The following is a 57671-nucleotide window of genomic DNA, read 5'->3' as shown; positions in this document are numbered from 1 at the left end:
GGCGTCGAGGCGCCCGACGTGGAAGAGGCGCTCGGGGCGCGTCGCGACGAACTGCGTGAGCGCGGGGCGGCCCTCGGGGTCGTGCATCGTGGAGACGACGCCGAGCGGCTTGTTGAGCGCGATCGTCACGAGCGACTGGTCGAGCTGGACCCGCATGCCGTCGACGTGGATCACGGCCGTCTCGGGGTCGACGCGCACGCCGAGCTCGCGCACCACGACGCCGTCGACCTCGACGCGGCCCGCGGCGATGAGGTCCTCGCACGCACGGCGCGAGCCCAGGCCTGCGGTCGCGAGGACCTTCTGGAGGCGCACGCCGTCGGCGACGTGCACGTCGCGCTGCGGGCCCTTGGGGGCGGCGGGGCGACGCGGCGGCTTGCTCTTGCCCGCCTGCGGGTCGCCCGCCCACCCGCGACCCGCGCCCGAGCGGGGGGCCGAGGAGCGCTGACCTGCCGGCCGGCCACCGCCTGCGTGGCCACTGCCCGGTCGACCGGTGCCCGAGGAGTTCTCGGACCGCTGTCCTCGGGCGGCCGGTCGGCCACCCTCGCGTGCGCTGCTCATGATGTTCCTTCGTCGTTCGTGCTGGGTCGAGCGTCTGTGGGCAGGGCCGGCGACCGCGGCTGTGCGCGGTCGCTCCCACCCCCGGACGCTCCGAGTGTGCTGTCGGCGGCGTCGAAGATCGAGTCGACGTCCGGCAGGTGCGGCGCGAGGGCGGGGAGCTCGTCGAGCGACGAGAAGCCCATGCGCTCCAAGAAGTATCCCGTGGTTCCGTACAGGACCGCACCCGTCGAGGGATCCTGGCCGACCTCCGCGACGAGCCCGCGGGTCGTCAGCGTCCGTACGACGCCGTCCACGTTCACGCCGCGCACGGCCGAGATCTGGCCGCGCGTGACCGGTTGACGGTACGCGACGACCGCGAGGGTCTCCAAAGCGGCCTGCGTCAGGCGCGCGCTCTGGCCCTCCAGGAGGAAGCGCCCGACGACGTCCGCGAACACCGGCGCCGAGTACACGCGCCACCCGCCGCCCGCCTGGCGCAGCTCGAAACCGCGGGGGCGCCCGCCCAGCTCGCCGCGGTACTCGGCCGACAGCTCACCCAGCAGGTCTTCGACCTCGCGCTGGGGCAGGCCGAGCGCGGTCGCGAGCTGGATCGCGGGGATGGGCTCGTCGGCGACCATGAGGACCGCCTCGAGCGCGGCGAGCGCCCCGCCGGGAAGGTGCTCGGCGCTGAACGTGGGCAGGGCGTCGTCCTCGGTCGCCCGACCCCCAGCGGCCTGCGCGTCGGCGGTGCACGCGGGGTCGGCGCCGTCCACCGTGTCCTGGGTCATGCTCTCCTCGTTCATGGGTCCGTCCGTGTCGTGGGGTGCGCGTCCGCCGCCGGGGCGACGGTGCCGGTGACGCCAGTGCTGTCGGCCTCGTCGCCCACCACCGCGTCGGGGGCGGCACCTGGGTCCTCGGCGTCGTCAGCTGCGTCCTCGGCGTCGAACTCCCCGCCCACGGCGGCGAGCGCACCGCCGTCCTCGCCCTCCGCGCCGTCGCTGCCCGTCCAGCGGACCGTGAGCTCGCCGAGCGCCTCGACCTGCTCGAACGCGACGAGCCCCTCGCGGAACAGCTCGAGCAGCGCGAGGAAGCGCGCGACGACGACGAGCGTCTCGCCCGCGTCCGCGACGAGCACGCGGAACGAGGCCGCGCCCTCGCGCCGCAGCAGCCCGACGACGATGCCCGCCTGCTCGCGCACGCTCACCGCGGGTGCGTGCAGGTGGGTCAGGGACACCCCGGGCGGTGGCGCCTTGGGTTCCATGGCCTTGGCCGCGAGCGCCGCGAGCTGGTCGGGGCCGAGCTTCCACACGAGCTCGGGCAGCAGGGCCGCGAGGTGCGGCTCGAGCTGGACGATGCGGGGGAAGCGGCGCCCCTCGGTCGCGAGCCGGTCCGCGATGACCGCGGAGACCTGCTTGTAGGCGCGGTACTGCAGGAGCCGGGCGAACAGGAGGTCGCGGGCCTCGAGGAGCTCGAGGTCCTCGGCGCTCTCGACGTCGCCCGTGGGCAGCAGTCGGGCGGCCTTGAGGTCGAGCAGGGTCGCGGCCACGAGCAGGAACTCGCTCGCGGTGCCCAGGTCCCAGCCGGGGTGCCCGCCCCGCCCCGGGCGAGGGCGACGGGACCTGGCGACGGGCGCGCCGCCGTCGGGCGCCGGGTCCCCGGGCGGGACCGGACCCGCCTCCGCGCGTGCGGCCTCCTCGGCCTCGCGCGCGAGGCGTTCGGCCGTGCGGATGTACGCGATGAACTCGTCGGTGACCTGCGCGAGAGCGATCTCGGTGATGTCGAGCTTGTGCTTCGCGATGAGCGAGAGCAGGAGGTCGAACGGGCCCGAGAAGTTCTCGAGGTGCACCTCGAACGCGGGGTTGCCGTTCCGGTCGGTCGCGGGGGCCGCTGGAGGTGTCGCCGTGGCGTCCTGCGCGTCGGTCGACGGTGGGGCGGGCTGCAGGTCCTGCGGGTCGGCGGCCCGGGTGGCCACCGGTGCGGTGTCAGGCAGCGTCGCCACGGGCGACCAGCTCGCGGGCGAGCTGACGGTAGGCGACCGCACCCGGGTGGGACGGCGCGTAGACCGTGATGGGCTCGGCCGCGACCGACGCGTCGGGGAACTTCACGGTCCGCCCGATCACGGTGTGCAGGAGCTTGTCGCCGAAGGCCTCGTGCACGCGGGCCACGACCTCGCGCGAGTGCAGGGTGCGCGAGTCGAACATGGTCGCGAGGATCCCGTCGACCTCGAGGCGCGGGTTGAGGCGGTCGCGGACCTTCTCGATGGTCTCGACGAGCAGCGCGACACCGCGCAGCGCGAAGAACTCGCACTCGAGCGGGATGAGGACCCCGTGCGCCGCGGTGAGCGCGTTGACGGTCAGCAGGCCCAGGGAGGGCTGGCAGTCGACGAGGATCACGTCGTACTCGTCCTGCACGGGGCGCAGGACCCTGGCGAGGACCGACTCGCGCGCGACCTCGCCCACGAGCTGGACCTCGGCCGCGGACAGGTCGATGTTCGCGGGCAGCACGTCGAGCCCGTCGACGGCCGTGGGGACGATGACCTCACGGATGTCCGCACCGCGCTCCATGAGCAGGTTGTAGACCGTGCGGTCGAGCTCGTGCGGGTTGACGCCGAGGCCCACCGACGCGGCCCCCTGCGGGTCGAAGTCGACGAGCAGGACCTTGCGCCCGTACTCGGCCAGCGTCGCACCCAGGTTGATGGTCGTGGTCGTCTTGCCGACCCCGCCCTTCTGGTTGCACATCGCGATGATGCGCCCCGGCCCGTGCGTGGCGAGCTGCGCCGGCACGGGGAAGTCGGGGATCTCGCGGCCGACCGGATCGATCCGGGGGGCGTTGTCGGGTGCGACGGACGCACCACCGTCGGCGGCGCCCGCGGCCGTGGCGACGCGTGCGTCGTACGGTCCGGCGGCGTCCTGGATCTCGCTCGGGGCCTGGCTGCTCACGTCCGCCACGGTACCCCAGGGGCTCGCGCGGGACGCGTGCACGCGCCGGAGTGGCGCGAACCCGCGCGACGCGCCGAGGGTCAGCCCAGCGCCCTCGGGTGGGCCGACGCGTAGACCTCGCGCAGCGTCTCGCGCGTCACGAGCGTGTAGATCTGCGTCGTGGTGACCGACGCGTGCCCCAGGAGCTCCTGGACGACACGCACGTCGGCGCCGCCCGCCAGCAGGTGCGTCGCGAACGAGTGGCGCAGCGTGTGGGGCGAGATCCGTTCGGGGTGGTCGAGGCCCGCGCGCTCGGCCGCGGTGCGCAGGACCGCCCACGCGCTCTGGCGGCTCAGGCGCGCGCCGCGCGTGTTGAGGAACACCGCGGGCGTCCCGCGTCCCGTCGCGGACAGCGCCGGGCGCCCCCGCACGAGGTACGCGTCGAGGGCGCGCACCGCGAACGACCCCACGGGCACGACGCGCTCCTTGGCGCCCTTGCCGAACAGCCGCACGGCCCCCGAGCCCAGGTCCAGGTCGTCGACGTCGAGGCTCACGGCCTCCGAGATGCGGGCACCCGTGGAGTAGACGAGCTCGAGCAGCGCACGGTCCCGCAGCGGTCCCGGCCCCTCCCCTGCACCGGCGGCCTCGAGGATGGCCTCGACCTCCTCGGTCGAGATGGCCTTGGGGAGCCGCTTGCCCTGCGCGGGCGGGCGCACCTCGGCCGACGGGTCGGAGTCGGTGTGCCCCTCAAGCGCGCAGAAGCGGTGCCAGCCTCGCACCGCGGCCACCGACCGGGCCGTCGACGACGGCGAGAGGAGAGCGGCGCCGTCGGACCCCGTGCGGACCGTGGTGACGTACTCCGCGACGTCGGCCGGTGTCACGTCGGCGGGCTCCGCGCGGCCCCGGGCCGCGAGGTAGGCGGCGTACCGGGCGAGGTCGCGCCGGTAGGCCGCGACCGTGTTCTGGGACAGCCCGCGCTCGACCGTCAGGTGCGCGAGGTACTCGCGCACGGCGCGGTCGAGCGCCACGGGCAGGGGCGCGGGCCCTTGGCTCTCCGGGGCCGCGGTCCCGTCCACGCCGTCAGGCCCGACGGCGAGCGCGGGCTTCCCCGCGGCGGCGCGCGTCATCGCGCACCGGCTGCTCGTCGCACGATCATCCCGTGGGTCCCGGGCCGGCCGTCAGAAGGGGAGGAACACGTCGACCGCGACCGCGACGAACAGGAGGGTCAGGTACGTGATCGAGGCGTGGAAGACCTTCATGGCCCCGAGCTTGCCCTTGGTCGGGTCGTTGGCCCGGCGCAGCATCATGACGCACAGCGCCAGGAACCAGGCACCGAGGCCGATCGCGACCACGCCGTAGACCCAGGTCATGGGCGCGAGCCACCACAGGGCGAGCGACGAGGCGATCATCGCGACCGTGTAGCCGATCATCTCGCGGGCGACCTTGCGGTTGTCGGCGACGACGGGGAGCATCGGGACGCCCGCGTTCGCGTAGTCCTTCTTGAACTTGATCGACAACGGCCAGTAGTGCGGCGGCGTCCAGAAGAAGATCACGAGGAACAGCGCGACCGCGGACCAGCTGAGCGAGCCCGTGACCGCGGACCAGCCGATGAAGACCGGCATGCAGCCAGCGATGCCGCCCCACACGATGTTCTGCGGCGTGCGGCGCTTGAGGATCATCGTGTAGCCCACGACGTAGATCGCGATGGCTGCGAACGTGAGCCAGGCAGAGGGCGCGTTGACGAGCAGCGCGAACCACAGGAGCGCGACCACGCCCAGCGCCGTCGCGAAGACCAGCGCGGCGCGCGGCGAGATCTCGCCCGTGACGAGCGGACGCCGCTTGGTGCGGTTCATGAGCTCGTCGATGTCGCGGTCGATGTAGCAGTTGAAGACGTTCGCCGACGCCGCGGCGAGCGTGCCCCCGACGAGCGTCTTGACGACGAGCCAGAAGTCCGGGAAACCGCCCTGGGCGAGGATCATGGTGGGCAGCGTCGTCACGAGCAGGAGCTCGATGATGCGAGGCTTCGTCAGGGCGATGTACGCGCCGATCGTGCTGCGGATCCCCGCGACGGCGCTGCCGTCCGCGGCGACCCGGGGCTGTCCGGCGACCTGCGCGGTCGCGGCAGCACGAGACGGAAGACCCGTCTCGTCGATCGGTGCCTGGCTCGTGGTGTGCACGCGCTTCGGGGTTCCGTTCTGGCGAGGAAAGCTGGGGGGCGTCGTCCGGCAGTCGGTGCGTGTCGGCTCCGACCCGCTGGACATCCGTCCTATGTTACGTCGACCCCTTCGCCGCCGCCGCCCTCCGGCTCGTACAAAAGTGTGAGATCCGACCGAAATCCACGTGGTGGGCGGGGCAGGGCGCCGTCCGGGGGTCCACGTATAGGCTGGGTGGAGCAACCGACGGCCTGGTGCCCCGGTGGGCACCCCGAGGGCTCCGACCCCTGGCACCCACCGTCGCGACCGGCCGGTCGCCTGCCCGGCCCCCCGCTCCGCCTGTGAGCGACCGGGTGCGTGCGACGGAATAGTTCATCGGTTGATCTTTGTTGTTCCGACGATGATCCGGGGCCAGGCTCCGGACGGGAAAGAGGTCCGGTGAACGCGTTCGTTCCTGCCAACCAGCCCCTCGAGTGGTCCCCCCTGGACGACCAGGCTGTCAAGACCGTCAAGGCTCTCGCGGCGGACGCCGTCGAGAAGGTCGGCAACGGCCACCCGGGGACCGCGATCTCCCTCGCCCCCGCCGCGTACCTGCTCTTCCAGAAGGTCATGCGCCACGACCCCGCCGACTCGCACTGGGTCGGCCGCGACCGGTTCGTGCTCTCCGCGGGCCACTCGTCGCTCACGATCTACCTCCAGCTCTTCCTCGCCGGCTACGGCCTGGAGATCGAGGACATCGAGGCGCTGCGCACGTGGGGCTCCAAGACCCCGGGGCACCCCGAGTACAAGCACACCAACGGCGTCGAGATCACCACGGGACCCCTCGGCCAGGGCCTCGCGTCCTCGGTCGGCATGGCCATGGCGGCCCGCCGCGAGCGCGGCCTGCTCGACCCGTCGACGGCCCCCGGCGAGAGCCCGTTCGACCACCACGTCTACGTCATCGCCTCGGACGGCGACCTGCAGGAGGGCGTGACCTCCGAGGCCTCCTCGATCGCGGGCCACCAGCAGCTCGGCAACCTCATCGTGATCTGGGACGACAACAAGATCTCGATCGAGGACGACACCGACATCGCGTTCACCGAGGACGTCCTCGCGCGCTACGCGGCCTACGGCTGGCACACCCAGAAGGTCGACTGGACCCAGGGCGGCACGGGCTACGCCGAGAACGTCGACGAGCTCGCCGCGGCCGTGGCCGCCGCGCAGGCCGAGACCGGCAAGCCCTCGATCATCGCGCTGCGCACGATCATCGGCTGGCCCTCGCCCACCAAGCAGAACACCGGCGGGATCCACGGCTCGGCCATGGGCGCCGACGAGATCCGCGGCCTCAAGATCGAGCTCGGCCTCGACCCCGACAAGACGTTCGACGTGCCCGCAGAGGTCCTGGCCTACACGCGTGCCGTGGGCGAGCGCGGCGCCGAGCTGCGCGAGCGCTGGGACACCGCGTTCGAGGCCTGGAAGGTCGCCAACCCCGCGGGGCACGCGCTCCTGCAGCGCCTCGAGGCCCGCGAGCTGCCGGCCGGCTGGACCGAGTCCCTGCCGACCTTCGAGGCCGGCAAGGACGTCGCGACGCGCGCCGCCTCGGGCAAGGTCCTCTCGGCCCTGGCCGACACGCTGCCCGAGCTCTGGGGCGGCTCGGCCGACCTCGCCGGCTCGAACAACACGACCATGGACGGCGAGCCCTCGTTCGTGCCCGCCGAGCACGCGACCAAGAAGTTCCCCGGTCACGAGTACGGCCGCACGCTGCACTTCGGCATCCGTGAGCACGCCATGGGCTCGATCCTCAACGGCATCGTCCTGCACGGCGGGACCCGCGCCTACGGTGGGACGTTCCTCACGTTCTCCGACTACATGCGTCCCGCGGTCCGCCTCGCGGCCCTCATGGAGATCCCGTCGACGTTCGTCTGGACGCACGACTCGATCGGCCTGGGTGAGGACGGCCCCACGCACCAGCCCATCGAGCACTTCGCCGCGCTGCGCGCCATCCCCGGCCTCGACGTCGTCCGCCCCGCGGACGCCAACGAGACCGCGTGGGCCTGGCGCACGATCCTCGAGCACACCGACCGCCCGGCCGGCCTCATCCTGACCCGCCAGAACGTCCCGACGTTCCCCCGCGGCACGGACGGCTTCGCCGACGCCTCGGGCACCGCGAAGGGCGGCTACGTGCTGCTCGACACCGAGGGCACGCCCGACGTGATCCTCATCGGCACGGGCTCCGAGGTCCAGCTCGCGGTCGAGGCGCGCGAGCAGCTCGCGGCCGAGGGCATCGCGGCGCGCGTCGTCTCGCTGCCGAGCCGCGAGTGGTTCGACGCGCAAGGCCCCGAGTACCGCGAGAGCGTGCTCCCGGCCGCCGTCAAGGCCCGCGTCTCGGTCGAGGCGGGCATCGCCCAGGGCTGGCGCGACCTGGTCGGCGACGCCGGCCGCTCCGTGAGCCTCGAGCACTACGGCGCGTCCGCGGACTACAAGATCCTCTACCGCGAGTTCGGGATCACGTCCGAGGCCGTCGCGGCCGCCGCGAAGGAGTCGATCGAGTCCGCTCGCACCGGCGCGGCTCCCGGCGGTGTGGCGATCCCCTCGGTCGGTGGCACTGGCGACCAGCTCTGACCATCCGTAGATTCCAGGAGGGGGCGGGTCTCGCCCGCCCCCTCCTGGGACGTCCGTGAGGACGGACGCCAGACGACGAGAGGGAGAACCGTGACCGTGCACCACAGCGCAGCACCAGCACCCGTCCGCGAGCTGTCGGAGGCAGGTGTCTCCATCTGGTTGGACGACCTCTCCCGAGAACGGCTGCGCAGCGGCGGGCTCGCCGACCTCACCACCTCCCGCGCCGTCGTCGGCGTCACGACCAACCCCACGATCTTCGCGGGCGCCCTGGCGAAGGGCGACGCCTACGACGCGCAGCTCGCCGAGCTCGCCGCCGCCGGGACCGACGTCGAGGCCGCGGTCGAGCGGATCACGACGGACGACGTGCGCGCCGCGGCCGACGTCCTGCGCCCCGTGTACGACGCGACCGACGGCGTCGACGGCCGTGTGTCGATCGAGGTCGACCCGCGCCTGGCGCGCGACGCCGACGCGACCGTCGCGACCGCCGTCCGGCTGTGGCAGACGGTCGACCGCCCCAACGTCCTCATCAAGATCCCCGCGACCGTCGAAGGGCTCGACGCGATCGAGCGCACCCTCGCGCAGGGCATCAGCGTCAACGTGACGCTCATCTTCTCCCTCGCCCGCTACCGCCAGGTCATGGCCGCCTTCCTGTCCGGCGTCGAGCAGGCGCGCGACGCCGGGCGCGACGTGACGCGCATCGCGTCGGTCGCGTCGTTCTTCGTCTCGCGCGTCGACTCGGCCGTCGACTCGGCCCTGACCGCGATCGGGACCCCCGAGGCCCACGACCTGCGCGGGCGCGCCGCGATCGCCAACGCGCGGCTCGCGTACGAGGCCTACGAGCAGGTCGTCCAGACCGACCGCTGGCGCACCCTCGAGGCCGCGGGCGCACACCCGCAGCGCCCCCTGTGGGCCTCGACGGGCGTCAAGAACCCCGACTACCGCGACACCATGTACGTCGACGAGCTCGTCGCCCCGGGCGTCGTGAACACCATGCCGCAGGCCACGCTCGACGCGTTCGCCGACCACGGCGTCGTGCTCGGGAACACCGTCGCGGGCACGTACACGGCCTCGCGCTCGGTCCTCGAGACCATCGAGTCGTTCGGCGTCTCGCTCGTCGAGGTCACCCAGCGCCTCGAGGACGAGGGCGTCGAGAAGTTCGAGGCGAGCTGGTCCGACCTGCTCGCGACCGTCGACGACGGCCTGGCCCGCGCGGCCGGCGACGCGTCGTGACCCGCGCCCTTCGCTCCCGGCCCGCGACGGTCGACACGGTCGTGGACGTCCTCCGGGCACGCCCCGACCACCGCCTAGGCTCTATCCCGGTCCGCAGGACGGACCTTTCGACCATTCCAGCCCACGCCGACGAGAACGGTGACATCAGTTGAGACCGGCAAAGATCAGCGCAGAGCACAACCCGCTGCGCGACCCGCGTGACCTTCGACTCCCCCGCATCGCCGGGCCCTGCGGCCTGGTCATCTTCGGTGTCACGGGCGACCTCGCCCGCAAGAAGCTCATGCCCGCCGTGTACGACCTCGCCAACCGCGGGCTCCTCCCGCCCGGCTTCGCGCTCACGGGCTTCGCCCGGCGCGACTGGGAGGACCAGGACTTCGCCCAGGTCGTCCACGACGCCGTCAAGCAGTACGCGCGCACGCCGTTCCGCGAGGCGACCTGGAAGCAGCTCGCCGAGGGCATCCGGTTCGTCCAGGGCGAGTTCGACGACGAGCAGGCGTTCGAGCGCCTGCGCGCCACGGTCGAGGGCCTCGACAAGGAGCGCGGCACGGGCGGCAACCACGCGTTCTACCTGTCGGTCCCCCCGAGCGCGTTCCCGCTGGTCTGCGAGCAGCTCTCGCAGTCGGGCCTCTCGCGCTCGAGCGAGGACGCCTGGCGCCGCGTGGTCATCGAGAAGCCGTTCGGTCACGACCTGCACAGCGCCCGCGAGCTCAACGACGTGGTCTCGAAGGTCTTCGACCCCGACTCGGTCTTCCGCATCGACCACTACCTGGGCAAGGAGACCGTCCAGAACATGCTGGCGCTGCGGTTCGCCAACCAGCTCTACGAGCCCATCTGGAACGCGAACTACGTCGACCACGTGCAGATCACCATGGCCGAGGACATCGGCATCGGGGGCCGCGCGGGGTACTACGACGGGATCGGCGCCGCGCGCGACGTCATCCAGAACCACCTCGTCCAGCTCCTCGCGCTCACCGCGATGGAGGAGCCCGTGTCGTTCGACGCCGAGTCGCTGCGGGCCGAGAAGCTCAAGGTGCTCTCGGCCGTGCGCCTCCCGCGCGACCTGGGACGCCACACCTCCCGCGGCCAGTACTCGGCCGGGTGGCAGGGCGGCGAGGAGGTCGTCGGGTACCTCGAGGAGGACGGCATCTCGCCCGACTCCACGACCGAGACGTTCGCCGCGATCCGCGTCGACATCGACAACCGCCGCTGGGCCGGGGTGCCGTTCTACCTGCGCACGGGCAAGCGCCTGGGCCGGCGCGTGACGGAGATCGCCGTCGTCTTCAAGTCGGCCCCGCACCTGCCGTTCGAGTCCTCCGCGACGTCCGAGCTCGGCAAGAACGCGCTCGTCATCCGGGTCCAGCCCGACGAGGGCGTCACGATCCGCTTCGGCGCGAAGGTCCCCGGCACCGCCATGGAGGTCCGCGACGTCACGATGGACTTCGGCTACGGGCACGCGTTCACCGAGTCCTCCCCCGAGGCCTACGAGCGCCTCATCCTCGACGTCCTGCTGGGCGACCCACCGCTGTTCCCGAGCCACGAGGAGGTCGAGCTCTCCTGGAAGATCCTCGACCCCATCACCGCGTACTGGGAGTCCAAGGGCGCGCCGGACGCCTACCGCTCCGGGACGTGGGGCCCCGGGTCGGCCGACGAGATGATGGCCCGCGACGGTCGCACCTGGCGGCGACCGTGACCGCGGCCGCACCGATCTCCCGCCTGTCCCGGATCCCCGGCCGGACCTCGAACTGGAGCCTCACCTCATGATCATCGATCTCCCCGAGACGACGACCAATGCGGTCAACAAGCGCCTCGTGAAGCTGCGCGGCGAGGGCGGCGCCGTGGCCCTCGGCCGTGTCCTGACCCTCGTCGTCCTGGCCGAGGAGGCCGACGTCGAGGACGCGGTCGCCGCAGCCAACGGCGCCTCGCGCGAGCACCCGTGCCGTGTCGTGGTCGTCGCGCCCGCGAACAAGCGCACGGCGGCCCGGCTCGACGCCCAGATCCGCATCGGCGGCGACGCGGGCGCCAGCGAGGTCATCATCCTGCGCCCGTCGGGCCCGCTCGTCGCGCACACCGACACCCTCGTGATGCCCCTCCTGCTGCCCGACGCGCCGATCGTGGCCTGGTGGCCCCGGGAGACGCCCGACAACCCGTCGGCGGACCCGGTCGGCCAGATGGCCCACCGCCGCATCACGGACGCCGTCAACGCGGGCAAGTCGCTCCAGACGCTCCAGCGCCTGAGCAGGAGCCACCACCCGGGCGACACGGACCTCGCGTGGACCCGCGTGACGCTCTGGCGCGGCCTGATCGCGGCGGCGCTCGACCAGCCGCCGTACGAGTCCGTCACGGCCGTCGAGGTCGAGGGCGAGGAGCACCACCCTTCGGTCGACGTCCTCGCGGCCTGGCTCGCCCAGCAGCTCAAGTGCCAGGTCAAGCTGGTCCGCCGCCGCGGTGTCTCGGGCATCACGAAGGTGACCCTCGAGCGCAAGGGCGGCGCGATCGTGCTGTCCCGGCCCGACGGTCGCATCGTGACGCTGACCCAGCCGGGCCAGCCCGACCGCCGCATCTCGCTGCCGCTGCGCCAGCTCGAGGAGTGCCTGACCGAGGAGCTGCGCCGCCTCGACCCCGACGAGGTCTACGGCGAGGTCCTCACCAAGGGTCTCGCGAGGATCGGCGAATGACGGCCGAGGCAGGGGCCGCCGCTCGCGCGCACGGGGCGCGCCTCGTCGTCGTGCACCCCGACGCGGGCGTCCTCGCCGAGGCCGTCGCGGCCCGGCTGCTGACCCGCATCCTCGACATCCAGTCCGTCCGTACGCCCGTCCACGTCGTCCTCACGGGCGGCACCGTCGGGATCCGGTCGCTCGCGGCGATCGCCGCGCACCCCGTGCGCGACGCGGTCGACTGGACCGGCGTGCACCTGTGGTGGGGCGACGAGCGCTTCCTGCCGACGGGCGACCCCGAGCGCAACGAGACGCAGGCACGCGAGGCCCTCCTGGACCACCTGCCGACCCTGCCACCGCAGAACGTGCACGTGATGCCTGCGCCGGGCGACGGCGTCGGGACCCCGGAGGAGTCGGCCGCGCTCTATGCGGACGAGCTCTCGCGCTTCACGCCCGACGGCGGCGCGCACCTCGCGTTCGACGTCCTCCTGCTGGGCATGGGTCCGGACGGGCACGTCGCGTCGCTCTTCCCCGGGAACGCGGCGCTCGACGCCGACGGGGCGACGACCGGGGTGCACGACTCCCCCAAGCCGCCGCCCGAGCGCGTCTCCCTGACGTTCTCCGCGATCCAGGCGGCCCAGGAGGTCTGGGTCGTGGCCGCCGGAGCGGAGAAGGCCCCCGCGGTCGCCTCCGCACTGGCGGGCGACCCGGTGACGACGACCCCGGCGGCCGGGGCCCTGGGCACGCAGCGCACGCTGTGGCTCGTCGACGTCGCGGCGAGCCAGCACCACGCGCTGAGCCGCTGAGCCGCTGAGCCGCTGCCAGCACGACCGACGACCGCAGAAGCAGCCGACAGCACAGCGGGCTCCGTCCTTCCCGGACGGGGCCCGCTGTGCTGTCGTACCTGCCCCGGAGGGCCTTGCTGAGGGTGCGGACCGTTCACGGCCGCACGGGCGTCCTAGCGGCCGCGGCGTGCCCGGAGCGCGGCGAGCGCCTCGTCGAGGAGGGCCACGCCGTCCTCGTCGCTGCGACGCTCCTTCACGTAGGCGAGGTGCGTCTTGTACGGCTCGTTGCGCAGCGCGCTCGGCGGGTTCGCCGGGTCCTGTCCCCCGGGCAGCCCGCAGCGCGGGCAGTCCCAGGTCTCGGGCGTGACGATCTCCACCTCGGACGAGAAGCTCGGACGCGTCTCGTGTCCGTTGGCACACCAGTAGGAGACCCAGGTACGAGGGGCGACGTCGCCCCGCTCCGTCTCTCCCAGCGGGCCGGCACCGACGCGCGACCCCTTGATAGCACTACCACCAGCCACGACTTCACTCCCCTGACTTCCGACCGCCCGCGGAGCGGAACGGTTCCACACCCTGTGCCGACGGCGTCGGCGCCGGGTCAGCTGACCTTCTGGATGAGCCCCAGAAGGATGATCACGACGGTCCAGGTGATCGCGAACGTGATGGTGATGCGGTTCAGGTTGCGCTCGGCCACGCCGGAGCTGCCGGCGCTGCTCGAGATGCCGCCACCGAACATGTCGGAGAGGCCGCCGCCCTTGCCCTTGTGCATGAGCACGAGGAGGGTCAAGAAGCCGCTGGTGATGACCAGCAGGATCTGGAGGATGATGCGCAGCGCGTCCACGAGTACGTCCTTGGCTCTGGGTCCACGTCGAGAAGTCGAGAGCGGACCGCAACGGGTGTCCTGGACCGACCTGAGGCACAGGTACGGCACCGAGGACAAGGGTAGGCGACGCGGGCCCGATCCGACGAACCGTTCCGCCCGGTGGTCGATGCTGCCGGTCGGGACGCCACGCCGGACGGGCTACCGCGAGAAAAGGCCACCGCTCCCGCGGTGGCCACGCTGCCGGGCCGCGCCGTGCGGCGCGACCCGGCAGCAGGGGGACTCAGGCCCCGTGGTGCGACTGGAAGCGCGCGATCTTCGCGAACTCCTCGGGGTCGAGGCTCGCGCCACCGACCAGAGCACCATCGACGTCCTGCTCCTTCATGAGCTCGGCGATCGACGAGGACTTGACCGAACCGCCGTAGAGCACGCGGACGGCGTCGGCCACCTCGGCCGAGTACAGCTCGGCGAGACGGGCACGGATCGCGCCCGCGACCTCCTGCGCGTCCTGCGGCGTGGCGACCTCGCCGGTGCCGATGGCCCAGACGGGCTCGTACGCGATGACGACCTTGGCGGCGTCCTCCGCGGACAGGCCCTTGAGGGCGCCGTCGACCTGCGCGAGCGTGTACGAGACCTGCTCGCCGGCCTTGCGGATGTCGAGCGCCTCGCCGACGCAGATGATCGGGACCAGGCCCTGCGCGAGGGCGGCCTTCGACTTGGCGTTGACGAGCGCGTCGTCCTCACCGTGGTACTGGCGACGCTCCGAGTGGCCGATCGCGACGTAGGTCACGCCCAGCTTGCTCAGGAACACGGGCGAGATCTCACCCGTGTAGGCGCCCGAGACGTGCTGCGAGACGTCCTGCGCGCCGTACGTCAGCTCGAGCTTGTCGGCGTCGACCAGCGTCTGCACGCTGCGCAGGTCCGTGAACGGGACCAGGACGGTGACCTCGACGGCCGAGAAGTCGTGCTTGGCGTCCTTGAGGGCCCAGGCGAGCTTCTGGACCGTGTGGATGGCCTCCTGGTGGTCCAGGTTCATCTTCCAGTTGCCCGCGATGAGCGGGGTACGTGCATCAGTCATGGTGTGTCTACCTTCTGTGAGCCGTGAGGCTGCGGTGGTGGGGTCAGGCCTCGAGGACTGCGAGCCCCGGGAGGGACTTGCCCTCGAGGAACTCCAGGCTCGCGCCGCCACCGGTCGAGATGTGGCTGAAGCCGGCCTCGTCGAAGCCGAGGATGCGCACGGCCGCCGCGGAGTCGCCACCGCCGACGATCGTGAACGCGCCGTTCGCGGTCGCGTCGACCAGGGCCTGCGCGACGGCACGGGTGCCGCCGGAGAACGCCTCGAACTCGAAGACGCCCGCCGGACCGTTCCAGACGACCGTCTTGGCGTCCACGATCTTGCTCGCGAAGAGCTTGGCGGACTCGGGGCCGATGTCCAGGCCGATCTTGCCGTCGGGGATGGCGTCCGCGGGCACGACCTCGTAGGGAGCGTCGGCGGCGAACGAGTCCGCGGCGAGGATGTCCGTGGGCAGGACGATCTCGACGCCGGCCTTCTCGGCGTCCGCGAGGTAGCCCTTCACGGTGTCGATCTGGTCCGTCTCGAGGAGCGAGTTGCCCACCGAGTAGCCCTTGGCGGCGAGGAACGTGAAGACCATGCCGCCACCGATGAGCAGGCGGTCCGCCTTGGTCAGCAGGTTGGCGATGACGCCGAGCTTGTCGGAGACCTTCGACCCGCCGAGCACGACGACGTAGGGGCGCGCGGGGTCCTCGGTCGCCTTCTTGAGGGAGTCGACCTCCTTGAGGACCAGCTCGCCGACCGCGGACGGCAGCACCTTGGCGATGTCGTAGACCGACGCCTGCTTGCGGTGCACCACGCCGAAGCCGTCGGACACGTACGCGTCCGCGAGCGAGGCGAGGTCCGCGGCGAGCGACTCGCGCTCCGCGTCGACCTTCGAGGTCTCGCGAGCGTCGAAGCGGATGTTCTCGAGCAGCGCCACCTCGCCGTCGCCGAGCGCGGCGACCGTGGCCTTGGCGGACTCACCGACGGTGTCGTCCGCGAGCGTCACGGGAGCGCCGAGCAGCTCGCCCAGGCGCGCCGCGACAGGAGCGAGGGAGTACTTGGCGTCGGGCTCACCCTTGGGACGCCCGAGGTGCGCGGTCACGACGACCTTCGCGCCGGCGTCGGTCAGCCGCTTGAGCGTGGGGAGCGCGGCGCGGATGCGGCCGTCGTCCGTGATGGTCGTCCCGTCGAGGGGGACGTTGAAGTCCGAGCGGACGAGCACGCGCTTGCCGCGCAGGTCGCCGAGGGAGTCGATGGTCTTCATGAGCACACTCCTGGTCTGAACAGGGTCGAAACAGGTCACGTCACACATGACTGCGTCCGCGTGCATGGGCGGCCAACCGGGCCGGCCACGCACGCGGACGCAGAATTCACCTCACGTCACGAAGGACGGAGATCAGAGACGAGCACCCACGTACTGCGTGAGCGAGACGAGCGAGCTGGAGTAGCCCCACTCGTTGTCGTACCAGGCGACGACCTTGACCAGGTCGCCGCTCACCTTGGTGAGCTTCGAGTCGAAGATCGAGGTGTGCGGGTCCGTGACGATGTCCGAGGAGACGATGTCGTCGTCGACGTACTTCAGGACGCCCTTGAGCGGGCCCTCGGCGGCAGCCTTGACCGCAGCGTTGACCTCCTCGACCGTGACGGTCTTCGAGGCGGTGAACGTGAGGTCCGTGGCCGAACCGGTGATGACGGGGACGCGCATCGCGAAGCCGTCGAGCTTGCCCTTGAGCTCGGGGAGCACGAGAGCGACGGCCTTGGCCGCACCGGTCGAGGTGGGGACGATGTTCTGCGCGGCCGCACGGGCACGACGCAGGTCCTTGTGGGGGCCGTCCTGGAGGTTCTGGTCACCCGTGTACGCGTGGATCGTGGTCATGAGACCGCGCTCGATGCCGATCGCGTCGTTGAGGGCCTTGGCCATCGGGGCGAGGCAGTTCGTGGTGCACGACGCGTTGGAGATGATGTGCTGCGTCGCGGGGTCGTACTGCTCGTGGTTCACGCCGACGACGAAGGTGCCGTCCTCGTTCTTCGCCGGGGCGGAGATGATGACCTTCTTGGCGCCGGCCTCGATGTGAGCCTTGGCCTTGGTCGCGTCGGTGAAGAAACCGGTCGACTCGATGACGATGTCGGCGCCGAGCTCGGCCCAGGGCAGGTTCGCGGGGTCGCGCTCCTCGAGGGCACGGATGGCCTTGCCGTCGACGATGATGTTGTTCTCGTCGAAGTCGACGCTCAGCGGGAAACGACCCAGGACGGTGTCGTACTTCAGCAGGTGCGCGAGCGTCTTGTTGTCCGTGAGGTCGTTGACACCCACGATCTCGATGTCCGCCCCCGACGCGATGATGGCGCGGAAGAAGTTACGTCCGATACGACCGAAGCCGTTGATACCGACGCGGATGGTCACAATGCCCTCCTCAGGGCGCGCCGGTGTTTCCGACGCACACGGTTGATGCCGAACGATCACGTACTACGGCGTACGTAGGTGGTAACGGCGAAGTACTCCCCCACTGGATGCCTTGCGGCGTGGACTCCGGGGATCTCGCAGGGCCACAGCGACAGCTGCGACTCAACAGGGTCCCGAAGACCTCAGTGAAGGAGCACGTCTTTGTCACCTGACATCCCCGATCCTATACCCAATGCTCCCCATCCCGTGACCTGGAGGCGGATCTGAGACGCCCACGGACGCACCGTGGGAATGTGACCGGGGTCCGAGACCGACGTCACACCCGGCGCGCCGACCATGACCGCGCGAGGAGCGTTCCGGCCCGCACGTGACCGTGCAGCGGCCCCGCCGCACCCGCGGACGACGCGCCCCGGGAGGCCGACCGTCAGACGTCGAGCAGGTCCGGGCTCAGGCCGGCCTCGGTGTCCGGGATCCCGAGCTCGGCCGCCCGCTTGTCGGCGGTCGACAGGAGCCTGCGGATACGGCCGGCCACGGCGTCCTTCGTCAGCGGCGGCTCGGCGAGCTGACCCAGCTCCTCGAGCGAGGCCTGCTTGTGGGCGAGCCGCAGCTCCCCCGCTTCCCGGAGGTGGTCCGGCAGGTCGGGGCCCAGGATCTCGAACGCGCGCTCGACGCGGGCCCCGGCAGCCACCGCGGCACGGGCCGACCGGCGCAGGTTCGCGTCGTCGAAGTTCGCGAGCCGGTTGGCCGTCCCGCGCACCTCGCGGCGCTGGCGCCGCTCCTCCCAGACGACCACGGTCTCGTGGGCCCCGAGACGGGTCAGCATCGCGCTGATCGCCTCGCCGTCCCGGATCACGACCCGGTCCACCCCACGGACCTCGCGCGCCTTCGCGGCGATCCCCAGTCGCCGCGCGGCGCCGACGAGCGCGAGCGCCGCCTCGGGCCCGGGACACGTCACCTCGAGGGCCGACGAGCGTCCGGGCTCGGTCAGCGAGCCGTGCGCCAGGAAGGCGCCGCGCCACGCTGCCTCGGCCTCCCCGACCCCGGCGGAGACGACCTGCGGCGGCAGCCCACGGACCGGGCGGCCACGGTTGTCGAGCAGACCCGTCTGCCGGGCGAGCGACTCGCCGTCCTTGACGACCCGCACGACGTACCGGCTGCTGCGGCGCAGCCCTCCGGCCGAGACCACGATCAGCTCGCTCGTGTGGCCGTACACGTCGCTGATCGTCTGCCGGAGCCGACGGGCGGCGATCGCCGTGTCCAGCTCCGCCTCGATCACGATACGCCCCGAGATGATGTGCAACCCTCCCGAGAACCGCAGCATGGCAGAGACCTCCGCCTTGCGGCAGGAGGTCTTGTCCACCTTGAGTCGCGCGAGCTCGTCCTTCACCTGTGCCGTCAACGCCATGCCGACATCCTCCCATCAACGAGCAACGATCGTGACCGCCTTCTGCCAGGAGACGCGCCGCGGCACGGCGCCACGGCGACCGCGCGACCAACCCCTCGAGCTCCTGCATAGAGCGCTGGGGGCCCTGTCGTCGACCGGTGCCGGACGGTCGCCGACAGCGGCCTGCTCGCACGGGTTCGTCGTGGCCGGTACACCTCAGCCCGACGCGGTACCCACGTCTCCCAGGGCCCCGTCGAAGACGTCGCGCAGAGCGGCTGCGAGCCGCAGCGCATCGTGCCGCGGCGTACCGTCCGACCGCCCCACCTGGCGCAGCAGCAGCCGGGCGCCCGTGCGGGCCGACTCGTCCGCGAGCAGACCGACGTCGTCGACCGCGCTCGGGTCCGCGAGCACCGCGTCGATGCGGAGGCTGGGTGCGTGCTTGTGCAGGGCCTCGAGGTGGTCCGTGGCCGTCAGCCCGTAGGTCTCGCCCGAGCTGTTCGAGAGGTTGAGGACGACGCAGCGCCGCGCCGTGGTCTCGTGCAGGGCTCGCGCGAGCTCGGGGACGAGCAGGTGCGGCATGACCGAGGAGTACCAGGAGCCCGGTCCGAGGACCACCCAGTCGGCGCCCATGACGGCGTCCACGGCCTCGGGGCAGGCCGGCGGGTCGGGCGGCACGAGCCGCAGCTGCTCGATGCGTTCGTGGGTCACCGCGACCTGGCTCTGCCCGACGATGGTCGAGAGGCCTTCGGCCGTCCGCACGTCGACCTCGATGCCGAGAGGCACCGCGGCCATGGGCAGGACCCGCCCCCTGGCGCCCAGGAGCTTGCCGACCCAGTCGAGACCCGCGACCGGGTCGTCGAGCAGCTCCCACAGCGCGACGATCAGGAGGTTCCCGACCGCGTGCTGGTCGAGGTCGCCGCTCGAGGAGAACCGGTGCTGCAGGACCGAGCTCCACGTCCGGCCCCACTCCGAGTCGTCGCACAGGGCCGCGAGCGCCATGCGCAGGTCCCCGGGCGGGAGCACACCGAGCTCGGTGCGCAGGCGCCCGGAGGACCCGCCGTCGTCGGCGACCGTCACGACGGCCGTGATCCGGTCGGACATGAGTCGCAGCGCCGAGAGCGTCGCGGACAGGCCGTGCCCGCCGCCGAGCGCGACGACCGCCGGGTTGGCGAGGGTCACGACTACTCCTTGCCGAGGTCGCGGGCCGTCACCGTGACGCGCTGCCCCACGGCGCGCAGCCGCTGGGCGAGCACCTCGGAGATGGCGACGGACCGGTGCTTGCCGCCCGTGCAGCCCACGGCGATGGTCACGTACCGCTTCTCCTCGGCCAGGTATCCGGCCAGGACGGGCTCGAGCGCACTGACGTACCTGTCGACGAACTCGAGGGCCCCCGGGCGCGCGAGGACGTAGTCCCGCACGGCCTGGTCGCGCCCGGTGAGGTGCCTCAGCTCGGTGATCCAGTACGGGTTCGCGAGGAACCGCATGTCGACGACGTGGTCCGCGTCGAGCGGGATCCCGTACTTGAACCCGAAGGAGACCACGTTGATGCGCAGCGTGTCGGGGGTCCCCTGGGCGACGGCGGCGCGGACCTCCCGGGCGAGGTCGTGGACGTTGAGCTCGGAGGTGTCGATCACGACGTCGGCCCGCTCCTCGACGCTCGCGACCAGCCGCCTCTCCTCGGCGATCCCGTCGAGGATCCGCCCGTTGCCCTGCAGCGGGTGCGGTCGCCGGACCTGCTCGTAGCGGCGCACGAGGACCTCGTCGGACGCGTCGAGGAACAGGATCCGGTAGAAGACCCCGGCGTCGCGCAGGTGCTTGAGGACGTCGAGGAGGTCCGTGAAGAAGCCGCCTCCGCGCACGTCGACGACGGCCGCGATCCGCTGCACGCTCGACCCTGCCCGGGTCATCATGTCGACGAGGGGAACGAGCATGCGCGGCGGCATGTTGTCGACGACGTACCAGTCCAGGTCCTCGAGCACCGCGGCCGCCCGCGAGCGCCCGGCGCCCGACATCCCGGTGATCACCAGGACCTCGGCGTCGGACCGCTCGGGGGCGTGCGTGGTCGCCTCGATCGCGGGGATGCCCTGCGGGACGGTCGTCGGGGAGGGTTCAGTACTCATGTCACCAGCATGCCAGCCGGTCGCGGAGCGCCGGGCCGGGCGACCCTTGCGCGCGTCCCGGGCGTGTCCGGCCCCAGACCCCCTGCCCGACGACGCCGCGCACCTCGGGCGGAGCGGTCCACACGGGCGGACGCACGCCCTGAGCCGTCACGCCGGCGCCCCCTCCTCGGACGCGCCGGTCAGGGGTGCGGCGTCCTCGGGCGAACCGGTCGGGGCGTCGTCGGGCGCCGCGCCACGGGCGGGTGGCGGCGTCGCGGGCCCGAGTGCCGCCACGACCGCTGCCGCGGTCGCAGCTCCCATGCCGGGGACGGTCGCGATCTCTTCCGCAGACGCCGCACGCAACCGCTTGAGCGAGCCGAAATGGGTGAGGAGCGCCTTCTTGCGCGCGGGCCCGAGACCCGGGACGTCGTCCAGCACCGACACGGTCATGGCCTTGCCGCGCTTCTTGCGGTGATAGGAGATCGCGAACCGGTGGGCCTCGTCCCGGACCCGCTGCAGCAGGTACAGCCCCTCGGAGCTCCGCTGCAGGATCACGGGGTAGTCCTCCCCCGGCAGCCAGACCTCCTCCAACCGCTTCGCGAGCCCGCAGAGCGCGACGTCGTCGATCCCGAGCTCAGCGAGCGCCCGGGCCGCCGCGGCGACCTGGGGCGGCCCGCCGTCGACCACGACGAGGTTGGGCGGGTAGGCGAAGCGGGCGGCGCGACCCGCAGGGGCGTCCGCGCCCACCTCGCCCGAGCGCGGGACGTAGCCCGCGGCGACGGCGTCCGCGTCGCTCGCGGTGTCGTCGTCGGCCCCCAGGTCCATCTCGACGTCCGTGGCCTGGGAGCGGTCCGCGAGGTAGCGCTTGAAACGACGCGTGATGACCTCGTGCATGGCCGCGGTGTCGTCCCGCGCGCCCAGTCCCTCGGGGCCGCGGATCGCGAAGTGGCGGTACTCGCTCTTGCGCGCGAGCCCGTCCTCGAAGACGACCATGGACGCGACCTGGTGCGTGCCCTGCGTGGTGGACACGTCGTAGCACTCGATGCGAAGCGGCGCGGTGTCGAGGCCCAGCGCCTCCTGGATCTCGCGCAGCGCCTGGCTGCGCGTGGTCAGGTCGCCCGCGCGGCGCGTGCGGTGCAGCGCGAGGGCGTGCTCGGCGTTCTTGTGCACGGTCGCCGCGAGCTCGCGCTTGTCCCCGCGCTGGGGCACCCGCACGTCGACCTTGGCGCCCCGCAGGCCCGTGAGCCACGCGACGACCTGCTCGGTGTCGGGCGGCAGGACCGGGACGAGGACCTCCCGGGGGACGACGCTCGACGACGGGGTCGAGGAGTCGCCGAGGGCTTCGTCGACCGAGCCGTAGACCTGCTGCAGGAGGTGCTCGACGAGCTCGGCGTCGGTCACGTCCTCGACCTTCTCGACGATCCAGCCACGCTGCCCACGGATTCGGCCACCGCGCACGTGGAAGACCTGCACCGCGGCCTCGAGCTCGTCACCCGCGAGCGCGAAGATGTCCGCGTCGGTCGCGTCGCCGAGCACGACGGCGTTCTTCTCCATGGCCCGCTCGAGAGCCAGGATGTCGTCGCGCAGGCGGGCGGCCTGCTCGTACTCCATGGCCGCTGCCGCCTCCTTCATCTTCGCCTCGACCCGGCGGATGAACTTCGCGGTGTCACCCGCCATGAAGTCGCAGAAGTCCTCGGCGAGCGCATGGTGGTCCTCGGGCGTGATGCGGCCGACGCAGGGCGCCGAGCACTTGTCGATGTAGCCGAGCAGGCACGGGCGACCCGTCTGCTGGGCCCGCTTGAGGACGCCCGCCGAGCACGTGCGGACCGGGAAGACCCGCAGCAGCAGGTCGAGCGTCTCGCGGATCGCCCAGGCGTGCCCGTAGGGACCGAAGTAGCGGGTCCCCGGGCGCTTGGCGCCACGCATGACCTGCGCGCGCGGGAACTGCTCCCCCAGGGTCACCGCGAGGTACGGGTAGGACTTGTCGTCGCGGTACTTGACGTTGAACCGCGGGTCGAACTCCTTGATCCACGAGTACTCGAGCGCGAGGGCCTCGACCTCGGTACCCACGACCGTCCACTCGACCGACGCGGCCGTCGTGACCATCGTCTGGGTGCGGTAGTGGAGGTTCGACAGGTCCTGGAAGTAGCTGCCGAGGCGCGCACGCAGGTTCTTCGCCTTGCCGACGTAGATGACGCGGCCGTGCTCGTCGCGGAAGCGGTACACGCCCGGTGACGTGGGGATCTCCCCCGGTGCGGGGCGGTACGAGGACGGATCAGCCATGTCCGCCAGCCTAGGACAGCGCACCCACAGTCAGGACCCCCGTCGGCGCGCTTCACGTGACGCCCGTCACACACGAACGCCCGACCGCCGCTAGGGTGACCGCATGGGCGCCCTTCACTCCTACGCCGCGACCGTCCGCTGGACCGGCGCAGGCCAGACCGGAACCACCACCTACACCGCGTACAGCCGGGACCACGACGTCGACCTCGCCGGTCGGCCGACGCTCCCCGGCTCGGCCGATCCCGCGTTCCGCGGCGACCCGAGCCGGTACAGCCCCGAGGAGCTGTTCGTCGCGAGCCTGTCGCAGTGCCACATGCTGTGGTTCCTGCACCTCGCGTCGGCCGCGGGGGTCGTCGTGCGCGACTACACGGACGAGGTGACCGGCACCATGCGGGTCGAGTCCGCGGGGGCCGGCCAGTTCACGGACGTCACGCTGCACCCGCACGTCGTGGTCGACGACGGGCCCGGGGTCACCGAGTCCGCCGTGGCCGAGATCCACCGCCGCGCGCACGACCACTGCTTCCTGGCGCGCTCGGTGAACTTCCCCGTGCTCCTCGAACCCGCGCCGCTGCGCACGCACGCGGCCTGAGGCGCCCCGGCGCCCGGCGATCCGGGCGCCGGCAGGACCTGGCCCCTCCGGGCGGTCGGTGGGCGGTCTCAGTCGCTCGCGGGCGCAGCCTTCTTCAGGGCGGCCGAGGCCGTGACCGACGAGGCGCCCTCGGTGGCGGCCGCCGTCGTGGACGACTTGCGCGCAGAGGTCTTGCGAGGGGCCTTCGCCGCCGTCGCCTTGCCCGTCCCGGCCTTGGCGGCGGACGACTTCTTGGGCAAGGGGGCGACCGGGATGGGGTCACCCGTGAGGACCTCGGCGAGGAAGCGCCCCGTGTGGCTCGCGGGGACCGCTGCCACCTGCTCGGGCGTACCCTCCGCGATGACCCGACCACCGCCGGACCCACCTTCCGGACCCATGTCGATGACCCAGTCGGCGTTCTTGATGACGTCCAGGTTGTGCTCGATCACGAGCACCGAGTTGCCCTTGTCGACGAGCGACTGGAGCACTGCGAGGAGCTTGCGGATGTCCTCGAAGTGCAGCCCCGTCGTGGGCTCGTCCAGCACGTAGATGGTCCGCCCCGTCGAGCGCTTCTGCAGCTCGCTCGCGAGCTTGACGCGCTGGGCCTCGCCACCCGAGAGCGTGGGCGCGGGCTGCCCCAGGCGCACGTAGCCGAGGCCGACCTCGGAGAGCGTCTTGAGGTGCCGCGAGATCGTCGGGACAGCGGCGAAGAACTCCGAGGCCTCCTCGATCGGCATGTCGAGCACGTCCGCGACGGTCTTTCCCTTGAAGTGCACCTCGAGCGTCTCGCGGTTGTACCGCGCACCGTGGCACACCTCGCACGGGACGTAGACGTCCGGCAGGAAGTTCATCTCGATCTTGATGGTGCCGTCGCCCGAGCACGCCTCGCAGCGGCCACCCTTGACGTTGAACGAGAACCGGCCGGGTGTGTAGCCACGGACCTTGGCCTCGCTCGTCTCGGCGAAGAGCTTGCGGACGTGGTCCCAGACCCCCGTGTACGTGGCGGGGTTGGACCGCGGGGTGCGGCCGATGGGCCCCTGGTCGACGTGGACCACCTTGTCGAGGTTCTCGAGCCCCGTGATCCGGCGGTGCCGACCCGCGACCTGGCGCGCGCCGTTGAGCTCGTTCGCGAGCACGGTGTAGAGGATCGAGTTGACCAGCGTGGACTTGCCCGACCCCGAGACCCCGGTGACCGCGGTCAGGGTGCCGAGCGGGAAGCTCACGTCGATGCCTTCGAGGTTGTGCTCGCGGGCGCCGATGACCGTGACCCGACGGTCCTTGTCGACGGGGCGGCGGGCGGCGGGCAGCGGGATGCTGCGGCGCCCGGCGAGGTAGGCGCCCGTGACGGACTCGGGGGCCTCCAGGAGTCCTGCGTAGTCGCCCGAGTGGATGACGCGCCCACCGTGCTCGCCGGCGCCGGGGCCGATGTCGACGATCCAGTCGGCGGCCCGGATGGTGTCCTCGTCGTGCTCGACGACGATGAGCGTGTTCCCGAGGTCCCGCAGCCGCGTGAGGGTGTCGATGAGCCGGCGGTTGTCCCGCTGGTGCAGACCGATGCTCGGCTCGTCGAGGACGTACAGGACGCCGACGAGCCCCGAGCCGATCTGCGTCGCGAGACGGATGCGCTGCGCCTCACCACCCGAGAGGGTCCCGGCCGGACGCTCGAGCGAGAGGTAGTCCAGCCCGACGTCGAGCAGGAAGCCGAGGCGCGCGTCGATCTCCTTGAGGACCTCGGTCGCGATGGCCTTCTGGCGCGTGCCCAGCTCGAGCGAGCCGAGGAAGGCCGCGGCCTCGCGCAGCGGGAGCCGGCAGACCTCGGCGATCGACTTGTCGCCGACCTTGACGGCGAGGACCTCGGGCTTGAGGCGCGTGCCCTGGCACACCGGGCACGGCGTCTCGCGCATGTACGCCTCGTACTTCTCCTTGGACCACTCCGACTCGGTCTCGCCGTGGCGACGCTCCAGGAACGTCACGACTCCCTCGAATCCGGTCGAGTACTGGCGCTCGCGCCCCCAACGGTTCTTGTACCGGACGTGCACCTCGTGGTTCTGCCCGTACAGCACGGCCTGCTGGGCGCGCTGAGGCAGCGCGCGCCACGGCACGTCCATGGAGAAGCCCAGGTCCGAGGCCAGTGCCGTCAGGACACGGGTGAAGTACTCCGAGGAGATCTGCGCCCAGGGCGCGACCGCGCCCTCGGCGAGGGACTTCTCGTCGTCCGGGACGACGAGGTCCGGGTCCACCTCGAGACGGAAGCCGATGCCCGTGCACTCGGGGCACGCGCCGTAGGGCGCGTTGAACGAGAAGGTGCGGGGCTCGATCTCGTCGAGCGTGAGCTCGTGGTCGTTGGGGCACGCACGCTTCTCCGAGAAGCGTCGTTCGCGCTGCGGGTCGTCCGCGTCCGCGTCGACGAGCTCGACGACCACGAGCCCACCGGCGAGCCCGAGCGCGGTCTCGACCGAGTCCGTGAGCCGGCGCTGGACGCCCTCGCGCGAGACGAGGCGGTCGATCACGACCTCGATGTCGTGCTTGAGCTTCTTCTCGAGCGCGGGAGGATCCGTGAGCTGGACGACCTCACCGTCGACGCGGGCGCGCGCGAACCCCTTGGACTGCAGCTCCTTGAAGAGCTCGCCGTACTCCCCCTTGCGACCGCGCACCACGGGAGCGAGGACCTGGTAGCGGGTCCCCTCGGGCAGCTCGAGGAGGCGGTCCACGATCTGCTGCGGCGTCTGCGCCTGGACCTTCTCGCCACAGACCGGGCAGTGCTGGGTCCCGGCGCGCGCGAACAGCAGGCGCAGGTAGTCGTAGACCTCGGTGATGGTGCCCACGGTCGACCGCGGGTTGCGGTTGGTCGACTTCTGGTCGATCGACACCGCGGGCGACAGCCCCTCGATGAAGTCGACGTCCGGCTTGTCCATCTGCCCGAGGAACTGGCGGGCGTACGCGGACAGCGACTCGACGTAGCGGCGCTGCCCCTCGGCGAAGATCGTGTCGAACGCGAGGGAGGACTTTCCGGACCCGGAGAGGCCTGTGAAGACGATGAGCTGGTCCCTCGGCAGGTCGAGGTCGACGTTGCGAAGGTTGTGCTCACGGGCACCAGCGATGACAAGGCGGTTGCTCACCGAAGCATCGTATGCCTCGCCCCTGACATTCGCACACCTGTTCGACCACCGGTCGTCCGGCAACCGCCCCGAGGACCCCGCCGATGACCACGGGCGTACGCCCGTCGTCCCCGTGAGCAGCGGCGTCACCCCCTCCCCCGGCGTGCCAGACTCGGCACGAGAGGCTCGTCACACCGGCGGCCGGTCGTCCACGAGGACGACAACCAGCGCAGCGAGGAGATCCGCGTGGGATACACCGGAGACGTCATGGTCGCAGGCCCGAGCGACCTGCGGGTCCTGGACGAGGTCGAGGTCCGCAAGCTCGCCGTCGGACCGTCCGAGAACAACGCCTACCTCCTGACGTGCCGCAGGAGCGGCGCACAGCTCCTCGTCGACGCGGCGGCCGAGCCCGACCGGCTCCTGGAGCTCGTCCGAGAGGGCTCCCCGACCGCCCGCCTCGACCTCGTCGTCACGACGCACCGGCACCTCGACCACGTCGGGGCGCTCGCCTCGATCGCCGCCGCGTCCGGCGCGCAGCTCGCAGCCGGGGCCCCCGACGCGGAGGCCGTCACCGAGGCGACCGGCGCCACCGTCTCGCGACCCCTGCACGACGGCGACACGATCGTCCTCGGCCACCTCACGCTCGAGGTGGTCGCCCTGCGCGGTCACACCCCCGGGTCGGTCACGCTCGTCTACAGAGAGCCCGAGCACGCGAGCGCCCCGGGCGCGGTGCCCGGCCGCGCGCACCTGTTCACGGGGGACTCGCTGTTCCCGGGCGGCGTGGGGAGCACGTCGAACGACCCGGAGCGCTTCGCCCTGCTCTACGCGGACGTCACGAGCAGGCTCTTCGACAGGTACGACGACGCCACGTGGGTGTACCCGGGCCACGGCGCCGACACGACGCTCGGGGCAGAACGACCCCACCTCGACGAGTGGCGCGAGCGCGGCTGGTAGCCCTCGTCGTCCGCGCTGCCTCCACGGACCACGTCAGGGCCGGTGAGCGCCGCGTCCGCACCAGGTACGACCCCGTCGACCGGCCCCACGCGCGATGGTGCTTCAATGTCGCCATGCCGATCTTCGCCGTGACCTACACCTACGCCGACAAGCCCGCCGTCCTGGACGAGTTCCGCCCCGAGCACCGCGCCTTCCTGCGCGGCCTGCTCGACGAGGGCACGCTGCTCGCCTCCGGGCCCCTCGCCCAGGACGCGGCGAACCCGGCCGGCGCCCTCCTGCTCGTCGACGCCCCGGACGAGGCGGCGGTCGCGCGCGCGTTCGACGCCGACCCGTTCGCCCGGGAGAACGTCATCACGCGTCGGACGGTCCGACCGTGGGCACCTGTGATCGGGCCCTGGGCCGACCGCGCCTGACCTCTCGCCGGAGCCCCGAGAGGGCGACCGCCACCACCGTCCGCGAACGTACGACGGCCCGTCTCCCCGGAGGGAGACGGGCCGTTCGCGTCACTGGGCGAGCAGTGCCCGCCGCGACGGGCCTACGAGGCCGCGTCGACGTCGTCGGGCAGGGACTCGTCCTGCTGCTGACCACGCGTCCGCAGCAGGCTCGCCACGGTCGTGACCCCGAGCGCACCCAGGATGACCACGAGCGAGAGCCAGATCGGCACCGTCGGGACGGCCTCGATGTGCTGTCCGCCGTTGATGAACGGCAACGTGTTCTCGTGCAGGGCCTCGAGGATCAGCTTGATCCCGATGAACCCCAGGATCACGGCGAGGCCGATCGGCAGGTACACGAGCCGCTCGAGCAGGCCGCCCAGCAGGAAGTAGAGCTGACGCAGCCCCATGAGGGCGAAGACGTTCGTCGTGAACACGATGAACGGGTCGTGCGTGAGCCCGAAGATCGCCGGGATCGAGTCGAACGCGAACAGCAGGTCCGTGCTGCCGATCGCGAGGAACACGATCAGCATGGGCGTGAAGAGCCGCTTGCCGTCGACCACGGTGCGCAGCCTGCCGCCGTCGTACGTGGGCGACAGCGGCAGCACCCGGCGCAGCGACCGGATGAGCCGGTTCTCCTGGTACTCCTCCGACTCGTCCCCGCCCACGACCAGCTTGATCGCGGTGTAGATCAGGAACGCCCCGAAGAGGTAGAAGACCCACACGAACTGGGCGATGATCGCGGCCCCCGCGAGGATGAAAGCCCCCCGCAGCACGAGCGCCACGATGATCCCCACCATGAGCACCTTCTGCTGGTGCTCCCGCGGCACGGCGAACCTCGTCATGATGATCACGAACACGAAGAGGTTGTCGACCGAGAGGCTGTACTCGGTGAGCCAGCCCGCGTAGAACTCGACCGCGGGAGCACTGCCGCCCACGAGGGCGACGAGGCCGCCGAAGGCCAGTGCCAGGGCGACGTAGAACGCCACCCACAGGCCGCTCTCCTTCATCGACGGCACGTGCGGGCGACGGCCCACGATCACCAGGTCGACGAGCAGGAGGACGACGAGGGTCGTCAGGGACGCCGCCTCGAACCAGAACGGCAGCTCGTGCTGCATCAGTAGGTTTCCTTCTCCAGGCGACGACGGTCGCTCTTGTCCTTGGCGAGGCTCGCGATCGTCGTGATGGCGAGCGTGACCAGGATGAAGCTGAGCGAGACGGCCGTCGAGATCTCAGGGATGGCAGTGACGTGCTCGCCACCGTTGATGAACGGGATCTCGTTCTTGTGCAGCGCGTGGATGAGGAGCTTGATCCCGATGAAGCCGAGGATCGCGGCCAGGCCCCAGGCGAGGTACACGAGCCGGTCGAGGAGACCGTCGATCAGGAAGTAGAGCTGGCGCAGGCCCAGGAGCGAGAACGCGTTGGCCGCGAAGACGAGGAACGTCTCCTGCGTGAGTCCGAAGATCGCGGGGATCGAGTCGACCGCGAACAGCAGGTCGGCGCTGCCGATGGCGATCATCACGATGAGCATCGGCGTGATGTAGCGCTTGCCGTCGATCTTCGTGAACATCTTGTCCTCGACGTACGCGTCCGTCGTCGGGAAGAGACGACGCGTGAGGCGCAGGACACCGTTCTCCTTGTACTCCTCGTCGTCGTGCTCACGCGCGCTCTTGACCTGCGTGTACGCGGTGTAGATGAGGAAGGCGCCGAAGATGTAGAAGACCCAGCTGAAGTTCTCGATCAGCGCGGCACCCAGGAAGATGAAGATCGTGCGCAGGACCAGGGCGATCGTGATGCCGATCAGCAGGACCTTCTGCTGGTACAGCCTGGGCACCCGGAAGCTCGTCATGATGAGGACGAACACGAAGAGGTTGTCGACCGACAGGCTCTTCTCGGTGATGTACCCGGCGAAGTACTCCCCGCCGTAGACCGAGCCGAAGTAGGCCCAGATCCCGGCGCCGAAGAGGATCGCGATGCCGACGTAGCCGGCGGACCACCACGAGGCTTCCCTGAGGGTGGGAGCGTGCGGGGTGCGGACGTGACCCACGAAGTCGAAGGCCAGCATCGCGAGGATCATGCCGATCGTCGCGACCCACATCCAGACAGGAACATCCATCACTCATACCTCCGGTACGTAGCGTCGAGTACCGAAGGTCTCTTCCGCCCTCGCGGTCACCGATGCGCCCGGAGGCGATTGCGAGAGGTGACCGTGCAGGACCGGTGACACCGGGCCGACGACTGCGCCGGCCGTGATGACGACATCACCGTTTCGGGAATACTCCCCTTCAACTGAGCAAGCATAGGGCATGGCACGAGGCGAGCTCCCACGCCTCCCACAACCGCCCGGGCCCGCCGAACCTTCCCGGAGCAGGCAGCCCCGTGGCGCGCTCCCCCCTCACTGGACGCAGAACTCGTTGCCCTCCGGGTCCTGCAGGACGATCCAGAACTCGCCGTTCTCGTCCATCTCCTGGAGCAGCGTCGCCCCCAACGCGACGAGGCGCTCGGTGTGCGCCCGGACGTTGCGTACGCGGTCGGCCCCCTCACCCTCGACGCCCACGTCGATGTGCATGCGGTTCTTGGCCGTCTTCGGCTCCGGGACCTGCTGGATGAAGATCCGTGGCCCCACGCCGTCCGGGTCCACGACCGCGTAGAACGCGTTGTACCGGTCCGGGCTCATGCCCCACGCGGCCATGGCGGACTCCCAGTCGGCGAACCCCTCCGGCGGGGGCTGCTCGACGTACCCCAGCGCGACGCACCAGAAGGCACCGAGGCCTTTCGGGTCGGCCGCGTCGAACGTGATCTGGACCGTGCGTGCCATGGCATCCCTCGTTCCGTCGCCGTCACCGGACCGACGACGTCGGCCCGGGCGTACCAGCGCTCAGGCAGTGGCCGACTGCATCTGCCGCAGCTCCTTCTTGAGCCCGGAGATCTCGTCACGCAGCCGCGCGGCGAGCTCGAACTGGAGCTCGGCCGCCGCCGCGTGCATCTGGTCGCTGAGCTCCTGGATGAGGTCCGCGAGCTCGCCCGCGGCGACCCCCGCGAGCCGGTTGGCCGTCGTCGCGCCCTCCTTGGGCCCCCCCGGGACCGGCGCGCGCCCCTTGCCGGGCTGGCGGTAGCCGCCGGCGAGGAGCTCCTGCGTGTCGATGTCCTCACGGGCGAGCATGTCCGTCACGTCGGCGATCTTCTTGCGCAGCGGCGTGGGGTCGACGCCGTGCTCCAGGTTGTACGCGACCTGCTTCTCGCGACGCCGCGTGGTCTCCTCGATCGCCTGTGCCATGGCCGGTGTGATCTTGTCGGCGTACATGTGGACCTGGCCGGACACGTTGCGGGCGGCACGCCCGATCGTCTGGATGAGGGACGTCCCGGAGCGCAGGAAGCCCTCCTTGTCGGCGTCGAGGATCGCGACGAGGGACACCTCGGGCAGGTCGAGCCCCTCACGGAGCAGGTTGATGCCCACGAGGACGTCGTACTCGCCCATGCGCAGCTCGCGCAACAGTTCGACGCGCCGCAGGGTGTCGACCTCGGAGTGCAGGTACCGGACGCGGACGTCGCGCTCCAGGAAGTAGTCCGTGAGGTCCTCGGACATCTTCTTGGTCAGGGTCGTGACCAGCACGCGCTCGTTGCGCTCGACCCGCTCGCGGATCTCGTGGAGCAGGTCGTCGATCTGCCCCGTCGTCGGCTTGACGACGATCTCCGGGTCGACCAGGCCCGTGGGCCGGATGATCTGCTCGACCACACCGTCCGACATCGAGAGCTCGTACTTGCCCGGGGTCGCCGAGAGGTAGACCGTCTGCCCGATCCGCTCGACGAACTCCTCCCAGCGCAACGGCCGGTTGTCCATGGCGCTCGGCAGGCGGAAACCGTGGTCGACCAGGTTGCGCTTGCGCGACATGTCGCCCTCGAACATCGCCCCGATCTGCGGGACCGTGACGTGGGACTCGTCGATCACGAGGAGGAAGTCCTCGGGGAAGTAGTCCAGCAACGTGTGCGGGGCCGTGCCGGCCTCTCGGCCGTCGATGTGTCGCGAGTAGTTCTCGATGCCCGAGCACGACCCGATCTGGCGCATCATCTCGATGTCGTACGTGGTCCGCATGCGCAGACGCTGAGCCTCGAGGAGCTTGTTCTGCCGCTCGAGCTCTGCGAGCCGCTGCTCCAGCTCGGACTCGATCGAGGTGATCGCGCGTTCCATGCGCTCCGGACCGGCGACGTAGTGCGTCGCCGGGAACAGGTTGACGCTCGTCTCCGAACGGACCACGTCACCCGTCAGCGGGTGCAGCAGGTGGATCGCCTCGATCTCGTCGCCGAAGAACTCGATCCGGATCGCGAGCTCCTCGTAGACCGGGATGATCTCCACGGTGTCGCCGCGCACCCGGAAGGTACCTCGCGTGAAGGCCAGGTCGTTGCGGGTGTACTGCATGGTCACGAACTGCCGCAGCATCGCGTCGCGCTCGACCTGGTCGCCGACGTCGAGACGGACCATGCGGTCCACGTACTCCTGCGGCGTGCCGAGGCCGTAGATGCAGGACACCGAGGCCACGACGACGACGTCGCGCCGCGTCAGGAGCGAGGACGTCGCCGAGTGCCTGAGGCGTTCGACCTCGTCGTTGATCGAGGAGTCCTTCTCGATGTAGGTGTCCGTCTGCGCGATGTACGCCTCGGGCTGGTAGTAGTCGTAGTAGGACACGAAGTACTCGACCGCGTTGTTGGGGAGCAGCTCCCGGAACTCGGTGGCCAGCTGGGCCGCGAGGGTCTTGTTGGGGGCCATGACCAGCGTGGGGCGCTGCAGCTCCTCGATGAGCCAGGCCGTCGTCGCGGACTTCCCGGTCCCCGTCGCCCCGAGCAGCACCACGTCCTTCTCACCCGCCCGCAGCCTCTGCGAGAGGTCGGCGATCGCGGTGGGCTGGTCACCTGACGGCGTGTAGTCGGAGATGACCTCGAACGGGGCGACGGTGCGCTGCAGATCGGTGACGGGACGCATGGTTCCACGGTACGGCGAACCACCGACAAGCGAACTATCGACCGCCGCTAGCCCACGGTCGACGAAGGCGCGACCTGAACGGGGACTTTCACCCGGCGAGGGATTTGGCGTGTCGCGACGGGGCCCAATACTGTGCCGGTGATCCTCGCGCATCTCCTGATATCCCCTGACAAACCAGACGTCGGGCCATCCTGGGCCGTGGATTAGTACGTAGACCTTACTTTCGGCCTCGACCCCGGAGACATCGATGTTCCTCAGCTCGACGCGCAGGACACCCCAGCGCACCCTCCTCGGCGCGCTCGCCGCCGGCGCCCTGACCACCGGCCTGCTGGGCCTCGGCGCGGCCCCCGCCCTCGCCACCACCCCGCTGCCCGCGACAGCCCTCGGGACCGACTGCCCCGACTTCACCGGTGGCCTCACGAACACGCCGCTGTTCACCGACAAGGGTGTGGCCGTCTTCGTCGGCGGCGACTACACCGCGCTGGGCGGGGCCAAGGAGTCCGAGGGCGTCCTCGTCTCCCAGGGGTCGGTGACCATCGACACGGGCGACCTGATGAACCTCGGCGTGGTCGGCGCCGGGTCCCAGTTCACGCCGCCGAGCGGCAGCGACATGGTCCTGGCCGCCGGGGCTGTGACCGTCAAGTCCGGACGTGTCGAGGTCGCCCACCGGCTCGACAAGGGCGGGAACGTCGTCGCCGGCGGCGCCATCGAGGGGACCTTCGAGCTCAACGGCGGGAAGAAGTCCCCGCACTCGCCCGTGCCCGCACCCCAGGCCAAGGCCCTCGGGGCCGAGCTCGACAAGGTCTCGGCCGACCTGGCGAGCAAGCCCGCGACCGGGAGCCTCGCCGGGAAGGTCCTGACCGGCGACGGTTCGTCCGCGGTACAGGTCTTCGACGTCTCCGCCGAGCAGGTGGCGAGCCTGCGCGGTGAGGTCACGTTCGAGAACGTCGGGGCGTCCGCACCGATCGTCGTGAACGTCTCGGGCAGGACGCCGGACCTCTCGCTGAACTACATCGCCGCGGGCAGCGACCGGATCGACGCGGGAGCGGCCCTCGGCAAGTGGGCCCCCCGCATCCTGTGGAACTTCCCCGACGCCACGAAGCTCACCATGACGAGCAGCAGCCAGACCGTCGGCTCGATCCTGGCACCACAGGCCGACGTCGCACAGAAGACCCACACCAACGGTCGGTTGTACATCGGTGGGGACCTGACGTTCGGCGGGGCGGGAGCCAGCGGCGGCCTCGAGCACCACAACTTCCCGTGGACCGGTTCGGCGACGCTCGGCTGCGAGCAGCCCACCACCCCGAAGGACCCGGGGACGGGCGGCGAGGAGAAGGAGCCCGAGACCGGCACCGAGGAGGAGACCCCGGCCCCCGAGACGCCCGTGGAGAAGGAGACTCCGGCTCCTCTCGCCACCACCGCGCCTCCGGTCCCGCTGGACGAGGCCACCCCGGTCGCCGACCCCCAGCCGTCCCCGAGCGCCACTGCGCCCGCGAAGCCCGCTCAGACGGCGAGCGGCCAGGAGGAAGGCGGCCTCGCCGCCACCGGCGCGCAGACCGCGCTGATCGTCGTGGTCGCCGCGGCTCTCCTCGCAGGCGGCACCTGGCTCGTCCTGCTGGCGCGACGCAAGCGCACCACGAGCTGACGTCCCGCTGACGAACGGCCGAGGCCCTCAGGGGATATCCCCCGAGGGCCTCGGCCGTCCCCGGCGTGGCCAGTGCCCGCTCGGACCTGCTCGCGGCCGCCGTCCCGTCAGTGCTCGGCGCCTGCCGAGACGGCGCGCGCCGCCTCGGGGGCGAGGCGACGGTCGAGGTCGGCCAGCGCCGTCTCCACGACGACCCGCAACGCCCGGACGTGAGCCGCGAGCGGCAGGGACCCGCCGTCGGGCGACGAACCTCCCGGGCCGCCCACCGCGGGCACGTGCACGAATCCCGCACGCACGTCGTCCCGCCCGTCGGCCCAGCGCGCGAGGTCGTAGAACGTCGCGTTGCACACGTACGTCCCGGCGGTGCTCGACACCGCGACGGGCACCCCGGCCTCGCGCACCGCGACCAGCGCCGGCTTGAGGGGCAGGGTCGTGAAGTAGGCGGCCGGGCCGCCCTCCACGACGGGGACGTCGACGGGCGCCGATCCCGCGTTGTCGGGGATGCGCGCGTCGACCACGTTGATCGCGACCCGCTCGAGGCGGACCGCGCTCGTCCCGCCCGCGAGGCCCACGGCCACCACGACCCGGGGCCGGTGCTCCTCGATCGCGGCCTCCAGGGCGGGCCACGCTCCCGCGAACGTGCACGGCAGCTCGACAGCAACGAGAGGCTCGGCCCCGTCCCACGCGTCGCGCAGCGCGCTCACGGCCTGCCAGGAGGCGTTGGTCGCGGCGCCGTCGAACGGCTCGAAGCCCGAGAGCAGGACGGTCATGCGAGCTCCTCCGCGGTCTCGCGCACGACGCGTTCCCACAGGGCGTCCACCTCGGCACGCAGCGCCTCGGGCGTGCCGCTGCCGTCCAGCGTGACGTCGGCGACCGCGAGCCGCTCGGCGTCGGTGGCCTGCGCGGCGATCCGGGCCCGGGCCTCGTCCTCGCGCATGCCACGCGAGGTCACGAGGCGCTCGAGCCGCACGCCCTCGGGGGCGACGACCACGGCGACGAGGTGGAAGGACTCGGCCTGACCGGTCTCGACGAGCAGCGGGATGTCGTGCACGACGACGGCGCGCGGGTCACGCGCGGCGACGAGGGCCTCGCGCTCGGCCGACAGGCGACGGACCTCCGGGTGGACGATCCCGTTGAGCCGGCGCCGCGCCTCGTCGTCGCCGAACACGATGGTCCCGAGCCGTGCACGGTCGAGCGACCCGTCGGGTGCGAGGACGCCGTCGCCGAAGGCCTGGACGACCTCCTCGAGGCCCACGGTGCCGGGCGCGACGGCCTCACGGGCGAGCACGTCGGCGTCGATGACGCAGGCCCCGAGCTCGGCGAACCGATCGAGGGCCACGGACTTTCCTGCTGCGATCCCGCCGGTCAGGCCTACGCGAAACATGGGTCCATCCTGCCAGTCATGCCCCGTGCGCACGCCTCGAGGAGGCACCGGCCTCCCCCGCCACGACGCGCAGCAGGCGCAGGAGCTCGTGCCGGTCGTCGGCGTCGAGGCGCGAGAGCAGGGTGCCCGCGCTCGTCTCACGCTCGGCGGCGACCGCAGCGAGGGTCTCGCGCCCCTCGTCGGTGAGCTCGACGAGGGTCGCGCGCCGGTCGGTCGGGTCCGGCAGCCTGCGCACGAGCCCGGCGGCCTCGGCATCGTCGACCTTGGACGTCACGGACCGCGGGGCGACGTCGAGGATGCCGGCCAGCGCGCCGGGCCGCTGAGGGCCGTCGCAGCGGTCGAGCGCCCGCAGCATGCGGTACTGCCCGGGCGTGGTCCGGGCGCGCTCGAGCCGCTCCCCCGCCTCCCTCCGGACGGCGCGCATCGCGGCGTGCAGCAGGGTGAGGAACTCGGCGTTCTCGGCGTCGAAGTCTGTCGTCACAGGCACGAGACTAGCCGTCCGACGACCTCTTGTGAACCAACTCATGGTGAGGTAGGCTCACTAACGGCGTCGAGGCCCCTCCTCCGCCGACCTCCCCTCCGACCCCCAGGAGGCTCCATGTCCTTCCCCTCGTCCTTCGGTGGCGGCTCCGGCATGCGCACCTTCCGCCAGGACTCGTCCGTGGCCAAGCAGCGGCTCCACCGCGGCACGGTCCGACGCATCCTCGCCTTCGCGCGCCCCTACAAGGCGCAGCTCGCGGTGTTCCTCGTGCTCATCGCCCTCAACGCCGCGGCAGGCGCCGTGACCCCGCTCCTGTTCAAGTCGCTCATCGACAACGGCATCACGGCCGGCCGTGTCGACGTCGTCGTCGAGATCTCGCTCGTCGTCGCCGGCATCGCGCTCGTGTCCGGTCTGCTCAGCATCGGCGAGCGCTGGTTCTCCGCCCGGGTGGGCGAGGGACTCATCTTCGACCTGCGCACCGCGGTCTTCGACCACGTGCAACGCATGCCGCTCGCCTTCTTCAGCCGGACGCGCACGGGTGCCCTCGTCCAGCGCCTCAACGGCGACGTCCTGGGTGCCCAGCAGGCGTTCACCTCGACGCTGTCCAACGTCTTCTCGAACCTGCTCACGGTCGTGTTCGTGCTCGCCGCGATGCTCTCGATGTCCTGGGAGCTGACCCTCATCGCGCTCGCCCTGCTCCCCGTGTTCGTGCTCCCCGCACGCTGGGTCGGCCGCAAGCTGGCCGGCATCACGCGCGAGAGCTACGCCCTCAACGCCGACGCCGCGCAGATGATGAACGAGCGCTTCAACGTCGCGGGCGCGCACCTGGTCAAGATCTTCGGCCGTCCCGAGCAGGAGTCGGCGACGTACGCCGAGCAGGCCGGCCGTGTGCGCGACATCGGCGTGACCTCGGCCATGTACGCGACCGTGTTCCGCGTCGCGCTCACGACGGTCGCCTCGGTCGCCGTCGCGATCGTCTACGGGCTCGGCGGCGTCATGGCCATCCGCGGCACGCTCACGGTCGGCGTCGTCGTCGCCCTCACGGCCTACCTCGCCCGCCTCTACGGGCCCCTCACCGCGCTGTCGAACGTCCAGGTGGACGTCATGACCGCGCTCGTGAGCTTCGAGCGCGTCCTCGAGGTCCTCGACCTCGAGCCGTCGGTCACCGACGCGCCGGACGCGCGCGACCTGTCCGACGACGTCGCTCGCCACGGCGCGACCCTCGCCCTCGAGCACGTCACCTTCCGCTATCCCGGCGCCGCCGACGTCTCGCTCGCCTCGCTCGAGGCCGTCGCGACCGTGAGCTCGGACCCGACCAGCGACACCCTGACGGACGTCTCGTTCGACGTCCCCGCTGGTGCGATGGTCGCGGTCGTGGGCCCCTCCGGTGCGGGCAAGACCACGATCTCCCAGCTCGTCACGCGGATGTACGACCCCACGGGCGGCGCCGTGCGCATCGCCGGGCGCGACCTGCGCGAGGTCACCCAGCGCTCGCTGCAGGACACCGTGGGCGTCGTCTCCCAGGAGGCCCATCTCTTCCACGACACGATCGCCGGCAACCTGCGCTACGCGAGGCCGGACGCCACGGACGCCGAGCTCTGGACGGCGCTGCGCCAGGCGCACGTCGCCGATCTCGTCGAGTCCCTGCCCGCCGGCCTCGAGACCGTGGTCGGCGACCGTGGCTATCGGCTCTCGGGAGGCGAACGTCAGCGGCTCGCGATCGCGCGCCTGTTCCTCAAGGCGCCGGCCCTCGTCGTCCTCGACGAGGCGACCGCGCACCTCGACTCCGAGTCGGAGGCGGCGGTCCAGCTCGCGCTGGACGCCGCTCTCGACGGTCGGACGTCCCTCGTCATCGCCCACCGGCTGTCCACGATCCGCCAGGCCGACATGATCGTCGTGCTCGACCAGGGGCGCGTCGTGGCGACAGGCACCCACGCCGACCTCCTGCGGCTCGGTGGTCTCTACGCCGAGCTCTACCGGACGCAGTTCGCGACGGGCGACACGGCGGGCCCGTCCGACGAGGCGCGCGGGCCCCAGGACGCCGAGGAGAGCGTCGCGGTCTGACTCGCTCCTGGTCAGGCGAAGCGGCCCAGCCACAGCCCGGCGAGAGCGAGGGCCGCGATGGTCTCCCCGTCGCGGATGGTCCCGGCCGAGATCATCGCCAACGCCTCGGCGAACGGCACGGCCTCGACACGCGAGATGCCCTCCTCGGCCTGGCTCGACGACAGCCCCCGCACCGCGCGGTCCGGCGCATCGCTCCCGCTGGCCCCCCGCCGGTTCAGCGTCCCCGTCAGCCCCCGAGCCACGAACACGTGCTCGGGGGCGCTTGCGACTCCGATGAGAGCGTCCATACCACCGACCCGTGTCCACTCCCGGGCGCGGAGCCCCGTCTCCTCGAGGAGCTCCCGCTGGGCCGCGACGACGGGCTCCTCACCGTCGCTCGCCCCGGCCGGGACCTCGATCGAGAGCGTGTCGGTGGTGTAGCGGTGCTGCGTCACGAGCACCACCTCGTCGGCGTCCGTGAGGGCCACGACGAAGACCGCGGGCCATCGCAGCTCGACGACCCCGTAGATGCCCGGCGCACCGTCAGGCCGGGTCACGCGGTCCTCCCGCACCCTGATCCACGGGTTCTCGTAGGCGGTGCGGGTGCTCTCGGTGGTCCACTGCATCGTCACAGCCTAGGGGCCATCCCCGGCACTCCTCGCCCTTGCCCTCGACGGGTAGGAGCCGGTCCCGGGGACGACGACGGCCCGCCACCCGCGGGGGGGGGGCCTCGTCATGACATCACCCTGGCCGTGAGGCCAGGAGGAGATCAGTTACCGGTGAGCTTCTCGCGCAGAGCGGCGAGCGCCTCGTCGGAAGCCAGCGTGCCGGCAGCCTCCTCCTGGACCGGGGTCGAGGAGTAGGTGGCAGCGGAGCTCGCGGACTCGCCCGAGGTGGCAGCCTCGTCGTCGGCCTTGAGAGCCTCGGCGACCTGCTTGCGGTGAGCCTCCCAGCGCTCGTGAGCCTTCGCGTACTGCGACTCCCACGTCTCGCGCTGCGACTCGAAGCCCTCGAGCCACTCGTTGGTCTCGGGGTCGAAGCCCTCGGGGTACTTGTAGTTCCCCTGCTCGTCGTACTCGGCAGCCATGCCGTACAGCGCGGGGTCGAAGTCGTCCGACTCCGGGTCCACGCCCTCGTTGGCCTGCTTGAGCGACAGCGAGATGCGGCGACGCTCGAGGTCGATGTCGATGACCTTGACGAAGACCTCGTCACCGACGTTGACGACCTGCTCGGGCAGCTCGACGTGGCGGACAGCCAGCTCGGAGATGTGCACGAGACCCTCGATGCCGTCCTCGACGCGAACGAACGCACCGAACGGAACGAGCTTCGTGACCTTGCCCGGCACGACCTGACCGATGGCGTGCGTACGGGCGAAGGTCTGCCACGGGTCCTCCTGCGTCGCCTTCAGCGACAGGGAGACGCGCTCGCGGTCGAAGTCGACGTCCAGGACCTCGACCGTGACCTCCTGGCCCACCTCGACGACCTCGGAGGGGTGGTCGATGTGCTTCCAGGACAGCTCGGAGACGTGCACCAGACCGTCGACGCCGCCGAGGTCCACGAACGCACCGAAGTTGACGATCGAGGAGACGACACCGGGGCGCACCTGGCCCTTCTGCAGGGTCTGCAGGAAGGTCGAGCGAACCTCGGACTGCGTCTGCTCGAGCCACGCACGACGCGACAGGACGACGTTGTTGCGGTTCTTGTCGAGCTCGATGATCTTCGCCTCGATCTCCTTGCCGACGTACGGCTGGAGGTCGCGGACGCGGCGCATCTCCACCAGCGACGCGGGCAGGAAGCCGCGCAGGCCGATGTCGAGGATGAGGCCGCCCTTGACGACCTCGATGACGGTGCCGGTGACGACGCCGTCCTCTTCCTTGATCTTCTCGATCGTGCCCCAGGCACGCTCGTACTGAGCGCGCTTCTTGGAGAGGATCAGGCGACCTTCCTTGTCCTCCTTCTGGAGGACGAGGGCCTCGACTGCGTCACCGACCTTGACGACGTCCCCGGGGTCCACGTCGTGCTTGATGGACAGCTCGCGGGAGGGGATGACGCCCTCGGTCTTGTAGCCGATGTCGAGGAGAACCTCGTCACGGTCGACCTTGACGATCGTGCCTTCGACGATGTCACCGTCATTGAAGTACTTGATGGTGGCGTCGATGGCGGCAAGGAAGTCCTCTTCGGTGCCGATGTCGTTGATGGCAACCTGAGGTGCGGACTTCGCGGGGGTGGAGATGGTCATTGAGTTCGATGCTCCGATGCGGACAGGAAGTAGTTCGGATAGGGATGCTGCTGTGGTGGTCACCACCGGTGACCTCCGCTCCGAGCACGGAACGGCCCCGCCACGACGAACACGACGGACGCGTCACGTCTCAGGCAGGGGGTAGGGCGGTAGGCGCACTGCACCGTCAGACATCTTATCGACGGAAAGGCGACGCGGTCAAAGGGAGCCGGACCGGTGCACGCGCTCTCACCCGCTCGCCGCGTCGAAGCCCGCCCGACCACCGCCCCCGGTGCCGATCCCGGCCTGGAGCATGGACGTGCGACGGCTGCCCGTGGGCTCCACGGGCGGCCGTCTCACATCCGCCGCCGAGGCGGCGACGAGGGTCAGGACAGGGCGTGCGCGACCCGCAGCAGCTCGGCGGGAACGTGCTTGACCTTGCCGGCGATCTCGTCGAGCGGGACGAGCACGACGCTCTCCCCGCGCAGCGCCGTCATGACCTTCGACTCGCCCCGCGAGATCGCGTCGACCGCGGCCACGCCGAACCGGCTGCCGAGGATGCGGTCCGTGGGGGTCGGCTCCCCGCCGCGCTGGACGTGGCCGAGGACGGTCAGGCGTGTGTCGAACCCGGTGCGCCTGGCGATCTCGGCCGAGACGCGCTCACCGATCGACCCCGCGATGATCTCGCCGTACTTGCCGAGCTCCTGCGTGAAGTTCATGCTGCTGCCCTCGCGCGGCACGGCTCCCTCCGCGACGACCACGATCGAGAAGTTGGCGTGCGCACGGTGGCGGTGACGCAGGAACTTCTCGATGGCGTCCATGTCGAACGGGTCCTCGGGGGCGAGCACGACCTCGGCACCGCCGGCGATGCCGGCGTTCACGGCGATCCAGCCCGCGTGGCGCCCCATCACCTCGACGACCATGACGCGGTTGTGGCTCTCCGCGGTCGTGTGGACGCGGTCGATCGCCTCGGTCGCGATGTTGACGGCCGTGTGGAAGCCGATCGACAGGTCGGTCCCCTCCACGTCGTTGTCGATCGTCTTGGGGATCGCGACGATGTTGACGCCCGCGTCCGCGACCTTGCTCGCAGCGTGCAGCGTGCCGTCGCCGCCGATGCAGATCATGGCGTCGAGACGCTCGGCCTCGACCGTCGCGAGGACCGCGTCGATCCCGCCGTCGGAGGCGTGGGGGTGGAAGCGGGCTGTCCCCAGGAGCGTTCCCCCGACGGGCAGCACGTTACGGATGTCCTGGCGCCCGAGCGGGAGGATGTCGCCGTCGACGACGCCCTTCCAGCCGTTGCGGAACCCGATGATGGTGTGTCCGTACTCGCCCATCCCCTGCTTGACGACGGCCCTGATGGCCGCGTTCAAACCGGGGCAGTCCCCGCCACCTGTGAGCAGACCGATGCGCAACTCGAACCTCGTCTCGTGATGAGTGATCGTCGGAAGGCGGACCAGCGCCATCGCTCGACCGACCAGCCCCCACCCTATCGATCACCTGGGGCGATACCGCGGAACGACCCTCCTCGCGAGACGATGGATGCATGACGGATGAGACGATCGGGTCGGTCGGGTACCGCGACGTGCCCGCTGAGCAGGGTGGGGCCGCGAGCCGCACGTGGTGGGACGCCAACGCCGAGGAGTACCTCGACGAGCACGGGGACTTCCTCGGCGCGGTCGACTTCTGCTGGTGCCCCGAGGGGCTGCGCGAGTCCGAGGCGCACCTGCTGGGCGACCTCGACGGCCGCCGCGTGCTCGAGGTCGGCGCCGGCGCGGCACAGTGCTCGCGCTGGCTCGCGTCGCGCGGCGTCGAGGTGGTCGCGACCGACGTGTCGGGCGGCATGCTCGCCACGGGGGCGCGGCTCAACGCCGCGACGGGCGTCGCCGTGCCGCTCGTCCAGGCCGACGCGCGCAGGCTCCCGTTCGCCGACGGGAGCTTCGACGTCGCGTTCACGTCGTTCGGCGCCATCCCCTTCGTGCCCGACGCCGCGGCGATCCACCGGGAGGCCGCTCGCGTCCTGCGCCCCGGCGGGGCATGGGTGTTCTCGGTGACGCACCCCTCGCGCTGGGCGTTCCCCGACGACCCGAGCGAGCACGGGCTCACGGCGAACCGCTCGTACTTCGACCGGCGCCCCTACGTCGAGACCGACACGGCCGGACGCGTGACCTACGCCGAGTACCACCGCACGTTCGGCGACCATGTGCGCGAGGTCGTGGGCGCCGGTCTCGTGGTCGAGGACGTGGTCGAGCCCGAGTGGCCCGTCGACAACCAGGAGGTCTGGGGCGGATGGGGGCCGGTCCGGGGCGCGTACCTGCCGGGCACGGCGATCTTCCGGACGCGCCGGGCGTCCTGAGGCCACCGGGCCGCCCGTCCCTGGTCGACGGCGCGGACGCCCGCGGCGGGCGTCGGCGCGCGCTGCTCACGCCCGGCACGGTGAATGTCACCATGGGTTGACACTCGTGGAGGCGTCAACTTATGTTGACAGGGTGGCGCGTACCACCCGACCGGAGGACACCCGATGAAGGAGCCCGACATGACGACACTCGTCCGCGCGGCCGACGACGACGACCCGCTGCACGCCCTCGCGGCCCTCCGCGACCTGCGGCACGAGGCCGACCGGCGCGAGGCGCTCGTGGTCCGGCGCGCACGTTCCCGGGGCATCTCCTGGGCCGCGATCGCGACGATCCTCGGGGTCAGCCGCCAGGCCGTCCACAAGAAGTACGGCGGATCGCGCTTCGTCCGGTCATGAGCATCGACCGGGCGCCGGGCGGGGGCTCGCGCACCCGCCCGGCAACTGGCCGTGACTCAGTGGCCCGCGTCGTGCCAGGTGCGTCCTGCCCCCACCGAGACGTCCAGGGGCACGGAGAGCTCGGCTGCGGCGCCCATCTCACGGCGCAGGAGCTCCTCGACGGCGTCCCGCTCTCCCGGGGCGACCTCGACCACGAGCTCGTCGTGCACCTGGAGGAGCAGGCGCGAGCGCAGGTCCTGCTCGTCGAGCGCGCGCTGGACCCCCAGCATGGCGACCTTGATGATGTCGGCCGCGCTGCCCTGGATGGGGGCGTTGAGCGCCATGCGCTCGGCCATGTCGCGGCGCTGGCGGTTGTCGCTCGTGAGGTCGGGCAGGTAGCGCCGACGACCCAGGATCGTCGCGGTGTAGCCCGTGACCCTGGCTTCGTCGACGACTCCCGTGAGGTAGTCGCGCACGCCGCCGAAACGCTTGAAGTAGTCCTCCATGAGGCCCGCTGCCTCCCCGACGGAGATGTTGAGCTGCTGCGAGAGGCCGAACGAGGACAGGCCGTACGCCAGGCCGTAGGACATGGCCTTGATCTTGGAGCGCATGGCCGGGGTGACCTGGTCCGTGGGGACGTCGAACACGCGCGAGCCCACGTAGCTGTGCAGGTCCTCGCCCGAGCGGAACGCCTCGATGAGCCCTTCGTCGCCCGACAGGTGCGCCATGATGCGCATCTCGATCTGGCTGTAGTCCGCCGTCAGCAGCGTCTCGTAGCCCTCGCCGACCACGAACGCCCGGCGGATCCGTCGGCCGGCCTCGGTGCGGATGGGGATGTTCTGCAGGTTCGGGTCGGTCGAGCTCAGCCGCCCCGTCGCCGCGATGGTCTGCTGGAACGTCGTGTGGATGCGTCCGTCAGGTGCGACCGACTTGAGCAGGCCCTCGACCGTCTGGCGCAGGCGCGTGGCGTCGCGGTGCGCGAGCAGGTGCTCGAGGAACGGGTGGCCGGTCTTGGCGAACAGGTCCGCCAGGGCCGCGGCGTCCGTGGTGTAGCCGGTCTTGATCTTCTTGGTCTTGGGCATGCCCAGCTGGTCGAACAGGACCTCCTGGAGCTGCTTGGGCGAGCCCAGGTTCACCTCGCGGCCGATCACGTCGTAGGCCTCGGAGGCGGCGGCCGCCACGAGCTCGCCGAAGTGCTTCTCGAGCTCGGTGAGGTACTCGACGTCCGCGGCGATGCCGCGCGCCTCCATGCGGGCGAGCACGTCGACGAGCGGGAGCTCGAGGTCCTTGAGCAGGTGGTCCGCGCCCCGGTCGCGCAGCTCCCCCACCAGCACCTCCGAGAGGTCGAGGACGCCGGTGGCCCGCACGGCGTCCCGCTTGTCCTCGCCCGAGCCGTCGAGCGACAGGTCGAGCGCCCCCTGGGGCTCGTCGACCTCCTCGACGCGCAGCTCACGCTTGAGGTGCCGGATCGCGAGGTCCCCCAGGTCGTAGCCGCGCTGGTCGGGGTGGCACAGGTAGGCCGCCAGCTCGGTGTCGAACACGACCCCCTGCAGGTCGAAGCCGCGAGCGGCGAGCTCGTGCCAGGTCGCCTTGGCGCCGTGGACCACCTTGGGTGCGTCGGCGTCCGCGAGCCACGCCGACAAGGCCTGCTCGTCGACGACCGCGACGTCGGCGAGGTCCACGGCGACGGCCGCGGCGCCGTCGTCCGCCACCGCGAGCGACCACGCGTCACCGCCGACCGGGGCGGCCTTGCCCGCGACCACGAGGCCCACGGGGCGCTCCTTACGGGCCGTGAGCCAGCCGCCGAGCTCGCCCTGCCCGAGCGTCGCGAGCGAGACGTCGAAGCCCTCCTCGACGTCCTCCTCCCCCTCCGGGGCGAGCGCGAACAAGCGCTCGCGCAGGGCCGTGAACTCCAGGGCGTCGAACACACGGTGCATGGCCTCGCGGTCCCACGGCTGGGCCAGCAGGTCGTCCGGGCCGAGCGGGAGCTCCATGTCCGTCAGCAGGGCGTTGAGCTGCCGGTTCAGGCGCACCTGGTCGAGATTGGCCCGCAGGTTCTCCCCCGCCTTGCCCGTGATCTTGTCGGCCGAGGCCAGCACGCCGTCCAGGCCGTCGTACGCGTTGATCCACTTGGCGGCCGTCTTGGGGCCCACGCCCGGGATGCCCGGCAGGTTGTCGCTCGTCTCCCCCACCAGGGCCGCGAGGTCCGGGTAGCGCTCGGGCGGGACGCCGTACTTCTCGAGCACCGCGTCCGGCGTCATGCGCGCAAGCGTCGAGACACCGACCTTCGGGTAGAGCACCGTGACGTCGTCCCGGACGAGCTGGAACGAGTCGCGGTCCCCCGAGCAGATCAGGACCTCCATGCCCACGGCCGCGGCCTGCGTCGCGAGGGTCGCGAAGATGTCGTCCGCCTCGAAGTTCTCCTTCTGCAGGACGGGGATGTTGAGCGTCTCGAGGATGTCCTTGATGAGCGGGACCTGGCCCTTGAAGGGCTCGGGGCTGGCGTCGCGCGTGCCCTTGTACGTCGGCAGGACCTCGGTGCGGAACGACGCGCGCCCCGCGTCGAACGCGACCGCGACGTGCGTCGGCTTCTCGTCGCGCAGCAGGTTCGTCAGCATCGAGACGAACCCGTAGACGGCGTTCGTCGACTGACCGGTGGTCGTCGAGAACTTCTCGACCGGCAGGGCGAAGTAGGCCCGGTAGGCCATCGAGTGTCCGTCGATCAGCAGGAGGCGAGGTCGCGCAGTGGTGGTCACGAGTGCAAACCTATCCGCTATGACTGACACGTACGGAGCCGAGAGCCCGACCACCTCCCCCGACGACGCGGCGCTCGAGGCGCTGCGTGCGAGCACCGTGGGCACCCTCATCGAGCGCATGGGCATCACGCTCGACGACGTCGCCCCCCACCGCGTGACCGGCAGCATGCCGGTCGCCGGGAACACCCAGCCCGCGGGGCTGCTGCACGGCGGCGCGTCGGTCGTGCTCGCCGAGACGCTGGGCTCGATCGCGGCCCAGATCCATGCGGGCGAGGGCCGCGCGGCCGTGGGTATCGAGATCAACGCCACACACCACCGCGGGGTGCGTTCGGGCGCGGTGCACGGCGTCGCGACCGCGCTCCATCTCGGGCGCACCACGGCGAGCTACGAGATCGTCGTCGTCGACGACGAGGACCGCCGCGTGTGCACCGCACGCCTGACGTGCATGGTGCTCGACGGGCGCTGAGCCTCCTCACGGACGCTCAGCGGCCTGGGGTCTCTCCTGCGCCGGCGACGCCCCGACGGCGAAGGGCCGGGCTCGTAGGACGAGCCGGGCCCTTCGCGTGGATCGGGGTCAGCGGACCGCGGGCTCGCTCACGAGCGGAACGTCGAGACCGGCGGCAGCCTCGCGACGGTAGTCGTCCTGGAAGGCCCGGAGGTCGACGGGACCCGTCTGACCGTCGGTCCGCGCCTTGCGGCGGCGCGCGATGAGGTCCTCCAGGCTGCGGGCGCCCCGACGCAGGGTTCCCGAGTCAGCGGCGAGACGGCGCTGGAGCACCGACGTCGAGACGACGCGGTGCCCGGCGGCCGGCGCGAAGCCGAGCCGCGCGAGGAAGCGCTGCACGCCCCGGGAGCCCGGGATCGGTACCGAGAAGACGTCGATCGCGCCGTGCTCGGCCGCGAGGTCGGCGGTCGCCGTGAGCAGTGCGTGCCCCACCCCGCGGCGCCGTGCGTCCTGCGACACGTAGAGCGCCTCGATGTACAGGCTCGGCTCGTCGTTGAAGAGGTGCGGGTCGAGCACACGGGCGAGGAGGAAGCCGACCGGGACGTCGTCGTGGAAGGCGACGAGCGCCGTACCGCCGGGGACCGACAGGAGGACCCGGAGCTGGCGGACCAGCTTGGACTCGTCCGAGAGGCAGACCTGAGGGCCGGCCGCGGACTCGCGGCGCGCCTCGGCACAGAGTGCAGCGACACCAGGGAGGTCGTCGCCGACCGCAGGCCTGACCACTACTGCTGCACGCACGTGGAACCTCCTCGTAGGATCCTCCGACCGCGGAGCACCCCGGCGGCAGCAGAGCTATCTGCCACCGACGAGCGCCCCCGGTCATCGATCGACTGATGCTTCGTGGGAGTCCGGATCGTCGAACTCGTCGTCCTGGACACCTGTCCATGACGATAGCCTTCTTGAGCGTCCCGAACAAAGAGGCTGTTCACGACCCGATTCACGCCGTGCCGCACCGGATCAGGCGCCGCCGACCTGCTCGATGACGGCGTCCGCGACCTCTCGCATGGTCAGGCGACGGTCCATGGACGTCTTCTGGATCCAGCGGAAGGACTCGGGCTCGGAGAGGCCCATCTTGGTCATGAGGAGGCCCTTGGCGCGGTCGACGCGCTTGCGGGTCTCGAACCGCTCGGCCAGGTCCGCGACCTCGGCCTCGAGCGCGCTGATCTGCGAGTAGCGGGAGATCGCGATCTCCACGGCCGGCAGCAGGTCGGCGGGGCTGAAGGGCTTGACGACGTACGCCATCGCGCCGGCGTCGCGGGCACGCTCGACCAGCTCGGTCTGCGAGAACGCCGTCAGGAGCACCACGGGGGCGACGTGCGCCTTGCCGATCCGCTCGGCCGCCGAGATGCCGTCGAGCTCGGGCATCTTGACGTCCATCACGACGACGTCGGGCTTGAGCTCCAGCGCGAGCTTGACCGCGGTCTCACCGTCGCCCGCCTCGCCGACGACGTCGAAGCCCGCCTCGCGGAGCGTCTCGACGACGTCCATGCGGATCAGCGCCTCGTCCTCCGCGACGACGGCACGGCGGGCGGGGCGACCGCCCGACGGCGCAGCGGGGGCCTCGGGCTCAACGCTCGGTTCGGGCTGGATCAGGGGGGGCAGGTCGAGCGGTGCCGTGGCATCGGGCTGCGCGTTGTCGTCACTCACGTCCCTCATCGTAGTGGGAGAACCCCTCGATCGCCCTGCACCTGGGGTGTGATTCTCGTTTCGTCCCGGTTCTGTGGTTCGATGGTCCACGCACCGCAGCGGACTCCTCGTGATCCCCTGACGGCCCGTGCCCCGGTAGCCCAACCGGCAGAGGCGTTCGGCTCAAACCCGATCCAGTGTGGGTTCGAATCCCACCCGGGGCACCCCAAGATGCAGGTCAGCGCGTTGGCGCCTGGCCTGCATCGTCGTCCCCGGGGCGAGATCAGGGCTGGTCACCGAAAGCTCGAGGCCGTCGTCCTGTGAACGAGGCTCTCCCTAGGGCACGCAGCTGTGGCCCGCGCTCCGTCCACGACGATATTCCCTCGCGGCGCTGGTGCGCGTTCCTCCAGGATCTCGGCATGCTCCCGCTCTCCGAGATCCACGCCATGCACCAGTCCGTCGACGACGGGTGGCGCAGCCCTGTCGCCGACGCCGTCGCGACCCGTTGGGGCATCGCCCCCGGCTCGGCCAGGTACTGGCGGTCGAGCGCGTCGCACGTGTTCGTCGTACCCCCGGGCTCCGACCCCCGAGGGGTTCTCTACCTGCGGTTCGTGCCAGCCACCTTGAGAGCACGAGCCTCGCTCGAGGTCCCGGCCGACCTGCTCGCAGCGCTCGGCGCGGACGCCGGCGTCGTCGTGCCGCTACCGTCCCTGGCCGGGAGGCTGGTCGAGACCATCCCCACCCCGCACGGGGACGTCCACGCGGTCGTCGTGCCCCGAGCGCCGGGCGCCGAGCTCGACGCCGACGACCTCACGACCGCCCAGGCCACGGCGTGGGGCTCGGCCCTTGCCCGGTTCCACCTGGCCGCGGCCCCGCACGCGCCGCTCGTCGCGAGCCTCGCCCGCCCCGAGCACGCCCGACCGAGGAACGGCGGCGACGCGTTCACGACCCTCGCGGACATCGCGGCCGGTGCCGGCGACGCCGCCCTGGCCGAGGCGGCAGTCCTGCTCTCCGCCGAGTGGGTCCTGGCCACCGCCGGGCTGCCCGGCGGCGTGCTGCACGGAGACTTCGAGCTGGACAACCTGCGGTTCGAGGACGGCCACATCGTGGCCTTCGACGTCGACGAGACGAGCATCGGACCGTACGCGCTCGACATCGCCTTCGCCGTGCGTGACCTCGTGGGCTCGCACGGAACGCTCGACGAGCCGGAGCGTCCCGCGCTTCTCAGCGCATTCCTCGAGGGATACCAGCAGGTGCGACCGCTGGGCGACGACGAACGCGACGTCCTGTCCCTGAGCAGCACGCACGTCTCCGCACGCTCCCTCGTGCACGGGCACGAGGTGCTCGACGCGGGCGACTCCCCCGACGACCCCGCGTGGCTGACCGACCTCCGGAGCAGCCTGGCCGAGCAGGACACCCGTTCTCGAGGCGTCCTGCTCGCTGCGGTCAGGCCCGCCTGACACGCGGACGGTCACGGCGACACGTCGCCTGGACCGCGAGCGTCACCTCCGTGGCTCCGGCCGGCGTCCGTCCATCGGCCTCGGGTCGAGCGACATCCCGACTTTCGGTCGAGGCGCGCACGCACCCGGTGCGAGAACGTGGAAGGTGCCGACACGAGGGGGTGCCGACGCCGACACGAGCACGCACCCCGAGGAGTCGTCGCACCATGACCATCACCCCCACCCGCCCGGAACGCGCCGACTCCCCGAAGCGCCCGGGTGGTCCTGGGCAGGCTCGTCCGGTCGGCCGGTTCCGGCACGACCTGGCCACAGGACGCTGGTGGTGGTCGTCCGAGACCTTCGCCCTGCACGGCTACGACCTGGACGAGATCACGCCGACCACGAACGTCTTCCTGGCGCTCCGCCACCCCGACGACCGCGCCGACGTCGAGGAGGTGCTCCGCCGCGCAGGCGAGGACGCGATGCCCTTCTCGAGCGTCCACCGCATCGAGACGGCCCGGGGCCGTGAGCGGACCCTGTGCCTCGTGGGACAGGGGCGGCGCGACCGCGACACGCACGAGGTCGTCGAGGTCATGGGGTACTTCACCGACCTCACGAGCGCCCTCGCCCGGCGGGCGGAGGTCATCGCGGGTGAGCAGATCCGCGCCGCTGCCGAGCATCGCGCAACGATCGAGCAGGCGAAGGGCGTCCTGGCCCTCACGTGCGACGTGAGCGCCAGCCGCGCCTTCAGCGTGCTGCGCGCCGCGTCGAACGACCACAACGTGCCGTTGCGCAGGCTGTCGGGATGGGTCGTCGAGCTGGCCGAGCGGCTCCCGGCCCCCGAGGACCATCGACGGTCGGTGAACGAGCTCCTGGACCGACCCCGCGAGCCCCGGCCTGCAGTCGACGTGCTCGACCGATCGGCCTGACCGACGGGTCACCGCGCGTCGTCGATCGCGCGCACCGCCGTCGTCGGGACACGACGATGCCCTCGTGAGCGCCGCCCCACCCCGTCGGGGAGGGAAAGGCGCTCACGAGGGCATCGGTGTCCCCCGAGAGGGACGAGGAGGCAAGCTGGCCGGGCGGCCGGCGGGACGCGCTGGAACACGCACCGTCGGCCACCCCGCCGGAGGAACCTCGGTCCGTCGTGCACGTGACGGGGACCACCCGCACGACGGACCGAGGCGGTCTCAGGAGTCGGCGCCGACGGTCACCCGCTCCGGGGTGGCGGTGGGAGCCTCGGCCTTGCGGTGCCGCAGCACACGACGCGTCACCATGAACCCGCCGGCCAGCACCAGGAGGCCGATCAGCACCGTCGCACCGATCTGGATGTAGACCCAGGTCGGCGGCGTGTAGGTGACCGTCGCCCCGGGCGCGAGCCCGTTCATGGCGTTGGAGTTGGCGACCGTGAACAGGATGTTGTGCGTCGCCTCACGGATGTCGCTGACCGCCTTGGCCGACGTGGTGTCCCCGAGGGACTTCGACGGCTGGAAGGTCAGGGTGAGGTCCGTGCCGGCGCTGATGCTCTGGTTCGGGTTCATGTACGGGTACAGGTTGAAGTCCGAGATCGCGAAGCCCTCGAAGCCCCACTCGGTACGCAGGACGTTCGTCATGAGCGCCTCGGAGCCACCGGCCCACGTGGCGCCGATGCGGTTGAACGAGCTCATGATGCTGCCCGCACCGATCGTCGTCTCCGAGATCGTTCCCTCGTCGTCGGACACGTACTGCACGTCCATGGTGATGCCCTTGACGGCCATCTCGAACGGCTTGAGGTAGATCTCCCGGATCGTCTGCTCGGTCGCCCACGTCGCGATGCCGTTGTTGACGCGGTTCGTCTCCTGCTCGTTGAGCGCGAAGTGCTTGAGCGCGGTGTAGACACCCTTCGTCGCGGCGCCGTTGGCCACCGAGGTCGCCATCGCGCCCGAGAGGAACGGGTCCTCCGAGTAGTACTCGAAGTTGCGACCACCGAACGGCGAACGGTGCAGGTTCATCGCCGGCGCGTACCAACCGTTGATGCCCTTGAACATCGCCTCGTTGCCGAGCATCTCGCCCATGGCCGCACCGAGCTCGACGTCCCACGTCTGCGCGATGAGGAACTCCGAGGGGTAGGCCACTCCGTTGATCGAGGAGTTGATGAACGAGGAGAAGCCGGCGGGCCCGTCGGGCTCGACGGTCTGCGGCTTGGCGATCGAGCCGATAGCGGCCGTCTGGTAGGCGCCGTTGAGCAGCATGGACGTCATGTCGCCGACGGAGACCGCGTCGAGCAGCTCGTCCCACTTCGGGTCGTCCTTGGGCAGGCCGCGCATGTCGACGAGGGTCAGGTCCGTCTGCGCACCGGTCGTGGGCTTCTCGCCCTCGAACGCCGCCGCTGCCGCCTCGAGGTCCCAGGGCTCGAAGCCCTTCTGGACGGCCTCGTCGGCGACGAGCATGTCCGCGGTCGGCGCCTTCGGGAACGTCCCGGCGAAGTCCGCGCGGGACATCGACAGGATCTTGCCGTCGGGCGGCTCGGCGCTGAACTGCGCCGAGACGTCGTCGAACTGGTTCGTGACCTCGGCGAGGTCCGTCGCACGGTGGTCGTCACCCGAGTACACGACGTCGGAGTCGACCGTGTAGACGACCGGCTCCGTGCCCGGAGCGACGGTGTGGGAGTCGGTCCGCAGCGAGATGCTGTAGTCGCCCGCCTCGAGGACGTACGCCTTGTTACCCAGGTGGTCGTAGGACGCCATGTCCTCGACGGCGAGGTCGATCGTGACCGTCTCGCTCGCGCCGGGCTCCAGGAGCCCCGTCTTGGTGAAGCCACCGAGCACGACCTCGGACTTCTCGATGCCGCCCGCCGTGTAGGGAGCGGAGTAGTAGAGCTCGACGACGTCCTTGCCCGCGGTGGCGCCCGTGTTCGTGACCTCGACCGTCACGGAGATCTTCCCGTCGACCTCGCCGGCCTCGGTGCTGACGACCTTCCAGGCGAAGTCGGAGTAGCTCAGGCCGTACCCGAAGGGGTAGACGACGGCCTCGTCGTAGTCGATGAAGCCCTCGGCCGCCGCGGTCTCGTAGTAGCGGTAGCCGAAGTAGATGCCCTCGGCGTAGTTCACGAACGGGGCGTCGGACGTGAGCGTCGCGTTGGAGGTGGCCTTCTCGATCGCCGGGACCGGGAAGGACGCCTCGATGTTGTCGTAGACGAACCCGCCGAAGTTGGCGAACGTCGGGTCGGCCGTGAAGTCGGCAGCCCACAGGTCTGCGGTGCGGCCGGACGGGTTCACGTCGCCCGCCAGGATGCGCCCCAGGGCACTGAGGCCCGTGGCGCCCGGCGAACCGGCCAGCAGGATCGAGTCGATCTCAGGGTCGTCCTGCAAGGCGCCCATCTCGATGGTCGTGGAGGAGTTGACGACGACGACCACGTTCTCGAAGCTCGACTTCGCGAGCTCGATCATGTCCTTCTCGTCCTGGTTCAGCTCGAGCTGGTGCTGACCGGGTGCGGCGTTGTCGTCCCAGCCGGTCATGTCCTGCGTGAGGTCGCCGCCCTCACCACCGGGCCGACCGACGAACACGACGGCGGCGTCGGAGTAGTCGGCGAACGACGCGGACTGCGCCTCGTACTCGCCCACCGGCAGCTCACCGATGTAGTAGGTGGAGATGTCGGGGCGGTCCATCTCGATGTAGCCCCGAGGGTTCTCCGCAGCGAACTCCTCGATCGTGGTGAAGACCTGGTCGTTCACCTCGAAGCCGGCGTTCTCCAGCCCGGCACGGGCGGTGACCGCCGAGTTCGTGTCGACCGAGCCGGAGCCGGAGCCTCCGAACACCGGGTCCGCAGCCGCGCGTCCCAGCATCGTCACGCGCGAGCTCGTCGCCAGGGGAAGCGTGCCCGCCTCGTTCTTGGCCAGGACGATGCCGCCTGCCGCGATCTCCTCGACGAGGGACTTGGCCGCCTCGTCGACCTCCTCGATGCTGCCGAAGTCGGACGTGTAGTACTCGGTGTCCCAGCCGGCGGACTCGGCCGCGTTCGTGAACTCGTACGTACCGGAACCGAACTGGGACGCGACCCAGCCGCCGGCGACGTTGAGCGCCACGTTCGCGACGACCGTCACCACCGTCACCGTGGCGAGGGCGGGGGCCCAGATCCACAGGTACTTCTTGTTCGACATCGGCTTCTTCTGCCGGTCGGCGTTGTTCGCCTTGGCGTTCACTGCATTCCTCCTCGAGTGCGGGCAGCGATCAGGTCATGGGGATCGCCGGCTTGCGCCGCGGACGTGACGCACTGCCAGCGTCTCGTCGTGATGGGTCGACGGCCCGGTCCCGCGGACGTCGTCTGGCCAGGGACCGGGCGGTGCTCCGTGGAGCTACTCCGAGACCTCGGAGATCTTTCCGTCCTGGTCGATCTGCCACGTCTGGCCGGTGGCGGCCGAGTCGCCCTCGATCGTGAACTTGCCGTCCTTGATGTCGACCGTGCCCTGCACGCGCGACGCGGCGTCCGAGGCCGTGTAGGGCACCACGAGGAGGCCGTACTTGACGGTCGGGGCCTTGACGTCGCTGGCAAGCATAATCTGGGCCCAGGAGTCGTCCTCGGCCAGGGCGTCCGCCACGGCCGTCTTGGCGTTCTCGAGGTCTTCCTTGATGTCGACGTCGGCGGCCTGCTCCGCGGAGGCGTTCGCGCCGGAGTCGCTGTCGCCGCTGCCGCAGGCGGTGAGCCCGAAGAGCCCCGTCAGGCCCAGCACGACGCCGAGGCCGGTGGTCAGCACCTTGTTCTGCTTCACTTCTGCTCCTTGGTGAGTTCTGGCCGCGAGAACGTCCCGCAGCCTTACGGGTGTACCGGGGCGTCCACGGGACACCCCGGTACCCGGGTGGCCGACGACTCGCGCCGTCGGCCGCCCGTGCGTTGCCGTCAGTCCGTGATCGGCCCCGCGTAGTTCAGGCCGAAGCCGTAGTCGTACGAGCTGCCCGCTGCGTCCGTGTAGGGCGTCATGTCCTTCGAGACGTCCTCGAGCTGAGCCTCGACCGTGTCCATGTCCTTCGGGAACTGGATCGGCAGGCGGCCCTGCGGCTCGTAGAGGCCGAGCGCGACCTCGATGAGCGCCTGGTCGCTGGTGCCGAAGCCCACGACGATGGCGTCGGACTTGCCCTCGAACTCGGACGGGACGACCGGGTTGATCGCCTTGAGGACCGTGATCACGGGGATGTCCTTGCCGGTGGCCTCGACGGCAGCCGTGGCGCGCTCGAACGCGTCCAGGTCGGACTCGTTCGCGATCTTCGAGGTGTTACCGAAGTACGAGCGGTTCTGCTTGGTGCCGTCGGCCAGGATGTCGCCCGAGAGGGAGACCTTGCGGACGTGCTCGCCGTCAGCCGTGTACGGGCGGTACTGCAGCGACAGCGGGTACCAGGTGTCGTTCTCCAGGTCGTGACCGATGTTGGAGAAGTTGCCGCCGTTGTCCGGGGAGTCCATGCCCACGAGGACGACGTCGACGTCGGTGAGGTCGGGAGCGGTGTAGCTGGTCACGACGCCCTCGGCGTCGGTCACGGCCTCGTCGGTGACGACCTTGCCGAAGTACTTCTCGGCGGTCTCGATGTCGATGCTCGGTGCCTCGGTGTACTCACCGGGACCGAACGCGCCGGCGAAGCCGGTGTTGTAGTTGCGCGGGATGTAGACGGTCTTGTCCTTCCAGTCCGCGGCGTCCGCGGCCGAGATGGTCTCGCCGTCGTTCTTCAGCATGACGACCGAGTCGAGCTGGGCCGCGTAGCCCGCCTCGACCTTGTCGTCGCTCGCGAGGACCGACTTCGACTGCTCGAGGTCGAGGAACGGGTTCTCGTAGAGGCCCGGGTTGAAGAACATCGTGAGGATGCGAGCACCGGACTCCTGGAAGCGGGTCTGTGCGTCCTCCTCGAGCTCACCGGCCTCGAACTTCTGCTGCCACAGGTCGGCGGCCTCGAGGATGTGCGTCGCGTCGTTGACGCCACCGAACATGTCGTGGCCGGTGCCCAGCACCTTGAGGTAGCGCTCGGCCGGGGTGAGGTCCTCGGCCCCCCAGGCCATGCCGAACATCTCGCCCTCGTCGTTGGCGCCGCTCATGACACCCCAGTCGGTGACCACGACGCCCTCGTAGCCGGCTTCCTTGCGGAGCTGGTCCATGCGGTCCTGGTCGTACGCCGTTCCCGTGCGGTCGGTGAACTTCGGGTCACCGTTCGCGTCGAGCGCGATCGAGTACGCGGTCATGACCGCCGCGGAGTCGAGCGAGCCGAGGAACGCCTGCTGCTGCGCCGCGATGTTGTCACCCGGGTACACGCCGTACTTGCCGGCGTCGGTGTGCCCCTCGCGGCCGCCCTCGCCCGGACCGTCACCGGACCAGTGCTTGATCATCGCGTTGACGGACTCCGGACCCCACTGGTCCTTGCCCTCGCTGCCCTGGTAGCCGTCGACGTACGCCGCGGCCAGCTCGGTGTTCTGGTCCGCGTCCTCGCCGAACGTGCCGCCGACGCGCAGCCAGCGCGGCTCGGTCGCGAGGTCGATCTGCGGCGACAGAGCCGTCGTCAGGCCGAGCGCACGGTACTCCGCCGAGGACATCTCGCCGAAGTTCTTGGTGTGCTCGGGGTTGAACGTCGCGGCGAGGCCCAGGTTGGACGGCCAGCGCGAGATGTCCGCACCCTCGGCGTTGTAGCCGCCGGAGCCCGCGGTCGAGCGCGGGTCGGACGCGAAGTTCACCGGGACGTACGGGGTGCCCTCGGTCGCGAGGGTCTCCGTGTACGCCTGCATCGCGTTCGCCCACTTGACCGTCGCCTCGGCGTCGCTCGCGCCGGCGTGCAGCACGTTGCGCAGGTTGGAGTCCTTCAGGTACTCCTTCTGCGCGTCGGTGAGCCCGTCCACCTGGGAGCGCTCGTGCGAGCTGAACAGCATCAGGCCGGCGATCTGCTCGATCGTGAGCTCTTCGCTCAGGGAGGCCGCGCGGTCCTGAGCGGTCTCGCGCCAGTCCTCCCAGGTGTCGAGCGTCCCGTTGCCGTTCATGTCCTTGAACGCGGACTTCTTGCCGTCGACCTCCTCCGTCAGGAGCTCGATCCCGCTGTCGGCGCCGTAGGAGAGGACCGGTCCGTCGCCGGGGTTCGTGACGACGACGAAATCGGTCTTGCCGTCGGTGACCTCACGGGTGGTGAAGGCGTTCCCGCCCTTGGACTCGTTCTCGTCGGAGGTGCCGCTGGTGCAACCCGCAACCGCGATCAGGGCGATCGCCGAGAGCGCTGCCGCGCCCCTGACCCCTCTGGTCTTCATCTGGCCTCGTCGTGCCGTAACCGTAGTCTTCATCGACATCCCATTTCGTCGCGCTTGCGGGTGTACACGTGTGTCTCCTTCGACTCTTCAAGTGCTGCCGCGCCCTAGATGCCCCCTCGTGGCAACATCGGTCGTGCGGGCCTGGTCGACATCGGAGTCGAGTCCGGCCCGGACGAAGCTGCGCTGCGTATGGCACAAGCGGTGTCCCATCTGCGGAGCCCAGCGGACTCATCACAGCGCGGTTCACGACGGGCTCCGGCCCGTTCTGCACAACCTGTCGATTTGAGAGCACAAACTGTCGCGCGGGGCAGTTCGTGGCCCGTCGGCGAGGGGGTTCCAAGCCACCGTGACGAGGACGTGTCGCCGTCACGGAGCGAGCCACGGCCGCCCGCACCTCGTCGCGGCAGGGCGGGACAGCCGGTCGGGCGGACCCCGGGCACGACACGTTCACCGGCCGCCGGCCGGGCCCGAGCGGCACGCGGAGCCCTCTGCCGGGGTAAGGCGGTGACCATGCCGAAGGGCCCGGCACCGTGGTGGTGTCGGGCCCTTCGGGGGGTCTGGTTGAAGCCTCTAGTTGAAGCCGATGACGCGTTGTGCGGCTTTGTAGGCCAGGACGGAGAGTTGGCGTCCGGGTCTGCCGGGGAGGTTG

General features: G+C 71.0%; 47 protein-coding genes and 1 tRNA gene (1 of these 48 running past the window's edge). 16 read left to right on the top strand and 32 right to left on the bottom strand.

The window, feature by feature from the left end; all coding sequences use genetic code 11:
- The 6 genes from H9652_RS14365 to H9652_RS14340 all read right to left on the bottom strand — a co-directional run.
- On the bottom strand, positions 1-558 hold the 5' portion of the coding sequence (locus H9652_RS14365; protein ID WP_191796852.1) for a pseudouridine synthase. It extends 405 nt beyond the left edge of the window; 558 of the gene's 963 nt are visible here — the first part of the coding sequence; it begins with the start codon at positions 556-558; the stop codon falls past the left edge of the window.
- On the bottom strand, positions 555-1322 hold the full coding sequence (gene scpB / locus H9652_RS14360; protein ID WP_191796851.1) for an SMC-Scp complex subunit ScpB: 768 nt from the start codon (positions 1320-1322) through the stop codon (positions 555-557). Before scpB ends, H9652_RS14365 begins: the two co-directional genes overlap by 4 nt.
- An 11-nt stretch (positions 1323-1333) precedes the next feature.
- Positions 1334-2533 (bottom strand): segregation and condensation protein A, encoded by a 1200-nt coding sequence (locus tag H9652_RS14355; RefSeq protein WP_191796850.1) that lies wholly within the window; start codon positions 2531-2533, stop codon positions 1334-1336.
- The gene (locus tag H9652_RS14350; RefSeq protein WP_246857926.1) at positions 2517-3353 is read right to left on the bottom strand and encodes a ParA family protein; all 837 of its coding nucleotides are present in this window, start codon (positions 3351-3353) and stop codon (positions 2517-2519) included. Before H9652_RS14350 ends, H9652_RS14355 begins: the two co-directional genes overlap by 17 nt.
- A gap of 200 nt (positions 3354-3553) precedes the next feature.
- The gene (gene xerD / locus H9652_RS14345; protein ID WP_191796849.1) at positions 3554-4579 is read right to left on the bottom strand and encodes a site-specific tyrosine recombinase XerD; all 1026 of its coding nucleotides are present in this window, start codon (positions 4577-4579) and stop codon (positions 3554-3556) included.
- A 51-nt stretch (positions 4580-4630) separates the two neighbouring features.
- Positions 4631-5629, bottom strand: coding sequence for a heme o synthase (locus tag H9652_RS14340; RefSeq protein WP_318244185.1), 999 nt, complete (start codon positions 5627-5629; stop codon positions 4631-4633).
- 414 nt (positions 5630-6043) lie between these two features.
- Here H9652_RS14340 and tkt point away from each other — a divergent pair, with 414 nt between their 5' ends.
- The 5 genes from tkt to pgl all read left to right on the top strand — a co-directional run bounded on the left by tkt (position 6044) and on the right by pgl (position 12896).
- The gene (tkt, locus tag H9652_RS14335) at positions 6044-8206 is read left to right on the top strand and encodes a transketolase (protein ID WP_191796848.1); all 2163 of its coding nucleotides are present in this window, start codon (positions 6044-6046) and stop codon (positions 8204-8206) included.
- Between the two features lie 90 nt (positions 8207-8296).
- On the top strand, positions 8297-9436 hold the full coding sequence (gene tal / locus H9652_RS14330; RefSeq protein ID WP_318244184.1) for a transaldolase: 1140 nt from the start codon (positions 8297-8299) through the stop codon (positions 9434-9436).
- A gap of 148 nt (positions 9437-9584) precedes the next feature.
- Positions 9585-11126 carry a glucose-6-phosphate dehydrogenase gene (zwf, locus tag H9652_RS14325; RefSeq protein WP_191796847.1) on the top strand — a complete coding sequence of 514 codons (1542 nt, stop codon included), beginning with the start codon at positions 9585-9587 and terminating at the stop codon, positions 11124-11126.
- A 67-nt stretch (positions 11127-11193) separates the two neighbouring features.
- A complete protein-coding gene (gene opcA, locus H9652_RS14320; protein WP_191796846.1) occupies positions 11194-12111 on the top strand; it encodes a glucose-6-phosphate dehydrogenase assembly protein OpcA in 918 nt (305 codons plus the stop codon).
- A complete protein-coding gene (gene pgl, locus H9652_RS14315) occupies positions 12108-12896 on the top strand; it encodes a 6-phosphogluconolactonase (protein ID WP_191796845.1) in 789 nt (262 codons plus the stop codon). Before opcA ends, pgl begins: the two co-directional genes overlap by 4 nt.
- 152 nt (positions 12897-13048) lie before the next feature.
- On the opposite strand, the gene H9652_RS14310 is transcribed toward pgl, so the two are convergent.
- The 9 genes from H9652_RS14310 to uvrC form a co-directional block, all read right to left on the bottom strand.
- Positions 13049-13396: an RNA polymerase-binding protein RbpA gene (locus tag H9652_RS14310; RefSeq protein ID WP_036572236.1), complete on the bottom strand. Its 348-nt coding sequence runs from the start codon at positions 13394-13396 to the stop codon at positions 13049-13051.
- Between the two features lie 77 nt (positions 13397-13473).
- Positions 13474-13716, bottom strand: a complete 243-nt coding sequence (gene secG / locus H9652_RS14305; RefSeq protein WP_056651589.1) for a preprotein translocase subunit SecG — start codon at positions 13714-13716, stop codon at positions 13474-13476.
- Between the two features lie 262 nt (positions 13717-13978).
- Positions 13979-14773, bottom strand: coding sequence for a triose-phosphate isomerase (tpiA, locus tag H9652_RS14300; protein ID WP_191796844.1), 795 nt, complete (start codon positions 14771-14773; stop codon positions 13979-13981).
- Positions 14774-14816: 43 nt separating this feature from the next.
- Positions 14817-16016 (bottom strand): phosphoglycerate kinase, encoded by a 1200-nt coding sequence (locus H9652_RS14295; RefSeq protein WP_191796843.1) that lies wholly within the window; start codon positions 16014-16016, stop codon positions 14817-14819.
- 132 nt (positions 16017-16148) lie between these two features.
- Positions 16149-17153 (bottom strand): type I glyceraldehyde-3-phosphate dehydrogenase, encoded by a 1005-nt coding sequence (gap, locus tag H9652_RS14290; RefSeq protein WP_030152463.1) that lies wholly within the window; start codon positions 17151-17153, stop codon positions 16149-16151.
- A gap of 424 nt (positions 17154-17577) precedes the next feature.
- A complete protein-coding gene (whiA, locus tag H9652_RS14285) occupies positions 17578-18558 on the bottom strand; it encodes a DNA-binding protein WhiA (protein WP_030152462.1) in 981 nt (326 codons plus the stop codon).
- 195 nt (positions 18559-18753) lie between these two features.
- Entirely contained in the window at positions 18754-19716 is a 963-nt protein-coding gene (locus H9652_RS14280) for a gluconeogenesis factor YvcK family protein (RefSeq protein WP_318244183.1), read from the bottom strand.
- A gap of 2 nt (positions 19717-19718) precedes the next feature.
- Complete coding sequence (rapZ, locus tag H9652_RS14275; RefSeq protein WP_191796842.1) at positions 19719-20657, bottom strand: RNase adapter RapZ; 939 nt, start codon at positions 20655-20657, stop codon at positions 19719-19721.
- Positions 20658-20804: 147 nt separating this feature from the next.
- The gene (uvrC, locus tag H9652_RS14270) at positions 20805-22919 is read right to left on the bottom strand and encodes an excinuclease ABC subunit UvrC (RefSeq protein WP_191796841.1); all 2115 of its coding nucleotides are present in this window, start codon (positions 22917-22919) and stop codon (positions 20805-20807) included.
- Between the two features lie 103 nt (positions 22920-23022).
- Here uvrC and H9652_RS14265 point away from each other — a divergent pair, with 103 nt between their 5' ends.
- Complete coding sequence (locus H9652_RS14265) at positions 23023-23508, top strand: OsmC family protein (RefSeq protein ID WP_191796840.1); 486 nt, start codon at positions 23023-23025, stop codon at positions 23506-23508.
- Positions 23509-23576: 68 nt separating this feature from the next.
- Here the strand turns inward: H9652_RS14265 and uvrA are convergent, their stop codons facing one another.
- Positions 23577-26606 (bottom strand): excinuclease ABC subunit UvrA, encoded by a 3030-nt coding sequence (uvrA, locus tag H9652_RS14260; RefSeq protein ID WP_191796839.1) that lies wholly within the window; start codon positions 26604-26606, stop codon positions 23577-23579.
- Between the two features lie 246 nt (positions 26607-26852).
- On the opposite strand from uvrA, the gene H9652_RS14255 reads away from it, so the two are divergent.
- Entirely contained in the window at positions 26853-27539 is a 687-nt protein-coding gene (locus H9652_RS14255) for an MBL fold metallo-hydrolase (RefSeq protein ID WP_191796856.1), read from the top strand.
- A 113-nt stretch (positions 27540-27652) separates the two neighbouring features.
- The gene (locus H9652_RS14250; RefSeq protein WP_191796838.1) at positions 27653-27952 is read left to right on the top strand and encodes a YciI family protein; all 300 of its coding nucleotides are present in this window, start codon (positions 27653-27655) and stop codon (positions 27950-27952) included.
- A gap of 122 nt (positions 27953-28074) precedes the next feature.
- On the opposite strand, the gene H9652_RS14245 is transcribed toward H9652_RS14250, so the two are convergent.
- The 4 genes from H9652_RS14245 to uvrB all read right to left on the bottom strand — a co-directional run bounded on the left by H9652_RS14245 (position 28075) and on the right by uvrB (position 32948).
- Positions 28075-29088 carry a TerC family protein gene (locus H9652_RS14245; RefSeq protein ID WP_191796837.1) on the bottom strand — a complete coding sequence of 338 codons (1014 nt, stop codon included), beginning with the start codon at positions 29086-29088 and terminating at the stop codon, positions 28075-28077.
- A complete protein-coding gene (locus tag H9652_RS14240; RefSeq protein ID WP_191796836.1) occupies positions 29088-30086 on the bottom strand; it encodes a TerC family protein in 999 nt (332 codons plus the stop codon). Before H9652_RS14240 ends, H9652_RS14245 begins: the two co-directional genes overlap by 1 nt.
- Positions 30087-30365: 279 nt before the next feature.
- The gene (locus H9652_RS14235; RefSeq protein WP_191796835.1) at positions 30366-30788 is read right to left on the bottom strand and encodes a VOC family protein; all 423 of its coding nucleotides are present in this window, start codon (positions 30786-30788) and stop codon (positions 30366-30368) included.
- Between the two features lie 60 nt (positions 30789-30848).
- Entirely contained in the window at positions 30849-32948 is a 2100-nt protein-coding gene (uvrB, locus tag H9652_RS14230; protein WP_191796834.1) for an excinuclease ABC subunit UvrB, read from the bottom strand.
- A gap of 247 nt (positions 32949-33195) precedes the next feature.
- Here uvrB and H9652_RS14225 point away from each other — a divergent pair, with 247 nt between their 5' ends.
- Positions 33196-34593, top strand: coding sequence for a choice-of-anchor A family protein (locus H9652_RS14225; protein ID WP_191796833.1), 1398 nt, complete (start codon positions 33196-33198; stop codon positions 34591-34593).
- Positions 34594-34700: 107 nt separating this feature from the next.
- On the opposite strand, the gene H9652_RS14220 is transcribed toward H9652_RS14225, so the two are convergent.
- Genes H9652_RS14220 through H9652_RS14210 form a run of 3 tightly spaced genes read right to left on the bottom strand, consistent with a single transcriptional unit; the run spans position 34701 to position 36458 of the window.
- Positions 34701-35363 carry a pyroglutamyl-peptidase I gene (locus H9652_RS14220; protein ID WP_191796832.1) on the bottom strand — a complete coding sequence of 221 codons (663 nt, stop codon included), beginning with the start codon at positions 35361-35363 and terminating at the stop codon, positions 34701-34703.
- Complete coding sequence (gene coaE / locus H9652_RS14215; protein ID WP_191796831.1) at positions 35360-35977, bottom strand: dephospho-CoA kinase; 618 nt, start codon at positions 35975-35977, stop codon at positions 35360-35362. The genes H9652_RS14220 and coaE overlap by 4 nt, the downstream gene beginning before the upstream one ends.
- A 16-nt stretch (positions 35978-35993) precedes the next feature.
- The gene (locus H9652_RS14210) at positions 35994-36458 is read right to left on the bottom strand and encodes a MarR family winged helix-turn-helix transcriptional regulator (RefSeq protein WP_318244182.1); all 465 of its coding nucleotides are present in this window, start codon (positions 36456-36458) and stop codon (positions 35994-35996) included.
- A 117-nt stretch (positions 36459-36575) separates the two neighbouring features.
- Between H9652_RS14210 and H9652_RS14205 the strand changes: the two genes are divergently transcribed.
- Positions 36576-38522: an ABC transporter ATP-binding protein gene (locus H9652_RS14205; protein WP_191796830.1), complete on the top strand. Its 1947-nt coding sequence runs from the start codon at positions 36576-36578 to the stop codon at positions 38520-38522.
- A gap of 11 nt (positions 38523-38533) precedes the next feature.
- Here the strand turns inward: H9652_RS14205 and H9652_RS14200 are convergent, their stop codons facing one another.
- The 3 genes from H9652_RS14200 to H9652_RS14190 all read right to left on the bottom strand — a co-directional run bounded on the left by H9652_RS14200 (position 38534) and on the right by H9652_RS14190 (position 42131).
- Complete coding sequence (locus H9652_RS14200) at positions 38534-39127, bottom strand: NUDIX domain-containing protein (RefSeq protein WP_191796829.1); 594 nt, start codon at positions 39125-39127, stop codon at positions 38534-38536.
- A gap of 143 nt (positions 39128-39270) precedes the next feature.
- A complete protein-coding gene (gene rpsA / locus H9652_RS14195; protein ID WP_138824533.1) occupies positions 39271-40740 on the bottom strand; it encodes a 30S ribosomal protein S1 in 1470 nt (489 codons plus the stop codon).
- A 365-nt stretch (positions 40741-41105) separates the two neighbouring features.
- Complete coding sequence (locus H9652_RS14190) at positions 41106-42131, bottom strand: 6-phosphofructokinase (protein ID WP_191796828.1); 1026 nt, start codon at positions 42129-42131, stop codon at positions 41106-41108.
- A gap of 131 nt (positions 42132-42262) precedes the next feature.
- On the opposite strand from H9652_RS14190, the gene H9652_RS14185 reads away from it, so the two are divergent.
- On the top strand, positions 42263-43072 hold the full coding sequence (locus H9652_RS14185; RefSeq protein ID WP_191796827.1) for a class I SAM-dependent methyltransferase: 810 nt from the start codon (positions 42263-42265) through the stop codon (positions 43070-43072).
- Between the two features lie 180 nt (positions 43073-43252).
- Positions 43253-43468 (top strand): helix-turn-helix domain-containing protein, encoded by a 216-nt coding sequence (locus H9652_RS14180; RefSeq protein WP_225228263.1) that lies wholly within the window; start codon positions 43253-43255, stop codon positions 43466-43468.
- 56 nt (positions 43469-43524) lie between these two features.
- On the opposite strand, the gene polA is transcribed toward H9652_RS14180, so the two are convergent.
- Positions 43525-46155, bottom strand: a complete 2631-nt coding sequence (gene polA / locus H9652_RS14175) for a DNA polymerase I (protein WP_404822036.1) — start codon at positions 46153-46155, stop codon at positions 43525-43527.
- A gap of 67 nt (positions 46156-46222) precedes the next feature.
- Between polA and H9652_RS14170 the strand changes: the two genes are divergently transcribed.
- Positions 46223-46669: a hotdog fold thioesterase gene (locus tag H9652_RS14170; protein WP_191796824.1), complete on the top strand. Its 447-nt coding sequence runs from the start codon at positions 46223-46225 to the stop codon at positions 46667-46669.
- A 108-nt stretch (positions 46670-46777) separates the two neighbouring features.
- Here H9652_RS14170 and H9652_RS14165 read toward each other — a convergent pair whose 3' ends face one another.
- Together H9652_RS14165 and H9652_RS14160 are read right to left on the bottom strand one after the other, a co-directional pair.
- Positions 46778-47446, bottom strand: a complete 669-nt coding sequence (locus tag H9652_RS14165) for a GNAT family N-acetyltransferase (RefSeq protein ID WP_191796823.1) — start codon at positions 47444-47446, stop codon at positions 46778-46780.
- A 219-nt stretch (positions 47447-47665) separates the two neighbouring features.
- Positions 47666-48364, bottom strand: a complete 699-nt coding sequence (locus tag H9652_RS14160; RefSeq protein WP_138824538.1) for an ANTAR domain-containing response regulator — start codon at positions 48362-48364, stop codon at positions 47666-47668.
- Positions 48365-48484: 120 nt separating this feature from the next.
- On the opposite strand from H9652_RS14160, the gene H9652_RS14155 reads away from it, so the two are divergent.
- From H9652_RS14155 to H9652_RS14145, 3 genes are all read left to right on the top strand, one after another.
- A tRNA-Leu gene (locus tag H9652_RS14155) sits at positions 48485-48558 on the top strand.
- Positions 48559-48753: 195 nt separating this feature from the next.
- Positions 48754-49794, top strand: coding sequence for a phosphotransferase enzyme family protein (locus H9652_RS14150; RefSeq protein WP_191796822.1), 1041 nt, complete (start codon positions 48754-48756; stop codon positions 49792-49794).
- A gap of 206 nt (positions 49795-50000) precedes the next feature.
- Complete coding sequence (locus H9652_RS14145; RefSeq protein WP_191796821.1) at positions 50001-50702, top strand: PAS and ANTAR domain-containing protein; 702 nt, start codon at positions 50001-50003, stop codon at positions 50700-50702.
- A 261-nt stretch (positions 50703-50963) separates the two neighbouring features.
- On the opposite strand, the gene H9652_RS14140 is transcribed toward H9652_RS14145, so the two are convergent.
- The 3 genes from H9652_RS14140 to H9652_RS14130 all read right to left on the bottom strand — a co-directional run bounded on the left by H9652_RS14140 (position 50964) and on the right by H9652_RS14130 (position 57022).
- Positions 50964-53954 carry a glycoside hydrolase family 3 C-terminal domain-containing protein gene (locus H9652_RS14140; RefSeq protein ID WP_191796820.1) on the bottom strand — a complete coding sequence of 997 codons (2991 nt, stop codon included), beginning with the start codon at positions 53952-53954 and terminating at the stop codon, positions 50964-50966.
- 153 nt (positions 53955-54107) lie between these two features.
- Positions 54108-54521: a hypothetical protein gene (locus tag H9652_RS14135; RefSeq protein ID WP_191796819.1), complete on the bottom strand. Its 414-nt coding sequence runs from the start codon at positions 54519-54521 to the stop codon at positions 54108-54110.
- 128 nt (positions 54522-54649) lie between these two features.
- Positions 54650-57022, bottom strand: a complete 2373-nt coding sequence (locus tag H9652_RS14130; RefSeq protein ID WP_225228262.1) for a glycoside hydrolase family 3 N-terminal domain-containing protein — start codon at positions 57020-57022, stop codon at positions 54650-54652.
- Positions 57023-57671 lie beyond the last annotated feature (649 nt).

It is taken from the genome of Oerskovia rustica, assembly GCF_014836555.1.
GTDB lineage: Bacteria > Actinomycetota > Actinomycetes > Actinomycetales > Cellulomonadaceae > Oerskovia > Oerskovia rustica.
This window is presented reverse-complemented; position numbering and strand designations above follow the sequence as displayed.

Excerpts from the sequence above, each read along its gene's own strand:
- H9652_RS14145 (WP_191796821.1), top strand. The coding sequence starts at position 50,001 with ATGACCATCACCCCCACCCGCCCGGAACGCGCCGACTCCCCGAAGCGC.
- H9652_RS14240 (WP_191796836.1), bottom strand. The coding sequence starts at position 30,086 with ATGGATGTTCCTGTCTGGATGTGGGTCGCGACGATCGGCATGATCCTC.
- H9652_RS14185 (WP_191796827.1), top strand. The coding sequence starts at position 42,263 with ATGACGGATGAGACGATCGGGTCGGTCGGGTACCGCGACGTGCCCGCT.
- opcA (WP_191796846.1), top strand. The coding sequence starts at position 11,194 with ATGATCATCGATCTCCCCGAGACGACGACCAATGCGGTCAACAAGCGC.
- H9652_RS14265 (WP_191796840.1), top strand. The coding sequence starts at position 23,023 with ATGGGCGCCCTTCACTCCTACGCCGCGACCGTCCGCTGGACCGGCGCA.
- H9652_RS14150 (WP_191796822.1), top strand. The coding sequence starts at position 48,754 with ATGCTCCCGCTCTCCGAGATCCACGCCATGCACCAGTCCGTCGACGAC.
- whiA (WP_030152462.1), bottom strand. The coding sequence starts at position 18,558 with ATGGCGTTGACGGCACAGGTGAAGGACGAGCTCGCGCGACTCAAGGTG.
- pgl (WP_191796845.1), top strand. The coding sequence starts at position 12,108 with ATGACGGCCGAGGCAGGGGCCGCCGCTCGCGCGCACGGGGCGCGCCTC.
- coaE (WP_191796831.1), bottom strand. The coding sequence starts at position 35,977 with ATGTTTCGCGTAGGCCTGACCGGCGGGATCGCAGCAGGAAAGTCCGTG.
- H9652_RS14160 (WP_138824538.1), bottom strand. The coding sequence starts at position 48,364 with ATGAGGGACGTGAGTGACGACAACGCGCAGCCCGATGCCACGGCACCG.
- H9652_RS14245 (WP_191796837.1), bottom strand. The coding sequence starts at position 29,088 with ATGCAGCACGAGCTGCCGTTCTGGTTCGAGGCGGCGTCCCTGACGACC.
- H9652_RS14220 (WP_191796832.1), bottom strand. The coding sequence starts at position 35,363 with ATGACCGTCCTGCTCTCGGGCTTCGAGCCGTTCGACGGCGCCGCGACC.
- xerD (WP_191796849.1), bottom strand. The coding sequence starts at position 4,579 with ATGACGCGCGCCGCCGCGGGGAAGCCCGCGCTCGCCGTCGGGCCTGAC.
- H9652_RS14235 (WP_191796835.1), bottom strand. The coding sequence starts at position 30,788 with ATGGCACGCACGGTCCAGATCACGTTCGACGCGGCCGACCCGAAAGGC.
- rapZ (WP_191796842.1), bottom strand. The coding sequence starts at position 20,657 with ATGAGTACTGAACCCTCCCCGACGACCGTCCCGCAGGGCATCCCCGCG.
- H9652_RS14170 (WP_191796824.1), top strand. The coding sequence starts at position 46,223 with ATGACTGACACGTACGGAGCCGAGAGCCCGACCACCTCCCCCGACGAC.
- H9652_RS14255 (WP_191796856.1), top strand. The coding sequence starts at position 26,853 with ATGGTCGCAGGCCCGAGCGACCTGCGGGTCCTGGACGAGGTCGAGGTC.
- scpB (WP_191796851.1), bottom strand. The coding sequence starts at position 1,322 with ATGACCCAGGACACGGTGGACGGCGCCGACCCCGCGTGCACCGCCGAC.
- H9652_RS14295 (WP_191796843.1), bottom strand. The coding sequence starts at position 16,016 with ATGAAGACCATCGACTCCCTCGGCGACCTGCGCGGCAAGCGCGTGCTC.
- uvrC (WP_191796841.1), bottom strand. The coding sequence starts at position 22,919 with ATGGCTGATCCGTCCTCGTACCGCCCCGCACCGGGGGAGATCCCCACG.
- H9652_RS14225 (WP_191796833.1), top strand. The coding sequence starts at position 33,196 with ATGTTCCTCAGCTCGACGCGCAGGACACCCCAGCGCACCCTCCTCGGC.
- H9652_RS14205 (WP_191796830.1), top strand. The coding sequence starts at position 36,576 with ATGTCCTTCCCCTCGTCCTTCGGTGGCGGCTCCGGCATGCGCACCTTC.
- uvrB (WP_191796834.1), bottom strand. The coding sequence starts at position 32,948 with ATGCGTCCCGTCACCGATCTGCAGCGCACCGTCGCCCCGTTCGAGGTC.
- H9652_RS14250 (WP_191796838.1), top strand. The coding sequence starts at position 27,653 with ATGCCGATCTTCGCCGTGACCTACACCTACGCCGACAAGCCCGCCGTC.
- H9652_RS14130 (WP_225228262.1), bottom strand. The coding sequence starts at position 57,022 with ATGAAGACCAGAGGGGTCAGGGGCGCGGCAGCGCTCTCGGCGATCGCC.
- tpiA (WP_191796844.1), bottom strand. The coding sequence starts at position 14,773 with ATGACTGATGCACGTACCCCGCTCATCGCGGGCAACTGGAAGATGAAC.
- polA (WP_404822036.1), bottom strand. The coding sequence starts at position 46,155 with ATGGCCTACCGGGCCTACTTCGCCCTGCCGGTCGAGAAGTTCTCGACG.
- H9652_RS14180 (WP_225228263.1), top strand. The coding sequence starts at position 43,253 with ATGACGACACTCGTCCGCGCGGCCGACGACGACGACCCGCTGCACGCC.
- H9652_RS14200 (WP_191796829.1), bottom strand. The coding sequence starts at position 39,127 with ATGCAGTGGACCACCGAGAGCACCCGCACCGCCTACGAGAACCCGTGG.
- rpsA (WP_138824533.1), bottom strand. The coding sequence starts at position 40,740 with ATGACCATCTCCACCCCCGCGAAGTCCGCACCTCAGGTTGCCATCAAC.